Raw genomic sequence first — 57671 nt, 5'->3', positions numbered from 1 at the left:
TAGTATCGTAAAAGAAATTTCTAGCTTTCATGGTGATGTAAGTGACTTAGTGCCTGCTGAGGTAGATGAAGCGTTAAAGCTTAAGTATACGAAGCCAAAGCAATAGTACACGAGGTCATTTCATTGATGAGTGTGGCTTTCGCAGTAATGAGTATAGCAAAATGAGCGTGATTATCGCAGTAAATAGGATCAGCTGCCAATGTAAAATCGGAATAAGCTGACTAATCGCAGGTAATGGGATGCCTAAATAAGAAGTGATTGTCGCATCATCTATTTGATAGCTATAGGCGGAGATGGCTCCAGGAATAATGCTTGTTACTGGGCGCCATAGCAGTAATGTTAAAATAAAGCCGTAGCAGGCATGAAGTAAACGATGAACAAAGAAAAACCTGCCGATGGTGCCTGTTGATTTAAGTAATGCCTGTACTTGTAAATACGCACATAGCCCACTAAAGCCGAGCAGTGCACTTAGCCAAATTGATTTATGATATAAGGAAATCGACTGTGTCACGATCGAAAAGGAGCCTAAATGTACTTCTAGCAAGCCTGCAATCATTGAAGAGGGGACAAGTTGTTTAAGTGTGTCTGTGAGTACATAAATGATGACGGAAAAAATAAGAATATAGCCGCCAATCATCATTAACGTTTGGACAGAGGTGCTAACAGCATCGCCTAACAGCTTTCCGAAGCTACGACCGTCTGCTTGATGCGCCTCTTCCATGCTACGAAGTGCAAGCTTGATGCGCGAGGGTTGCTTTTTATGAATCGCTTTTATGGTAGATGATTGTACCACTGCTTTATCTTGCTCAGTTTGTTTTGTACGAAGTAAAGCATTTGTGCTCATACCGGATAGCAGTCCTGCAATCCAGTGGATACTCAATAAAAATAATCCAAGCCAAGGTTGTTTAGCAAACCCTGCGCCAATGACAATAATGATCAGCATGGGACTGCAAAAATGAGAGTAGCTTGCAATTTTTTCTGCCTCAGTGGAAGTAATTTGACCTTGACGTTGTAGCTTGGAGGCAGCATCAGCACCAGCGGGGAAGCCAGCTGTCATCCCAAGTGGAATAATAAAGCTGGCTATGCCAGGAAGCCCTAGCCATTTTTTGGTATAGGGCTCTAGGAGTTTACCGATTCCATGTACAAATCCGCTAGCGATAAGTATATGGGAGAGGACTAAAAAGGGAAGCAACCCAGGGAAAATAATTCGCCACCAAATTGCCAGTCCTTCCCCAGATGCCTTGAAAGCAGCAGAAGGGGAATAAATAATACTAAACACTAATAAAATAGCTCCAGTAGCTAGGAATAGGGTTGACCATTTTTGTTTCATCTAAATTCACCTCATATTTCCATCTTTTATTGCTTAGCATTTATGAATTTGCTTGCAGCAACGCAAGGTTATAATATAGATACAGTTATATGCCAAATGCCTTAGTACATGCTTATGCAGCTTGGTCTATGGACAGACCTTGAGGAATAGAAGGGAGACTTACAATCTCATGAACAAATCAAAATCATTTATAGCAAAACCATTAGCAAGATTTGGTGTTTTTATTGTTGTGATCGCCATGCTGTCCTATGTCCTTATTGAGATTCCTATGCCATACATGATTAATAGTCCTGGCACAGCGGAAGAGATAAAACCGATGGTTTCGGTTGAAGGTGGAGATCAGCAGGAGCAGGGAGCATTTATGCTGACGACAGTGTCCGTGAGTTATGCAAATATGATGATGTTAATGTTATCCTACTTAAATCCACATGCTGAGATTGTCCCTAAGGAGCCAGATCGGGATCGTCAGCAATATGAGGTACAGCAACGATATTACATGAGCAATTCACAGTCAAACGCAATTATGGCTGCCTATAATAAGGCAGGTGTGGAGTATCAAATTTTACCCCAATATGTATTTATTGTTGGATTATCAAAGGATGTAAAAACAAAAGGTGATTTTTCGGCCGGAGATGTAATTAAAAAGGTGAATGGCACCGAAGTAAAAGGTTTTGAAGCTTTAACTAATGCGTTACATGGTAAAAAAGCAGGCGATGTTGTTTCTGTGGAGCTAGAACGAGAAGGTAAGCCAATTGAACAGCAAGTGGAACTTGTTCCTATTCCCGATAAAGATAACAAGGCTAGAGCAGGATTGGGCGTTAGTGTTGGAGAGGTGCAGGATGTTGTACCTAACAATCATAAGGAAGAAGTTAAATTTGTAAATACACGGATCGGTGGCCCTTCCGCAGGTCTCATGTTTACACTTGAAATCTACAATCAATTAACACCAGGCGATTTAAGTAAAGGTCATCGTATTGCGGGTACGGGTACGATTACAAAAGAGGGTGAGGTTGGTAGTATAGGAGGAGTACAGTTTAAAATTGTTGCAGCGGATAGAGAAGGGGCAGAAATCTTTTTTGTTCCTCAAGATAATTATGAAGTTGCCAAAGCGAAAGCGGATAGTATAAAAACAAACATGAAAATTGTATCTGTAAAAACATTAGAAGATGCACTAAATTACTTAGACAAACTGGAGCCAGTCTCAAAATGATAAATACGGAGTGGCTCCGACTATAAAGGTTGATGATTTAAATTAGTGGTTGACAACACCTCACCTAGCGGAGGGACAGAGGGATTCTGGAGAAGTGGAGCGTTCATTTCTTAAAACCAGATTTCAACCCTCAAGTTGTCATAAAATAATAAGGAATCTGGTTTTAACATGATCGCAAGAACCCTTTGTTTTGTAGCCTCCCAACTCCAACATTGTCAACCACTAATTTTAAATTAAACTTTATGCTTTAAAACATAATTGGTGGTTGATTAAAGTCACGAAGGATGTTTGTGGTTGATCTATTTTTCATTGCATTATAATAAATTGCGGTTGCCTTTATATCCATCTGTAAAAAGGGATGCTGGAAGCCTGCTGCTCTGGTTATGACTGGTGCAGTTGCGGTTTTCTTCATCCTTTTTAATATTGTCCTTCCCTGCTCATTGAAGCCTAATACACGTAGGTAATGCGGGCCAGCTTGAAGTGAATGCTGGGAGAAATCGTGCTTAAAATGTCGTAAAAGGATATGCAAAAGTGCACGTTGCAGCTTAGTATGCGTGTAGCGTTTTGTTTTAAGTAACGTTAAAAGCTTTTCTACACTAGGCTCTGTCACTTTGGATATTGAGTTTAGGATTCTATACTCTAATCCCTCAGCGATTTCCTGATATTGCTGTAATTCATTGGGGGAGCTTAGGATAAGCTCATGCCATAGGTCGTTCGCAAAATGCTCCCATGTAATTGGACAGTGACCGGCTTGTATTTCCCTTGTTAGCAAAGCCGTTGTGTAATTGGGTACAAAAGCTGCTACCTGATCCGCGCCACCTTCAAGTAGCCTTTTTCTAATCGCAGTTGCACTGGCAATATGATCATGACTAGGCTTGGCATCGTGATATGCGGCATGTTGTCTAAGGATGCTTCGTGGGACAATAGGACTGTCAAGTTGATATAAAGCCATTAAATAATGCAGCCCTAAGCTATTATTAGGTTGAGTTAATATGGAGTTAATGTGATCCGGATTTCCCAACCTGTCGGTTTCTCCTAAACAGGCAGCAGCCTGACTAAAAGCAGCAGGATAACTCATGCCTGTAGCCAATTTGTCTGCTAACAAAGACTTAAGCTGGTCTTCCTTCTCATTGAGTAGTTGGGCTATTTTTTTCATAACTTCTAGTGCATCACTTTCCATACCAAACACAAGCTCATTCACAACACCTGTGGCATGAAGAGAAGCTATAGCACCATAGGCAAACCATTGTGCAGAATGAGTTGCATATGCCACAGGTAGCTCCAATACAAGGTCAACACCCATATGAAGTGCCATTTCTGCGCGGGTCCATTTATCAACAATAGCTGGCTCGCCTCGCTGTAAAAAATTCCCGCTCATCATAGCGATAACCGCGTCTGCTTGGGTAATGTGCTTTGTTTCGTTATAATGATGAATGTGACCATGGTGCAGAGGGTTATATTCAACGACAATGCCCGCAATTTTCAAAACTATCCCTGCCTTTAAAAAAATTATATTAGACCAGTTTGTTTTTTACTGGATGGTTTTATACAAGCTGCTCGTGTATAATGATTATTCAGTATGAATCTAGACATGTGCATAACAATATGCATAAAATTTAGTTTTAGATTTAATATAACCTAATATATCAATGTTTTTAAGAGGGTTTCAAGTATTTGTAGTTGACAAACCTTTCGAAAACTCGGTATAATAATTTTTGTTTGTTTGGAGTGATATGTAGATGAAAATCTATTTCCGTCAAATGGCTCCTTCTGCAGAAGCAATGAATATTGTTGAAACTGTAGATGCCAGTGGTTTAATTAAAGGGCGTAAAGATATTCAGGATGTGAGTTTGGTTCAAGCAAACTTAAAAGCACAGACTGGACTCGATCAAGTACTTCATGTGCATGGTGTATTATCTGCAACATTACATATGTCCTGTGCGAGATGTCTAAAGCCTTTAAGCCATGAAGTCCATGTTGATTTTGATGAACGCTTTAAGCATACAGACGATCCAGAGCTAAATGTAGAGACAGAAGATGAGGATATATGGTATATTGGGGAGGATTTTGTGGAACTCACTCCTTATATTGAAGAGTCCTTTGTCATTAATCTTCCGTTTTCTGTATTGTGTAAGGATGACTGTAAAGGGCTTTGCCAAAATTGCGGTGCTGATTTGAATGAAGGTGAATGTGGCTGTAATCGTGAAGTCATTGATCCTCGTTTAGCAGCATTAGGCGATTTTTTCAAAAAGTAAGTTGTTTATAACGTTTATATAAATAGCTTATATTTCAACGCAAAACGTCAATTTTTGCTATAATTAAAAATAGTGAAGCCGTTTATGCTAGAAAATCAATTAAAAGTCTTCACCTGAAATATGGTTTATCTGAATAAGGAGGTGGGAACCATGGCAGTACCTCAACGCAGAACGTCCAAAACGCGCCGCGACAAACGTCGTACGCATTTCAAATTGGCTGTGCCGGGCATGGTAAAATGCGAACAATGCGGAGAATTGAAGCTTGCTCATCATGTATGTAAAGTTTGTGGAACATACAAAGCAAGAGAAATTATCAAGTAATTGTTACAATTTTACAGCACGAACTTTAAAGTAGTACTTCATCTTTGGTGGGGTGCTATTTTTTTTGACAAATTATTGGCGTTGTCCCTTAAGATCAGTGATTTTCCTTTTCTTTTGGGGCAAGATGCTTTATACTACATTTTAGTACCAGGTTCTAATGTAATTTAAGGCTTTAGCATAAATTCTAATAAGGTAGCGTATAAAAAAGGGTTGCCGAACGTAATGATTGGAGTTTATGCAAAATCCTTATGTCATATTAAATTCAGTCACATTAATTCAGTCACATCAAAATCCGGGGGGTGGTCGCGATCGAACGTTTGCCAAAGCGGGCGAGGCAGCAGCAGCTTGTCAAGATTATTGAAGAAAATCCTTTTATAACTGATCAAGAATTAACCCGGAAATTAAAAGTAAGCATTCAAACGATTCGGCTTGATCGCATGGAATTAGGAATACCAGAGCTTCGGGAAAGAATGAAGCTAATGGCTGAACGCTCCTATGATCAGGTTAGATCCTTGCCGCTTCATGAAGTTATTGGAGAAATTGTTGATTTGCAGCTTGATAAAAGTGGGATTTCGATTTTTGAAATTGCAGATGAACATGTTTTTTCTCGCACTGGAATTGCAAGAGGACATCATATTTTTGCACAGGCAAATTCCCTTGCAGTTGCCGTCATTAACGACGAAATCGCTTTAACCTTTTCGGCTGACATCCGATTTGTTAGATCTGTACATTTAGGCGAAAAATGTATTGCTAAAGCTTATGTTCGGCCTTTATCTGGCAGTAAAGCGAAAGCGAAGGTTGAAGTATTTACGTATGTTGGGGAAGAAATGGTGTTCCAAGGGAATTTCGTAATCTACCGTTCCACTGTAGATGAAGATCATGAGGGAGGAATTCACCATGCGGATCGCCATTGATGCTATGGGTGGTGACCATGCACCGGCTAGTACAGTAGAAGGTGCGATAGCTGCAGCAAAGGAATGGAAGGACATTGAGGTTATTTTGGTAGGAGATGAGGCAGTACTTGCTCCATTACTATCTGAGCGACCTGCAAATCTGACCATTCATCATGCTGGAGAAAAAATAGAAGCAACAGACGAGCCAGTTAAGGCAGTACGACGTAAAAAAGACGCTTCTATGGTCGTTGCAGGCAGACTTGTACGTGAAGGACAAGCTGATGCTATGATATCAGCGGGTAATACAGGTGCATTAATGACAACGGGATTGCTGGTTGTAGGTAGAATGGCGGGAATTGAACGCCCTGCATTAGCTCCAATGATTCCTACGATCGATGGCAAAGGGATGCTTGCCTTAGATTTAGGTGCTAACATGGATGCGAAACCAGAGCATTTAGCACAATACGCTTTGATGGGAAGCATTTACCGACAAAAGGTACATGGCATTGAGAAGCCGAGAGTAGGCTTGTTAAATGTAGGGACTGAAGCGATGAAAGGAAATGAATTGACGAAGCAAGCTTATCCTTTGATTGAACAGCAACCAATTGACTTTGTTGGGAATGTGGAAGCTAGAGACGTTTTAGCTGGTGTATGTGATGTGCTCGTCTGTGATGGGTTTTCAGGAAATATTATGCTGAAATCTTTAGAGGGCACCGCAGGCTCGTTATTTTCGATGTTGAAGAAGGAATTTACAAGCTCTCTGAAAAATAAGCTTGCCGCAGCAGTGCTTATGCCATCCCTTCGTAATTTGAAAAAGGTAATGGACTATAAGGAGCATGGTGGTGCACCATTGCTAGGCTTAAGTGGACTCGTTGTAAAAGGACATGGCTCCTCTGATGGAGAAGCTATGAAAAATGCAGTCCGCCAAGCTAGAATTGCACTTAAATCTAACCTGATTCAAAGTATCGGGGATGAGGTTAGTAAACATACGGAAGTGAGTGACTTATAATGACAATGTTAAGTTCAGTAGGAATTATTGGTACAGGTATGTATGTACCTGAAAAAATATTAACAAATGCTGATTTGGAAAAAATAGTCGAAACCAATGATGAGTGGATTGTTTCTAGAACAGGGATTCGTGAACGTCACATCGCAGCACCTGATCAAGCAACGTCTGATTTAGCTTATCATGCGGCAATGCAAGCCCTTGAAAATGCAGGTATGACGGCGGATCAATTGGACTTGATTGTGATTGCAACGATAACACCAGATACAATGTTCCCGTCAACCGCTTGTATTTTACAAGATAAGTTGGGTGCTAAAAATGCGGCAGCTTTTGACTTGTCCGCAGCATGTTCTGGGTTTGTATATAGTATGGCAACAGCAAGCAGTATGATTCGTACAGGCATGTATAAAAATGCTTTAGTTATTGGCGCAGATACATTATCACGGATTACTGACTATACTGACCGTAATACCTGTGTGCTTTTTGGTGATGGTGCAGGTGCAGTCATTTTAGGCGAAGTACCAGAAGGTAGAGGGTTTTTGTCCTTTGATCTTGGTGCAGAAGGAGCTGGTGGACCACTTCTAAAACTTGAAGCAGGTGGCTCAAGATTACCAGCATCTACAGAAACTGTTCAAGACGGTAAACACTTTATTTATATGAATGGTCGTGAAGTATTTAAATTTGCGGTTCGTGTCATGGGCTCAGCAACAGAAGAAGTATTACGTAAAGCAGGCAAAACCAAAGAAGATATCGATCTATTTGTACCTCATCAAGCGAATATTCGCATTATTCAGTCTGCGATGAACCGTCTTGATTTGCCAGAAGATAGATGTGTGATTAATGTTGATAAATATGCCAATACTTCTGCTGCATCCATCCCACTTGCATTAGTTGAAGCTGCTCAGCAAGGACGTATTAAGGAAGGCGACACGGTGCTGTTAGTAGGTTTTGGTGGTGGATTAACTTGGGGTGCCTCTGTCCTAGTGTGGTAATCAACATCAAATTCGAATGTATACAACATCACGTATAAATGAATAGAAGAGTAGCAAGGAGTGACATCGAATATGGCTAAAATTGTCTTTGTATTTCCGGGACAAGGCTCCCAACGTGTAGGTATGGGGAGGGATCTAGTTGAGGCTTCATCTGAAGCGAAATCATTGTTTGAATTAGCGAACAAGGCGGTTGGTTTTGATCTAGCTTCACTTATTTTTGAAGGACCAGAGGAAGAGCTTAAGCAGACGGTTAATACGCAACCTGCATTGTTAACGACAAGTGTAGCGTTGTATCAAGCCTTTGCTAGTCATGGCATCACACCTGATTATGTAGCGGGTCATAGCCTTGGTGAGTACTCGGCATTAACTGCTGCGGGTAGCTTGTCATTTGAAGAGGCAGTAGCGACCGTTCGTGCGCGTGGTGGGTTTATGGAGCAGGCTGTTCCTAGTGGTCAAGGCGCAATGGCGGCAGTGCTTGGTGGTGAACGTGAGGCACTTGCAGCATTGTGTGAAGAAATTACAAGCCAAGGGCAATTAGTGGAGCTAGCTAACATGAACTGTCCTGGTCAAATTGTAGTGTCTGGAAGCAAAGAGGGCGTTGAGCAATTAGTAGCTCGTGTGAAGGAAATTGGTGCGAAGAGAGCGATTCCACTTGAAGTGAGTGGTCCATTCCATTCCTCTCTCATGAAGCCCGCTGCACAGAAGCTAGAGGGTCAGCTTAGCACAATTAACATTCAAGATGCCAAAGTACCTGTTATCGCAAATGTAACAGCAAGACCTGTCACTGATCGCACACAAATTAGTAGCTTGCTTGTAGAGCAAGTGTACTCTCCTGTATTGTGGCAAGACAGTATTAATTGGTTAATTGAACAAGGGGTGGACACCTTTGTTGAAATTGGACCTGGTAGCGTCTTAGCAGGTTTAATTAAAAAAATCGATAAAACTGTAGCGATTTATAATGTACAAGATATTGAAAGTCTTGAAGCTACAGTTGCAGTTCTGAAATAAGCATACATGCCTATACTCTATGGAAAGGAGGAACAGGAATGAGTAAATTACTTGCTGGACAGGTTGCATTAGTGACTGGTGCTTCAAGAGGCATTGGGAAAAGTATCGCCCTAGCTTTAGCAGAAGCAGGCGCAAATGTAGTCATTAACTATGCTGGCAATGCTGAGGCTGCTACACAGGTAGTGGAGCAGGCTAAAGGATTAGGCGTGGAAGCCTTCGCTATTCAAGGTCATGTTGGAGACAGTACTGTTTTTGAAGATATGGTCAAGCAGGTTATAGATACGTATGGTCGTATCGATATTCTTGTGAATAATGCAGGGATTACTAGAGATAATCTAATAATGAGAATGAAAGAATCTGAATTTGATGATGTCATTGAGACGAATCTGAAAGGCGTGTTTAACGGAATAAAAGCTGTTACACGTCCTATGATGAAGCAACGCTCAGGGAAAATCATTAATATATCTTCAGTCGTAGGTGTACTTGGAAATGCGGGGCAAAGTAATTATGTTGCGGCGAAGGCAGGTGTAATTGGGTTAACTAAATCATCTGCTAGAGAGCTGGCGTCCCGTAATATTACGGTTAACTGTATCGCACCAGGATTTATTGAGACAGATATGACAGAGCAATTGTCTGAGGAATTGCGACAGGGAATGCTTGCAGGGATTCCGTTAGCTCGTTTAGGAAGTCCAGAGGAAATTGCTAAGGTGGCTCTATTTTTAGCCTCTGACAATGCCTCGTATATGACTGGACAGACTCTACATGTAGATGGCGGAATGTATATGTAATATTTAAAGTGTGTCTCTATGGCATTTTGACTTTAATTCTCGTATAATACCAAGGAGGAGGTGAACCGGATGTCCGATGTATTGGAGCGCGTAAAGCGCATTGTTGTGGATCGCCTCGGCGCTGATGAAGCCGAAGTTACCCTTGAAGCATCTTTCAAAGATGACTTGGGAGCTGATTCGCTCGATGTTGTTGAACTAGTAATGGAATTAGAAGATGAATTTGATCTTGAAATTTCCGATGAAGATGCAGAGAAGATTACGACTGTAGGTGAAGTTGTTAACTACATACAATCTCATACCTAATTGTCGTATTAAGTCCCCCTCCTTATAGTAGGCGGGACTTCTCCTTCTATTATGATGTAATTAAATTATTAAAAATATATGACTGGATATTTACACATGAAGTCTATAAGAGGTGAATGTGTTTGAAACATAGAGTAGTAATTACAGGTATGGGCGTTGTGACCTCCTTAGGTCAAGAATTAGACCTTTTTTGGGACAACTTAACCCAAGGTAAATCTGGGATTTCACGTATAGAATCTTTTGATACTAGTGATTATCCAACACAGATTGCGGCAGAAATCAAAGAGTTTAATGTAGAAGAGTATGTAGATCGTAAGGAAGCACGCAAAATGGATCGTTTTGTGCAATTCGCAGCTGCTGGTGCATTTAAGGCACTTCAGGATAGCGGACTAAACATTGCAGAAGACACTAATCCCGAGCGTGTCGGCGTTATGATTGGTTCTGGTATTGGTGGTTTAGGTACACTTGAAGCACAGCACAGCATTTTGCTGGAAAAGGGTCCTAAACGAATGAGTCCATTTTTTATTCCGATGATGATTGCGAATATGGCATCTGGTCATGTTTCCATTCTTACCGGTGCAAAAGGACCTAATACGACAACCGTTACCGCATGTGCAACAGGTACGCATTCGATTGGGGATTCGATGAAGATGATCCAATATGGTGATGCGGATGTGATGATTTGTGGTGGTGCAGAAGCAACGATCCTAAAAACAGGATTAGGTGGATTCTGCGCGATGCGTGCGATGTCTACACGTAACGATGAGCCAGAGCGTGCGAGTCGTCCATTTGATGCTGAGCGTGATGGTTTTGTTATGGGCGAGGGTGCAGGGATTTTAATTCTTGAATCATTGGAGCATGCTCAAAAGCGTGGAGCAAAAATTTATGGTGAAGTGATTGGTTATGGTCTGAGCTCAGATGCTCATCATATGACTGATCCGGATCCAAATGGTGCTTTACGTTCAATGAGAATGGCGATTACGAATGCAGGGATTGAGAATACTGATGTGGATTACATTAATGCACATGGTACTTCCACGCCTGCTGGGGATCGCTCAGAAACGTCGGCGATTAAAGAATTGTTTGGTGAACATGCTTATAAGCTTGCTGTAAGCTCTACTAAATCAATGACAGGTCATTTACTTGGCGCGGCAGGTGGAGTTGAGGCGATTATTTGTGGCCTTACTTTGAAAAATGGTGTCATTGCTCCAACGATTAACCTTGAAAATCCTGATCCAGACTGTGATCTAGATTACGTTCCAAATCAAGCAAGAAAAAGCGATGTTAAGGTAGCAATGTCCAATTCATTTGGATTTGGTGGACATAATGCAACAATTATTCTCAAAAAATTTGAAAATTAAGGGGTAAGGCTGTTGAGCGGAGATCTAAAGCATCTGCAGCATAAACTTCAAATTTCATTTAAGAATAAGCATTTGTTGAAGCAAGCCTTTACGCATGCCTCTTATGTTAATGAACATCGGTTCAGTCAGAACGAGGATAATGAACGCCTTGAATTTTTAGGTGATGCTGTCCTTGAACTGACTGTATCCGAGCATTTGTATTTACTTTTCCCTGATCGACCTGAAGGTGAGCTAACGAAGCTTCGGGCGGCAATCGTCTGTGAGCCGTCACTTGTAAAGTTTGCTGAAAGCCTTGAATTCGGCAAATATGTATTGCTTGGTAAGGGAGAGGAACTGACAGGGGGGCGTACACGTCCCGCTTTGTTAGCAGATGTATTTGAGTCATTTGTTGGGGCTTTGTATCTGGATCAAGGCTTGGAAAAAGTAAATGAATTTCTTCATCAATATGTTTTTTCTGGCTTGACTTTGAATGGAAAGCTGCAAAGTAACGATTATAAAACTGAATTGCAGGAATTAACTCAGCACCACAACATGGGTGTGCTTGAGTACCGCATTGTGGAAGAACGTGGGCCTGCCCATGAACGGGAATTTGTATCTGAAGTATTGATGGATGGCCTTGCATTGGGGAAAGGAGCCGGACGCTCCAAAAAAGAAGCAGAGCAACAGGCAGCCGCAGAGGCGCTTGAAGTTTTGAAGTCAACTCCATGATGATAAGGAATGCGAAATCCCTGCCTCTAACGAATGAAATGTAGAGGTGGGGATTTCGCATTTCTTGGTTTAAAGGTATCGTTTTGCTTAGGTTCGTGCCTACGCTTGAAGCTATGACTATGGTACAATAACGGGTAGAGGTGATAGTGAACGTATGTTTTTGAAACGAATTGAACTCACAGGTTTCAAATCCTTTGCGGACAAAACAGAAATGGAGTTTGTTCGTGGTATAACTGCTGTTGTTGGACCTAATGGGAGTGGGAAAAGTAACATTTCCGACGGCATACGCTGGGTTTTAGGTGAACAAAGTGCGAAGTCACTACGTGGTGGTAAAATGGAAGACATTATTTTTGCAGGAAGCGATGCTCGTAAAGCGGTAAACTACAGTGAGGTTTCGCTAACGTTAGACAATAATGATCAGGCCTTACCCCTTGATTTCAGTGAGGTTACAGTAACGAGAAGAGTACATCGTAGTGGTGAAAGTGAATATATGATCAATAAGCAGTCTTGCCGATTAAAGGACATTACAGAATTATTTATGGATACAGGGATCGGTAAAGAGGCTTATTCAATAATTGGACAAGGCAGAATTGAAGAAATTTTAAGTACGAGATCAGAGGATCGTCGAGGAATTTTTGAGGAAGCCTCTGGTATTGTTAAATACAAAAGTCGCAAAAGAGAAGCGAAGCGTAAGCTAGATGAGACTGAGCAAAATTTATTGCGTATTCATGATTTAATTAGTGAATTAGAGGATCAAATTAACCCACTCAAGGAGCAGTCTGAAAAGGCACTAAAATATAAAGCTTTACGTGAGCAATTAAAAGAACGTGAAATTGCATTATATGTGTATCAAATTGGACAGATCCACCATGCTTGGAGTGAAGCTAACGAGCAGTTAGGTAAGCTGAATGAACAAAAGCTTGCCTTATCGACGGTGGTATCTACTCATGATGCGAAGCTTGAAAATGACCGACTTGCTTTGCGAAAAATTGAAGAAGAAATTGAAAGCCTGCAAAATGCTTTACTTCAGTATACCGAAGGCTTTGAGAAGACGGAAGGTCAAAGGGATGTTTTAAAGGAACGCACCCGTAACCTAATGCAAAATGAGGCTCAGCTTCAAGAAACGATCTCTATTAATGAAGAACGTTATGCTATGCGTCTTGCGGAGCTAGAGGAAGTGAAGTCTAAGTATACCTTGGCAGAGGAAGCGCTTAAGGTGTTGCGGCAGGAGCTTTCGGCAGAGGAAGCGAAGCTTATTTCTGTTACAGGTGGCATTAGTCAAGAGCAGGAGGAAGGCTTAAAGGGTCAACTGCTTGAGATTATTAACCAAATGGCACAAGCGCGTAATGAAATTCATTATGCGGAGCAACAAAAAGAAAGTCTCCATAAGCGTATGTCCCGATCGGAAGAAGAGGGGACGAAATGGCAAAGTGAGCTAGAGCGCTTGAAGGAACGAAAAGCAGAAATCAATGAGCGACTTCAGAGTCATACAAAAGAAATTACGCAAATTCGAAATGAATATATTACTCAAAGCGAGCGAGTGCAATCGTTACAAAAGTTAGTCGAGGATAGTAAAAACGGGATCTCAAAATGGCAGCAAAAGCGTGAAGGTCTTGTTTCTCGCCGAGATACGATGAAGGAAATGGAGCAGGACTTTGATGGCTTTATCGTTGGCGTTAAGGAAGTGCTTAAAGCTGCGCGAAAATCGGCTCTTCATGGTGTCCATGGTGCTGTCGCAGAACTAATTACTGTTCCTGAAAAGCTAGAGGTGGCTGTGGAGACGGCATTAGGTGCAGCGATGCAGCATATCGTCATGGAAAATGAGCAAACGGCAAGACAGGCTATTTCCTTTCTAAAGCAACGTCAGCTTGGCCGTGCGACATTTTTGCCGCTCGATGTTATTAGACCAAGACAAATTTCAGCAAGTGACCGTAAGCAACTAGAGGATTTAGAAGGCTTTATCGGTGTTGGAGTAGAACTGGTTTCCTTTGAAGCTAAATATGGGGATATAGTAGGAAGTTTACTTGGGAGCGTTATTTTTGCCAACACTTTGGAGCAAGCTAATAAAATGGCAGCACGTTTGCAATATCGTTTCCGGATTGTCACACTAGAAGGAGATGTGGTTAACGCTGGTGGATCGATGACTGGGGGAAGTCAACATCGTAAAAATAGTAATTTGCTTGGTCGCAAACGTCAGCTTGAGCAGCTTGATCAAGATATAAAGGAAGCAGATGAAATGGTAATCAAGCTCAAAAAATCACTTGAAGATGTTCATCAGCAGCTTCGTCAAACAGAGGATCAGCTAGAGCATTTGCGACAAGCTGGGGATAAGAAACGTGCCGAGGAGCAAGCAGCTGCAAGTGATTTAAAGCAAATTGATCATGAGTGGCGCCATGTTTCTGAGCAGTTTGAGCTGTATGGTCAAGAAAAAGGACATTATTTAAATGAGCTAAAGCAGCTTGAGGAAAGTAAGATAAAGGCTGAGGCTATGAAAGCGCAGCTAGAGCAGCAGGAGGCACAAATTCATCAAGCGATCCATGCAGCTGAATTTGCACGCAAAGCTAACGAATCTGCCAAAGAGGAATTGCAGGATATGCTTACCTCCTTAAAGGTAAAAGAAGGTAAGCTGGATCAGGAATGTACTTCCCTTCGTCAACAATTTCAACGCTCCGAAGCAGATTGTAAAGAGATGTTTACAAGTTTAGAGCAAAATCGTAAAATCCTTGCTTCAATTAAAGTAGACTTAGCTCAAATTGAGCAGACAAGTGTACAGCAAATTGAGCAACTAAACGAATTTAAGCTTAAAAAGGCAAGTAGTAGTGAAGAGCTAGAGTTAAAACGTGCCTCTCGCTTAGCTTATGTAAAGAAGTTAGAAGAAGGCGAAAATGAAACAAAAGAACAACGTATGGCGCTGAAAACAGTGGAGGAGCAATTACGTACGATTGAAATACAAGTCAATCGCTTGGATGTAGAGTTGGACAACATTTTGCGCAAGCTTAGTGATGAATATGAGCTGAGCTATGAACTGGCGAAATCACGTTATCCTGTGCCAGAACAGGTTGAAGAAGCACAAGCCGAGGTGAAGGAGCTAAAACGAAGTATTTCAATGCTTGGTGAGGTTAACCTAGGGGCAATCGAGGAATATGAACGTGTTTCTGAACGTTATGATTTTTTAAGTGAACAAAAAGATGATTTAGTTGAAGCAAAAACGACTTTATATCAAGTGATATATGAAATGGATGAAGAAATGTCTAAACGGTTTAAAGCGACCTTTGATGAAATTAGACGTGAGTTTGCAATTGTGTTTACAAAGCTTTTTGGCGGTGGACGAGCAGATTTAATATTGGTTGATCCCACGAACCTGCTTGAAACAGGAATAGATGTGGTTGCACAGCCACCAGGTAAAAAGCTACAAAATCTACAGCTCCTTTCAGGGGGAGAACGTGCTTTAACCGCTATGGCTTTATTATTTGCGATTTTACAGGTGAAGCCAGTGCCGTTTTGTGTACTGGATGAGGTTGAGGCAGCGCTGGATGAGGCTAATGTGGTGAGGTTTGCCCAATATTTACGGGAATTTAGTGAACAGACACAGTTTATTGTTGTTACGCATCGTAAAGGCACGATGGAGGAAGCTGATGTTTTATATGGTGTTACGATGGAGGAAGGCGGCGTTTCCAAACTTGTGTCTGTTAAGCTAGAGGATGAGGATAGCATTGAAATCGCATAAAGATTGCATATAATTTTATAAAATCCCCATGGTATTACTATAAGCTCAATTTAACAGCTATTATGAATTTTTGATTTTGAGCCATTTTGAAAGGATGATATTATGAGTTTCTTCAAGAAGCTGAAAGAAAGCATTACATCAACAACAGAAAATATTACGAAACAGTTTAAAGATGGGCTAGAAAAAAGTCGGAAGGGCTTTGTAGAAAAAGTAACACAGCTCATTACAGGACGTAAAAAAATAGATGAAGAATTTTTTGAAGAGCTTGAAGAAATTTTGATCGGGGCCGATGTTGGTGTTAATACTGTAATGAACTTAATTGATGAGCTTCGTGACGAAGTGAAGCAACGTCGGATTGAGAACCCAGCAGACCTACAGCCGATCTTAACGGAAAAGCTGGTAGAGCTTCTTCGTAGTGATGAAGATAACAAGCTAAACTTAAATCCAGATGGAATTTCAGTTATATTATTTGTAGGGGTAAATGGCGTTGGGAAAACAACTACGATTGGTAAGCTTGCCCATTACTATAAGCAGCAAGGGAAAAAGGTCATTATGGCAGCTGGAGATACATTTCGTGCTGGTGCAATCGAACAGCTAGAGGTGTGGGGAGAACGTGTAGGTGTTGAGGTAATTAAGCAGCAAGCAGGCGCAGACCCTGCGGCCGTAATGTTTGATGCAGTACAGGCAGCTAAGCAACGTGGAGCGGATATATTGCTTTGCGATACAGCGGGAAGATTGCAAAACAAAACAAACCTAATGGAAGAATTAAATAAAATATTCCGTGTCATTCAACGTGAAATTCCATCTGCTCCGCATGAGGTGCTTATGGTACTGGATGCCACAACAGGGCAAAATGCATTAAGTCAAGCTAAACTATTTGGTGAAAAAAGTAGTGTAACAGGGCTTGTATTAACGAAGTTAGATGGAACGGCAAAAGGTGGAATTGTTATCGCGATTCGTCAAGAGCTAAGCCTGCCAGTCAAATTAGTAGGTCTTGGAGAAAAAATGGATGACCTACAACCATTTGATTCAGCGCAATTTGTACATGGTTTATTTGATGGTTTAATTGTAGAGGAAGACACCGAACAACAAGAGACAGTATAACATAGAGTACATTTGTAATTTTGTGAAAATAAAGGAGGTGCATGTGAGATGGCTAATACACACACATATGAACCAAAGGAAGAGATTGCCAATGCGATTACGCATGGGATTGGGGCGTTATTAAGCTTAGCAGGGCTGGTATTACTTATTGTGTTTGCCAGTATAAAAGGAACTGCGTGGCATGTCGTGAGCTTTACGGTTTATGGGGTAAGTATGCTGCTGCTTTATTCATGCTCTACTTTAGTGCATAGCTTTAAGGAAGGGAAGGTTAAAGATTTATTTGAAATCTTTGATCACTCTTCGATTTACATTTATATTGCAGGAACCTATACCCCATTTATGCTAATTGCCGCTCGTGGACCATTAGGCTGGACTTTGTTTGGGATTGTATGGGGAATCGCGATTGTAGGTGTTGTGTTTAAAGCTTTTTTTGTAAAACGATTTCTGTTTATGTCCACGATTTTTTATCTGATCATGGGGTGGCTAATTGTATTTGCATGGGGCCCATTAACTGCGGCAGTGCCTGCACCTGGTATTACGCTACTCGTTATTGGTGGGATTTTGTATAGCCTAGGGACCATTTTTTATGTATGGCGTGGCTTCCCTTATCATCATGCTATTTGGCATCTGTTTGTATTGGCCGCAAGCATCGTTCATTTCTTTGCGATTTTGCTTTATTTATTGCCTGTTTAATAAAGGGATTTAATTAAGGCTCTATTTAGAAAATTAGTACATGACAACGATAGGAGGCTGGTAGCTACGCTCGAGAGAGTTCTTGCGTTTGTTGTTTAATCATATTCCTTTTTTTGAAGTATATTTATGGGATAGAATTTGATTTAAAGAGACAACCTTCAGAATCTCTCTGTCTCTTCGCTAGTTCGGGTTAGTGGTCAAGCACTAATTTAAATAAAGAGCCTTAAAAAAAGATTAGGATGTTAAGGGAATTTCCTTGACATCCTGATTTTGTTCTTGTATGATAAAGAACGTTGATACGCTGTAAAGTGTTTTTCCTTGACGGAGGGAGTGCCCATATGAGTCAAGAGAATAAGCTTGAGAAAACGAATCGGGTCAACCTATTGTTTGACTTTTATGAGAAGCTGCTAACAGATAAGCAGCAGACCTTTTTAAAATATTATTTCCATGATGATTTTTCATTAGGGGAAATCGCAGCAGAATTTGAGATCAGTCGTCAGGCTGTATATGAACATATTAAACGTGCAGAAGGCATGCTTGAAAATTATGAAGAAAAGCTGGGACTGCTACATAAGCATGAACAACGTACAGCGTTGTTTGTACAGGCGAAGAAGCTATTATCGGAGAGCGAATTGTCTGCGGAACAACAAACTGAGCTGGAGTTTTTGCTTAAAGAGATGCATCAGCTATAATAGATATTGTACAAGTTATGATGGTTGGAGGTGACGATATATGGCTTTTGAAGGATTGACAAGCCGTCTGCAAAATGTATTTAGTAAATTGCGTGGCAGAGGGAAAGTTTCCGAAGAGGATGTCAATACAGCGATGAGAGAAGTAAGACTTGCATTGCTGGAGGCCGACGTCAACTTTAAGGTTGTTAAAGATTTCATAGCAAAAGTGAAGGAAAAGTCTGTTGGTAGTGAAGTGATGGATAGCTTTACACCAGGTATGGTTATTATTGATATCGTCAATAAAGAATTAACTGAGTTAATGGGTGGAAGTCAATCAAAATTGGCTAAAAGTAATAAATCACCAACGGTTATTCTTATGGCAGGTTTGCAAGGGGCGGGTAAAACGACAACTTCTGCTAAACTAGCGAAGTTATTGTTAAAAGGCAATCACCGTCCACTTCTTGTAGCGGGAGATATTTATCGTCCTGCTGCGATTAAACAATTGCAAGTATTAGGCGAGCAGATTAAAGTCCCTGTGTTTACACTTCCTGAGGGAAATAGTCCTGTTAAAATTGCATCCGACGCATTACAACATGCAAAAGACAATAACAATGACTATTTAATTATTGATACTGCGGGTCGTTTGCACGTAGATGAAGAGTTGATGGAAGAAATTCGTCAGATTCATGAAGTTACACAACCAGATGAAGTTTTGTTGGTTGTTGATGCGATGACAGGGCAAGATGCAGTTAATGTAGCCGATAGCTTTAATAAGCAATTATCACTTACTGGTGTAGTGCTTACGAAGCTGGATGGAGATACACGTGGTGGTGCAGCTTTATCTGTTAAAGCAGTGACAGGTTGTCCAATCAAATTTGCTGCATTAGGTGAAAAGATTGATGCTTTAGAGCCGTTCCATCCTGAGCGGATGGCTTCCCGTATTTTGGGTATGGGTGATATGTTATCCTTGATCGAGAAGGCGCAAGCGGAGATTGATACTGACAAAGCAAAAGAAATGGAACGTAAAATGCGTAATGCTGAGTTTACGTTTGATGATTTCTTAGAGCAGATGGCTCAAGTCAAAAAGCTTGGACCGATTGATCAAATTATGGATATGATTCCTGGCATGGGCAAGATGAAGCAAATGCAGGATGTCAAAGTGGATGAAAAGCAGATGGATCGTGTTGAAGCGATTGTACATTCCATGACAAAGCAAGAAAAACAAAATCCTGATATGATTAATCACAATCGTCGGAAGCGGATTGCAGCTGGAAGTGGAACTAATATAGCAGACGTTAATCGCTTAATTAAGCAATTTGATGAAATGCGCCGAATGATGAAGCAATTATCTGGTATGATGGGCTCCAAAGGTAAAGGAAACAAAATGCTAAAACAGATGCAAGGTAAAGCCGGTAAGGGTGGTTTTAAGTTCCCTTTTCGTTAATAAATAAAGGTTAGTTTATCTTTTGAAGGAGGTGAATTTCGTGGCAGTTCGTATTCGTTTGAAACGTATTGGTGCTCATAAAGCGCCTTTCTATCGCATCGTGGTATCGAATTCTCGTTCCCCGCGTGACGGTCGTTTTATCGAGGAGATTGGTTACTACAATCCAGTTGCTAATCCAGCAGTTGTTAACATCGATGAAGAAAAAGCGTTGAAATGGTTGCAAGATGGAGCACAAGCATCTGACACCGTTCGCAACTTGCTCAGCAAAGCAGGCGTAATGAAGAAGTTTCATGAGTCTAAATTACAAAAGTAATCATTGCTGATTTCGGAGGGTCTATATGGAACAATTAGTCAGCGTTATTGCGAAGGCTCTTGTTGATCATCCGGACGATGTTCGTGTGGAGATCGTGGAGAAGGAACACCTGATTGTTTATGAGCTAACTGTACATCCTGATGATGTGGGGAAAGTCATTGGCAAGCAAGGAAGAATTGCCAAGTCCCTCCGCACAGTTGTAGCATCGGCAGCCGTTAAGATGGATAAGCGGGTTACCGTTGATATCATCTCTTAAAGTTATACGAAAGTGGGTTAGGATGAATTCCTAGCCCTTTTTCGTTCAATTATAAGGATATTCATGTTCACTAAGTTATAGGAGGTATGTATGGCAGAACAGCAATTTTTGACAGTAGGTAAAATTGTGAATACGCATGGGGTTCGTGGCGATTTGAAGGTTTTGTTGCATACTGATTTTCCGGATGTTCGTTTTGCACCAAAAAGCCACTTAAGTCTTTTCCATCCAGAAAGTGGAGCCAAGGTAGACGTGAAGGTAGTCGCTTCAAGACCTCTTAAGGGAATGTATCTAGTACGTTTTGAAGGTTTTGATAACATTAATTTAGTTGAAAAATTCAAAGGGTATGAAATTAAGGTTACAAAGGATAATACCGTCCCACTTGAGGAAGGTGAATATTACTATCATCAAATTATCGGCTGTCGTGTTGTTGGTGATGATGGTGCGGATTTAGGTGTGATTGAAGAAATTCTTCGTCCAGGGGCAAATGATGTTTGGACAGTAAAAATGCCAAATGGAAAACCGTTGCTCCTACCTGTAATCGATGATGTTGTGTTAGATGTAGATGTTGAGCAAAAAATTGTGAAGGTTCATTTAATGGAAGGGCTGTTATAATGATGAGAATGGATGTTCTCACTTTGTTTCCAGAAATGTTCGACGGAGTATTTGGCACTAGCATTTTAGGTAAAGCACAACAAAAAGGGATTATAGCTCTAAACGCGATTAATTTTCGTGAATATGCAGGAAACAAACATTGTACAGTTGATGATATGCCTTATGGTGGCGGTGGAGGTATGGTGCTGAAGGCAGAACCTATTTTTGCTGCGGTTGAGGATTTACTTGCTAAACAAGCTGCTAACACGATAGAATCGACTGCTTTGGCTACCGATGATGCTACCAATGATCTTGGGGGGGATGTAGCATCGGTTAAAGCGCCACGGATCATTTTAATGTGTCCGCAGGGGGAAACCTTTACACAGCGTAAAGCAGAGGAGCTAGCCCAAGAAGACCACCTTATTTTTATTTGCGGCCATTATGAAGGTTATGATGAACGTATTCGTGAGCATTTAGTAACTGATGAGATTTCGATCGGTGATTATGTACTAACAGGCGGAGAGCTACCTGCGATGACGGTTATAGACAGTGTTTCAAGACTATTGCCAGGTGTGCTTGGTAATGCGAGTAGTGCAGTTAGTGATTCCTTTAGTACAGGCTTACTTGAATATCCACATTATACAAGACCTGCTGAGTTTAGAGGGTGGAAGGTTCCTGATGTATTGATTAGTGGACATCATGCCAATGTAGCGGTGTGGCGCCGTCAGGAAGCACTTCGTCGTACATTTGAACGTCGTCCTGATTTGTTGGAGAAAATTGAGCTGTCTAAGCAAGATATAGCCTTCATCAATGGGCTAAAGCTTGAAAAACAGCAGCAGGGCAATGCCAATGAGCTTGACTAAAACGATAAATAGATAAAGAGCTATTTCCTACTGGGGTACACCTTGGAAATAGCTCTTTTTTGATATGAATAAAAGCAATTAACATGAATCCCTAACGAATCTCTTGCTTTCTGAATAAGAACATACCCGTAATAATAAATATTATTGTGAAGGAAATATTAAAGCCTATTGCTAGTAGAATATTTAAAGGGTTCGGTAGGATTGACAGAGAACTCATAAACAAAAATGGACTTAACACTCTTGGAATAAATCCGAATACATGTGCAATTGTAGTAAAAATAACAACCGTAACGACCGCCATAACAGCATTAATTTTTGAAAATGATAAACGTAGAATGAACTGTATAAATATAAATAATGCACTCCAACCTGAGAAAAGAACAGATGCAATAACAAGAAAGGAATTAGTTATACTTATATTGTTTTCAGTCCATAAAGCATAAAAAGAAGAGCTATAGCTGCTATATTGCCACGTGGTTTGAAAAAATAAACTACCTACTATGGTTGTAATTAATAAAACAAAAAGAGTTAATAATATAGAAAGTAAAAGTTGAGATACACAGTGAGTAATCCATAATTTTGTTCGATTTTGAACTCGATGTATAATAAATAAAGTAAGTTCATCCATATTTGTTGCTAAAATAATTGAAATATAGACAAAGATAAAGTTCAGAAATACCCATGATAATATAAAAGGAAAGGTGATAGGCTCTTGCCACCCACCAAGCGCAAAAAAAATAAAATCAATTACATTAATTTTTAAGTTATATATGTCCCCTTGTTGATTTAATCTCAAGAGTTGTAAACAAAGATAAAACAAAACACTTGCTGTAAAGATAATAATATTTTTAAATTTAAAAAACGACCTTAATTGTAATTGAATTAAATTTTTCATCCACGTATCTCCAATTGTTGAATATCGATCCACTTTATTTTTTGAAAAATAAAATAACCCATTAAAAAGATTCCACACAAGATATAAAGATTGGAGAAAGCGATTGTAAAGTAAGGTACTTCAAGGCCGTATGGGGCATACTCATAATGCAAGCCAATAATATACTGAGAAAAGGGTAACCATATTAAAAACTTGCTACTCGTGACATAGAATGCATTATGTACTAGAGATATAATTATGAGTAACCCTACCGACATGCTAGCACTTCTAGTATAGATTGAAATAAATAAAGCTATTAACCCAATGAAAAATAGCCCTAAAATAAAAGTAATTAACATTGATATATAGTGTAAAATTGATAACTCTGTCAGGAAGATGAAATGGTACTTAGGACCGATGTAGGGAATATTAAATAGAATGGTAACTAGTCCAGCCATAAAAAAGGCAATGAAAGTAAAACAAATTGATAGAAACATCAAAAAAGTATATTTGTTAAATACATAGCTTAATCTACTTTTTGCTCTAGCAAAAATGAAAAAAATATGTCCTTCATTAAAATCATTTGTAAAAAGATCAGCTATTAAAATAGTGTATAAGATAGGAAACATAAAAAACATAATAAATTGAGAAGAGTTTATGATTCCAATAAAATAGTCAGCTGCATTTAATACGGCATCTTTAGGTAATAATTGTGATAGAGATAATATTTCATAGACATTTTTTTTACTGTAAAGTGCACATATAAACAAAAGAAACGAAACAATAATAATTTTCCATTTTGATTTACTCATATATTTTTTTAATTCATAAATAAACATTTTTACACAACCTTAAAAATTTCGTATGAAAAATTGAATTTATTAAAAAATATTTTTAATTCTTCTTCAGTTGTAAATCTTGCAACAATAACTGGTTTTCCTTCATGTCTTTCAGTTAACCTTATGTCTGATTTTGCTTGTAGAACCCTTTCAACATCTTCTAAGTTACTTAGAACTATGTGCCATTCTTTAAAATTAACATTATCTTCTTGTACTAATGATTTGTTTTTAATTTTTAAAACACGGTCGCATAGTTGTTGAATCTCATCTGTACTATGAGAAACAAATAAAAAGCTAGTACCCTGCTCAGTCAGTGTACGAATAATATTTGAAAATTGAAGAATACCTTCTTGGTCTAATCCATTTGTTGGTTCATCAAATAAAATTAGCTGTGGTTTTTCCATAATTGCTTGTGCTATACCTAAGCGTTGTCTCATTCCTAATGAATATTGACGCACCTTTTTAGTGTTGTAAGGATCAAGACCTACATCAATTAATGATTGAATTATATCTTGCTTTGTAATTATGTTTCTAATTTTTGATAAATAATATAAGTTAGTAAAACCAGTTAAATGATCCATAAACGAAGGTGCTTCAATTAAAATACCAATACTTTCTGGTAAATTACCTATTTTTCCGGGGGTAATCACATTATCATTTACTAGAATTTGTCCAGATGAAGGATAGCTTAATCCAGCAGCTAATCTCAATATAGTCGTTTTTCCTGATCCATTAGCTCCAATGATTCCTAATACTTCCCCCTTACCAAGGGAAAAGTTGATATTTTCTAAAATTTGATGCTGTCCCATTTTTTTATACACTTGCTTAAATTCAATTATATTTTTTTTAGCTTTTGTCATTTGCTTCTCCTCTTATCTTAAGATTAAAGTTTCTTTGGTGAATTTCTTATTAAATATATAAGAAATTAAAGGGATCATCACTAAGATTAGTACAACCCAATATAATGGAACTATACTCCAATTAAATGATTTTGTAATAAAATCTCCTGTCATTGTTAAAGGAGACATATTATAAAGTAAAAGTCCTAATTCATCACTGAACATTGGCATTGCTTGAAGAAACTGTGAAATACCTATAAAAAACACATAAGGCAACATGACTGCCACATATAAGTTTTTAAACAAAATACTAAAGAATATGCTTAAACAACTATAAAAAAATGCCATGAGGCTCTGATTTAAAATAATGAGTAGGCAGTATAGAAATGGTTGGTTTAAAAATAGTGGTGCAGCGTAAAAGACAATGCCCTGATCAAGCGCAGGTAATTTAAATGGAAAAAAGGTCATAGTTACAATAAGTAAGATAGCTTGAATAACAAAAACAAATAAGAAGCTCAGTGTTCCAAATACAGTAATCTTAGTCCAAATATATTGTTTGCTGCCTGTCCTAACCAGACTATAGGATAGCATACTTGAACGTCGCTCTTTTATAAAAAAATCTCCAGTTGCTAAAGTGATAGCTAATGGTAAGAATATAAATAGAAAGCCCGAGCCACCTCCTTGAACAGATACAAAGTATTCAAAAGAGGACATAGATTCATACATTGGATTAGCAGTAGGTTGTTCACTATAAACAAGCAATATATTGGCAAATGCTATTATGAGGTAAATTATAAAAGAAATCCATGTAGTGTAGGATGCTAAAAGTTTTTTAACATCTTGTTTCCATATTCTTAGTATCATTAATATTTTCCTTTCGTTGCATGTTAATGAACAATGTTGGATTAAAAGAAGCGTCAAAATTTTGACGCTTCTTTATTATTAAGGCTCCCAAGATAGGTTAACAGTATTAGTAAATTGATTTATAACAGATGATCTAAAAGCGCCTTTAATACTGGAACCTTTAGAATTAGTTGTGTGACTTTGGGTGATTGTTTTTCCAGAAGCGTGAGTTTTGTTTGATGAGAGTTGATCGTTATTAGTATTAACTATATTAGAGACTACATCGTATTTTGGTTTGGTAACTTTAGTTTGCTGTGTATTTTGTGTTGATTGCCGTTCTACTGTGTACCACCAGCCGTTACGTGGTAGTGTAATTGTACTTGAGTACCATGCTGCTAACGCTTGGCTTGCAATTAACATAGATAGGACTGAAATAATAGTGAATTTAAGTAAGAATTTTCTTTTCATTTTTGAAACCTCCTTAAGTAATTATTAGGTTTACTTACAAACTTCCTGTTCCCCTCCTTTTAACTATATTTAATACAAAACTATTAAATTGGTAATACATATAATATACTACCATATATTATATTAATTTAAAATATTTATGTAATTATAATATAGAATTCATTCAAACTAGCTAAGTAGTATATAGATTAAACGAAATTTAACAATTTTAATTTCCATTTTTATAGGGATTAATGAATAATAGTAAAGAAAGTAAATATGTTTGTAAGTAATCGCAGAACTAACGAAGACAACATACCGGATAAATAAAAATTGAGCTATATTCTTAGGTGTTAACCTTGAAAATAGCTCTTGTCTATATTTGGATTTTATTTTAAATACGTCACTTTTATATATTTAAACTATTTAAGTTCATTTAAAATTTGAGCTAAAGTGATTGGATTATGTGCTGAATTATGTGTGGGTTCCATGCTTTTAGATGAATTCATATCGTAGGATGCCTGTGAAGCGTTGAGGAAGCTTGGGTAAGATTCTGGGTAGGTTTGTGCTACAAATAAATAGGTGCCGTCTATATTCACTTGAGTGGCGTCTTCAATTACAAAGGTTTCGTTTTCAAATTCACCACCAGGGCGTTTTAAAAAAAGGGTCGAATCTGTGCTTTCACCTTTCAAAACTTTTTCAACTGAAATTTCATAAATAGAATAGGGAATGCTTTCAGCTTCCACTAGTCCTGTGTCAGAATCAGCACCTTGCTCCACTTTAATATCAAGCATTTTATATTGTATACTTTTTACAGTGCCACTGAATACCAAGTCGGCAGAATCAACAAGGTCTTTTGCAGTATCATATTGTGGATAATCCGCGTGAATGATTGTTACTTCTTTGCCTTGACTACTAGAATCTAGCGTATCTATTTTACTTTGGCAGCCTGATATGATTAATATCATAACAACTAAGGACATAATTACATACAAATATTTATTTCTATTTCTCATTGTCTATCGCCTCCATTGTAGGTCGTGTCTGAAAAGTGATACAAGGTCATCTGTTCCCTGCTGACATTTCAAACACTCCCTAGTATTTTTTATTCACATTTTTAATATCAAAGGATTGAGGTGTAGTTAAGCTATTACGATTTCTTGAATGCTTCATTAGAGACGAGCTACTGGTGGATGGATTATCACATAGCCAAAAAACATGTCCGAACTCATGGGCAACGGTACTTTTGGCGAAGGAGTCAAAATTTGTAGCATCTTTACTAATCGTTCTAGCATTCACCTTAATCGTAAATTTAGTTGTATATCCTGTTGAAGTGTTATAGCTTTGAGAGCATAAGCCATACCAGCTATCATTAAATTTGGCGGCTTCAATCGTATTATTGCTTGAGGCTGAGGTGGAGATGGATACCTTTGCACTGGAGCTATTCCAAGCAGAACGAGCATTGTTAATGATGGATACCCATGTACTGTTATAGCTGCTCGAATAGCTCTTTACAGTAATACTTCCGCTTTTAGATCCATAATTCAGGTAGGGATCAGCGGCATGAACCAGTGCGGCAGAACTAAGAAGTAAAGTGAAAATTAACACAAGTGAGCTTAGCTTTTTTACTTTTTTCATGTTATTACTCTCCCATCTACTCTAGCATTTAGATTAAATTTACTTACTCTACTAAAAAATTAGAAAGCCTCCCTTCAACATAAAAATGGAAAATAATCTTATTTTGGTAATGTTACAGTTAAATGGTAATCTAAATAAAATTATTTGTAAATGAATAAAGTGGAAAAAATATGAATTATTATTTTAAATCTAGCAAAATATAATAGAGTTATAGATATGTATCTTTTAAGCTATGATTAAAATTACTGAATGCTTTTGGGTTTATTTTCTATAATAATACAACTTATTTTACGATTTATTAAAGTTCTTGAAATTCTTAAAATACATTAAGGGGGATTAGCCATGGGAACAATTGCAGTTATTGGTGGGGGAGAATTACGATTAGAAGAAACATTAGTATTAGATCAGGAAATTGTGAAGTTAACGGGAAAAGAAAAGCCAGTTGCTTTATTTATTCCAACAGCAAACTATGATTCGCAAGGTTATTGTGAAACCTTTGACTTGATTTATGGTGAAAAGCTAGGTTGTGTAACGAAGCATTTGTTATTAACGATGCAAGAGTATACAGTGACCCAGTTAGAACATTTAATATTGTCTGCCGACCTCATTTATGTTGGTGGGGGGAATACTCGTTTTTTGTTAGAAACGTGGCGGGAGCTTGGCGTAGATGAAATTTTAAAGAGAGCATATCATCAAGGTGTCGTGTTATCTGGACTTAGTGCTGGTTCTATATGCTGGTATGAACATGGCTGTAGTGAGGAAGCTTCTGTGAGTGAGCCTAACGAATTCAATTATGTTAGATTAGAGGGATTAGGGTTATTACAAGGGATTCATGCCCCTCATTATAATGAGGGTGATTATGATGTTAGCTTAAAACAAATGGTGAGTGAGCATCACGAAGTTGGGATTGGTATCGATGATAACTGTATGATTGTATATAGGGATGATCATTTTCGGATTTTCAACTCTGAAGAAGGTGCTAAGGTACATCGAATTACTGCCTGTAAACAGGGTGGTAGGGATGAGGTTGAAATTACTGCCCTTCCAGCAACAGATGAGGAGATGCAGGTAGAGTATTTATATGGAGATAAATAAAGAGGTTTAAAGAAAGCAATCTCTAAAAGGCAAAGGATAAGGTGAAGGAATGAAAAGAGATGAGAAGAAGTGGGATTATGATTACTGGTACTATAGACAACGGGGAGATTATGATGAGTAGCTTTAAAACAACTTTTCCCTTGCCATGTCCCATCAAATATGATAAAATTGCTAATGTTGTGAATTCGGTGGTCCTCTGCGGATGATGACGGAAAACGGATGGTTTTCCTGAAGAGGCAAGAACACCTTGGTGGAAGGAGGAAGTCATAAATGAATATCTTACAAGAAATTACACAAGAACAACTACGTAAAGATATCCCTAGTTTTCGTCCTGGTGACACTTTAAAGGTGCACGTTAAGGTAATCGAGGGAACTCGTGAACGTATCCAGTTGTTTGAAGGTGTAGTAATCAAACGCCATGGTGGTGGAATTAGCGAAACTTTCACAGTTCGTAAAATTTCCAACGGTGTAGGTGTGGAAAGAACTTTCCCATTGCACTCCCCAAAACTTGACAAAATTGAAGTGGCTCGTCGTGGTAAAGTACGCCGTGCTAAGCTGTACTATCTTCGTGAACTACGTGGTAAAGCAGCAAGAATTAAAGAAGCACGTCGTTAATTTAATGGCGATCATGAGGGGGCTTGTGTATTCAAGCCCTCTTGCTGTATTTATATGTATAAATTGCTCATAATAAACTAATATAAAGTGAGGTCATGAAGGATGGAGCAGCATTCTTTTTCGGAGCCAGAAAATCATTCTGATGCAACTCAGGAAACCTCTACGAAGTCAAAAAATGAATGGCTTGAATGGCTAAAAGCAATTATTATCGCGGTTGTTTTAGTATTTTTAATTCGTTGGTTACTTTTTGCACCATTTATTGTAGACGGCTCCTCCATGCAACCTAATTTCCATAGCAATGAAAGAATTATTGTAAACAAAATTTTGTATGATTTTAGAGCTCCTAAGCATGGCGAAGTGATCGTTTTTCATGTACCTACAGAAGGTCGAGACTTTATTAAACGGGTTATAGGTGTGCCAGGCGATACGGTTAAGGTGGAAGGCGATACCATTACGGTTAATGGCAAAGTTGTTGACGAGACTTACATTCAAGATGTCGTGAATGAGAAACATAAAAATAATGAATTATATAATACAGAAGCTAATTTTCCTAATGATATAATAACGGACGGTGTTGTTCCAGAGGGACATGTATTTGTGCTTGGTGACAATCGCTCTAACAGTACAGATAGTCGCCGGATTGGATATGTATCGTTTGATGAAATTGTAGGACGGGCAGACCTTGTATTCTGGCCATTAGCAGACTTTAAATTTATTAAGCATTAAAGATAGAAGTGGCAGAGTTGAGGTGAATTAAAGATGACAATTCAATGGTTTCCAGGACATATGACAAGAGCACGTCGTCAAATTCAAGATAAATTGAAGCTGATCGATGTTGTAATCGAGCTTTTAGATGCAAGATTACCTTTGTCCAGTCGTAACCCCATGATTGATGAAATATTACAAGGAAAACCAAGGTTAATTGTATTAAATAAAGCAGATTTAGCAGATTCAGCAATTACTAAGCAATGGGTAGATTTTTTCAAAAAAGAAGGTCACACTGTTGTTGTAATTGATGCGTCTACAGGTCAAGGTACTAAGGAAATTCCAGTGCTTGCTAAAGTGCTCTTAAAGGAAAAAATTGATAAGCAAATTGCGAAAGGGATTAATCCTCGTGCGGTTCGTGCTTTAATTGTCGGTATTCCAAATGTAGGGAAATCTACCTTGATTAACCGTTTGGCAGGTCGTAACATTGCAATCACTGGCGATCGTCCAGGGGTTACGAAGGGACAGCAATGGATTAGGGTAGGAACAGAAATGGAACTACTTGATACTCCAGGGATTTTGTGGCCTAAATTTGACGATCAAAATGTTGGTTATAAATTAGCTGTTACAGGTGCAATTAAGCATGAAATTTTAAATGTAGAAGATGTTGCATTTTTTGCAGTTAAATATTTATCTCAATTTTATTGGGAACAGCTTAAAGAACGTTATGATTTAAAGGAACAACCAACAAACTTTGAAATTCCAGATGAGGTGGTTGGAATTATGGAGGATATTGGTCGTAAACGTGGGTGTATCGTTAGTGGAGGTCGTGTTGACTTAGAAAAAGCGTCTTCCTTATTTTTAAGAGAGCTAAGAGCTGGGAAAATGGGGAGCTACTCGATGGAGTCTCCATTATATTAAAATAAAAGTAACTGGACCGCTAACGTTAATGGGTTAGCGGTTTTTTTATTTTTAAATTTAGCTTTTATGTTAAAATAACAGGGTGAGTGTGGGAATTCGATGATTTAGTTGAAACTAGGGAGTATCCTAAAAAGTCAGCAGGGAGCAGATGTTGGCAAATTTTCGATCTATACAGGGAACTTTTACGCAGGGTTACTGGGAGGATGTCAAAAAAAGTAACGTAGTAGGGGACGAAAGTTGGTAACAGATGACCTTGAATGACTTTTTAGACACGAACTAGACTCTATCTTCATTAAGTCTGTTTTTTTACCGATAAAGAACGTATTATGCTATCATTAGAAATTATTTTTATAAAAGTATGAAGGTGAATAGATTGAGTGAATTGAACGAATTGAATGATTTATTAAGTTATGAAAAAGAATATTGGAACCTTTCCTATCAACATATAGCAGGCATTGATGAGGTAGGGCGTGGTTGTTTGTTTGGAGATGTTGTTGCTGCAGCAGTAATTTTACCTATCGGGCTGGTATTAGAAGGTGTAAATGACTCTAAAAAGCTTAGCGCTAAAAAACGGGACCAGCTCTACGATGTAATTATGGAGCAAGCTATTTCTGTTGGTGTTGGTCGGGTAGATGCGGCGATGATTGACAAAATTAATATTAAACAAGCGACCCGTTTAGCAATGAAAATGGCACTTGAGCAATTAAAGATACAGCCTGATTTTTTATTGGTGGATGCTGAAAAGGTAGATGTAGCCATTCCACAATTAGCCGTCATAAAAGGAGATGCAACAAGTCAATCAATTGCAGCAGCATCAATTGTAGCGAAAGTGACCCGTGACCGCTTATGCCAAGGGGAATGGAACGCATTATACCCGGAATACGGGATTGGCATACATAAAGGATATGCAACCAAAATGCATAGAGAGCAAATTCAGCTTTTAGGACCAACTCCGATGCATCGGAAAAGCTTTATGCGCAATTTATTTATAGAAGAGCAGACATTATTTTAGTAGGATGGTTTATCCGGAGGGAAGTGAATAGAAATGAACATTGGGCCACTCGTACGAAGTATGATTGGAGATTCCAAGCAAGGAGAATCCAAATCATTAGAGTTAAAAACAGGGCAAGTCGTAAGAGGGACTGTATTAAGTGTGTCAGAAAATGGGCAGGAAGCTGTTATACAAGTACAGGGTGTAAAGCTACATGCTACCTTGGAAACGCCATTACAGCAAGGGCAAACGACGCTATTACAAGTCCAGCAACCAAATGAAGATGGTACAGTGGTATTAAAACCGATGGAATCCCTTCCTCAAAAAATGTTATCTGGCAATTCACTATTACAGATTATGCAGTCATTAGGACTGGAGGATACTGAAAGTAATCGAGAACTTCTTAATCAAATGCAGGCAACAGGTGTCCCTCTTACAAAGGATAACGTAACTTTATTAGGGCAGCTTTTGACAAATAGACCCCAGCAAGTCCCACTTGCAGAATGGATACAAGCTGCTGGAATTGCGTTAGGTAGAGGACTTCCGGTCACGGCGCAATCAGTTGCAGGCTTACATCAAGCGGTTTTTGGTCCACCACTACATGAGTTAATGTCTGCTTTGGAGGATGGAATCAATCAATGGCTAAGTCAACAAGCTAAAGGTAATGGGCAAGCGACTCAACAAAATAATAATCTAGGTACTCTGGTGAATCAAAATAACAACACTTTGGCAGGGGCGAATTCATCAATAACTAATAGCCAAACCTCAGCGCCTCATTCAACTTTGGTGGAAGCTGCGAATCAGTCTAATCAATCTAAAGCTAATGAATTACTTCAAGTAGGACAAGGACAAACACAAGCACAAGCAGGTGCATCAGACCCAAAAACTGCAACAGCGATGCTAAAGCTAGAGCAAGCACTTGGGCAATTACGGCAAATGTTGTCCTCTGATTCACTATTTGAGCCACAAGAAGGTCAGACAGCTAAGCAGAACCAACAATCCATAAATTTGGTTGGAAGCAAAACACAATTACCAACTTCGGTGTTACCGCAAGGTATGCAAGGACAAGATGGTTTAAATATTAACTCTGAATCATGGGTAGGTCGTGTATTAAAGCTATTAGGGGTTGAACATGAACAGCAAGTTCATCTTAGTCAAAATAGAAGTACAGTAGCTGCTTCTCCGCAGATGGCATCAGCCGCAACTGAAGTTGCCTCTAAGGAGCAGCAGGCTATGCTCCCTCATACGGGACAAGGGAATCAAAAGAACATAGAAGCAAGTACAACAAACATTGCGAACACTGCGAATCCATCCAGGTTAGAGAATGCAACACAAGGACTAAATTCAGAACGTATTGCATTCGTTGAGAAGGCAATACACCAACAACCAATCTCTGACTCAGTTAAAGGTCTGTTGCTACAATTAGCGGATGCAAATGAGCTACCAGCCCCTTTAAAGGAAGTCATCAAGCAGGTTGTACAACAATTAACGGGTCAGCAGCTTTTACTTAATACAGATCGAACCACCCCGTTTGCCCAAGTTACGATGTTTTTACCTTTTTTTGGACCAGATGGGCAGCAAACGGCAGCTGTTCACATCGAATCAAGACGTGGACGCAAAGGAGAACTAGATCCCGCTAATTGTCGATTATGGTTTGATTTACAGATGAAAGCTTTGGGGCAGATTATGGTGGATGTACAGGTGGCTGATAAAAAGGTGTTGCTTAAAATTTTTAGCGAGCATGACACAGCAGGGGAGTTTCTACATGCACGTAAAGCTGAAATTGAAACCGCACTAGAAGCAACAGGTTACCAATTACTTTCGCTAAAAATAGAGCAACTTATTCCTAATGAAACTGAGGATGCCGTCAATCGAGATTTAAGCATGGCAATGTCATACACACCCAGCGAATATAAAGGGGTGGATTACCGAGTATGAGTGAAAGAGAAGATCAAACAACTTCTTTTAAAAAGGCAGTAGCCTTAAAATATGATCCCTCCCAGTTAGATGCACCAAAAGTAGCAGCAAAAGGACAAGGTTTGCTTGCAGATAAAATTTTGGAAATGGCAAAGGAAAATGGCATACCAATTCAAGAGGACCCTGCTTTAGTTGAGGTGTTGTCAAAGCTAGATTTGGATCAGCAAATCCCCCCTGAGTTGTATAATCTAGTAGCCGAAATCCTTACCTTTATTTATCGCTCTGATAAGCTGGCTGAAAAAGGCGGGAATCATTTATGAGCCTTAACCAACCAAAAAATGATGAGAACCGTAAAAAGGATAACCGTAGGGCGGTTGGAAAGCAAGCGGAGGAGGTTGCAGTGCGATATTTACAAGAACAGGGTTATCGCATTATAGTGCAAAACTGGTATTGCACTACAGGGGAATTGGATATTATTGCTGATGATTTAAGTCAGCTTGTGATCGTGGAGGTCAGAAGTAAACGTGAAGGCTCAAAATATGGTACAGCGTTAGAGGCTATAACACCATCAAAAATAAAGCAAGTGCGCAATACAGCGTCTTATTATTTATATAAGACTGGTAATAATGATGCTAATGTTCGCTTTGATGTTATTGCAATTACAACAAATGACGATGGAACAAATCATATTAATCATATTGAAGGTGCATTTTAGGAGTTGCTTCTTCTAATTTATTACTATCAGATAAAGCCCGTATCGTAGATTATCAATAATCATGGATACAGGCTTTTTTTGTTTATCAATCCACTAATTTGCTTTAATTTAGCAAACCCATAAGACCCAAGCCTTATTTTTGTTGGTCTAATTGACGATATTGTATCGCTTCGGCAATGTGTCTTGACTCCACAATTTCACTTTGTTCCACATCTGCAATGGTGCGTGCAAGCTTAATAATACGATCATATGCACGCATACTTAATCCTAATGCCTCAAAGGATTGATTAAGGATATCATAAGCTGCTGGACTAAGCTTACACAATTCCTTTATGGAACGTCGGTTTAGTTCACTATTATAACGAATTTGGGTTCCCCAATAGCGTTTTTGTTGCATCTCTACAGCAGCTAGCACACTTGCATGCATTTCAGCTGAACTAAGAGGACTGGTATCATTTTCTAGATTTTTAGGTCTGGGGACCTCCACCTGCATATCAATTCGATCTATTAAAGGTCCAGAAATTTTTTCTCGATATTGTGCAATTCGGTAAGGTGTGCATGTACACTGCGGCAGTGGGGGCTCACTTAAATAATATCCACACGGGCATGGATTTAATGAAGCAGCAAGTAGAAATTGTGCTGGAAACGTAAAGGAAGCTTTACTTCGACTTATAGTCACCTGATGTTCCTCTAACGGTTGCCGTAACACCTCCAGCGCTTCACGCTTAAACTCTGGTAACTCATCTAAAAAAAGTACACCATGATGTGCAAGGCTAATCTCGCCTGGTTTAGGGATCGAACCTCCACCTGCTAAACCACTTGCAGAAATCGTATGATGGGGCGCACGAAAAGGACGATCAGCAATAAAGTGGAAAGGAGAGACGTGAAAACGACCAGCAGAACTATATATTTTTGTAACCTCTAATGCTTCCTTATTGGTTAGTGGAGGTAAAATGGTTGGCAACCGCTTAATGAGCATACTTTTCCCTGTGCCTGGCGGACCGATAAGCATCAGATTGTGCATCCCTGCCGCCGCGATGGTGAGCGCACGTTTGACGTGATGTTGGCCCAAAACATCCCGATAATCGTCTTGAGAAGGGATAGTGTGTTGGGGATTATGTTCATGGATGGAGGCTGAATTTGCTTTTAGATGTGCTAACCTAGCTATCGATGCTTTTGATTCTCCTGATTCTTCTGATAATTCTGATGATGGCGATAATGATGATTGTGTGAGCCCACGTAAATGAGAAATACCATACACTTCAATCCCTTGGATCAAGCTAGCCTCCTGAACATTTAAGCTAGGGACAAGTACAGCTTTAAAGCCTTTCTGCTTAGCTAAATCAACCATAGGCAACACACCACGTACAGGTCGTAATGTGCCGTCTAATGCCAATTCCCCGATTATTAATATGACTTCGTGCTGAGGAAGAACAAGTTGACCACTAGCAATTAAAATACCGATGGCGATGGCTAGATCAAAAGACGCTCCTTCTTTTCTCATATCTGCAGGAGCTAAATTAATCGTGATTCTTCCAACAGGATAAGAAGAGTCACAATTTTTAATGGCAGCTCTAACCCGATCTACAGCTTCACGTACAGCAGAATCAGGTAAACCGACAATATAGGTTTGAGGTAGTCCGTTAGTCAAATCAATTTCAACCTCAATTAAAGCACCATCGACGCCATAAATGCAGGCGCTACATAACTTGGCATACATAAAAAACACCCCATCTCCAACATGGTTCGTATGTGATGTACATACGTTTGTTTTGGCAAATAAAGGTGCTTCCTCATATTTAAAAATTAAAAATTTTTCTTCTATTATAATGTAGTTAAAAGTGGTGATATAAAGCTCATAATTGTTAGCTTTGCTAAAACCTAATCTGAAAATCATTCTAGAGCAAATGAAATATATTGTCAAATGTTGGCTGTTTACATATATACATAAGTGATATTTTATGGTAATCTTTTGAAAGGGAACTTAGCAATATTTAAAGAAGGATATCATCAATCACTTTTTAATAAAAATTAGTTTATTCCAAAGGTAAGCAACCTTTCTGGCTTTAGGCCAAAGGGTTGCTTTTTTTGCTACTTATTTACAGTTAAAGGAATTGAACATGCTGGAAGAGGAGGAGGTCTCCATGGATAAAAGGTGGGTTCTCGCAGGTTTAGATGCTTGTCCAGGCTTGGGATGGAAAAAAATAGAGCAAATCGTTAGTTATGATGATGACTGGGAACATGCATTACAATTTTCGATTTCAGATTGGGAAAAAAGAGGGATTGGCTCAAAGCTTGCAAATTCGCTTGTGAAGGTTTTTAATAAAAATTGGTTAACTGAACATATTCAGATTATGCATACAAAGAAGGTTGAAATCATTCCCTATTTTGATAAGGCGTATCCGCTTTTGCTTCAAGAAATGGATACGCCACCTTGGATTTTATATGCAATCGGTAATGTTTCGCTCTTATCAAATATGTCTATAAGTATAGTCGGAACAAGAAATCCTACGAGCTATGGACGTAAAGTGAGTGAGATATTAGTGGAAGGTCTATGTGAAGCAGATGTTACGATTGTAAGTGGGTTAGCAAGGGGCATTGACGGAATTTGTCATCAAAAGTCATTAGATTGTAACGGTACAACGATTGCTGTGCTTGGTACTGCAATTGATGTCGTATATCCGCGAGAACATGCAAAGTTATATCAACAAATTGCGGAATCAGGGTTACTTGTTTCACAATACCCTATAGGTACTCATAGTCATCCAGGGCTATTTCCACAGAGAAATAAAATAATTGCCGGCTTAGCAAAGGGAACAGTGGTTGTAGAAGCGGACGTAAAAAGTGGTTCACTAATTACTGCAGATCGTGCACTTGAATACAATCGAGATGTGTTTGCAGTGCCAGGTCCAATTACGTCACCAAAAAGTAGAGGTTGCCTGAATTTATTAAAACAAGGTGCAAAAATTGTAACTAGCGCCAGTGATATTTTGGAAGAATATAATATAAATATAGGTACTATCCATTGTAAGGAAATTAGTGGATCTGAGCAAAACAAGTTGACAGATGACGAGTGGCGCATATACCATATGTTGGAGCAGGGCAAATTAAATTTTGATGAGTTGCTGATTTTATCATCTTGGGATTTTGGACATTTACATTCAGTTCTGTTATCTTTAATCATGAAAAAAGTAGCGGCTCAGTTACCTGGTTCTGTATATAGCTTAATATAGTCCATTTCTGATTAAGAGTAGCTGAACATGTGGCTATATGATATTTATATATGACATTAAGAAATGTTTGTTAGTTAGTGAGAGGGGGATGTACCTGTGGCGGACTCACTGGTCATCGTGGAGTCGCCTGCCAAGGCGAAAACGATTGGTAAATATTTAGGTAGCAAATATATTGTTAAAGCATCAATGGGACATATACGCGACTTGCCTAAAAGCCAAATCGGGGTTGAGGTTGAAAATGACTTTAATCCAAAATATATTACCATTCGTGGTAAAGGTTCAATATTAAAGGAGTTAAAAGATGCGAGTAAAAAAGTGAAAAATATTTATCTCGCAGCTGACCCCGATCGTGAAGGAGAGGCTATCGCTTGGCATTTAGCACATGCACTTGATGTAGACCAATCCAAAACGTGCCGAGTAGTATTTAATGAAATTACGAAGCAGGCTGTAAAGGATGCTTTTAAGACACCACGAAAAATCAATATGGATCTTGTGAATGCACAACAAGCTAGACGTATCCTTGATCGACTAGTTGGATACAAGATTAGTCCATTGCTATGGAAAAAGGTTAAAAAGGGATTGTCTGCTGGACGTGTCCAATCTGTAGCAGTAAAAATTATTATGGATCGTGAAAATGAAATTTCTGCATTTATTCCTGAAGAATACTGGAGTATTACAGCAAAGCTAAAAATTAATGAAACTGCCTTTGAGGCGAAGTTTCATAAGCTTAACGGTGAAAAGCTAGAATTGCATCGTGAAGAAGAGGTTAACAAAATTTTAGCTTCTATTAAGGGAGCTGCCTTTGAAGTTGCAAAGGTTAAAGAAAAGGAACGCTTGCGGAATCCCGCTGCGCCATTTACGACAAGCTCACTTCAACAGGAGGCAGCGCGTAAATTAAACTTTAGAGCGGCGAAAACGATGTCTGTTGCTCAACAGCTTTATGAGGGTGTTGATTTAGGTAAGGAAGGTACGGTAGGTCTTATTACTTATATGCGTACTGACTCTACACGAATCGCAGAATCAGCACAGACTGAAGCAAAGGAATATATCATTGGTAAATATGGCGATGCCTACATTCCTGAAAGCCCAAGACAATATTCAAAAAAAGCAGCTAATGCACAGGATGCGCATGAAGCGATTCGTCCTACTTCTGCATTACGTGATCCAGAATCAATTAAAGCTTTTACAAGTCGAGATCAATATCGTTTGTATAAATTAGTCTGGGAGCGCTTTATGGCAAGTCAAATGGCTTCTGCTGTGCTAGATACGTTAACGGTGGATATCCAAGCAGCAGAGACAACTTTTCGTGCTGTAGGCTCTAAAATTGCTTTTCCAGGGTTCATGAAGGTGTATGTAGAGGGTAATGATGATGGCACAGCGGAAGATGATAAGTTTTTACCTCCGTTACAGGTAGGGGATCAGCTTACAACTGAATTCATTGAGCCGAAGCAGCACTTTACACAACCTCCACCTCGCTATACTGAGGCAAGATTAGTAAAAACGCTGGAGGAGCTAGGGATTGGTCGACCTAGTACGTATGCACCAACACTTGAGACGATTCAAAAGCGTGGTTACGTTGCAATTGAAGAGAAGAAGTTTATGCCTACAGAGCTTGGTGAACTTGTCATTGAGCAAATGGAGCAATTTTTCCCTGAGATTTTGAACGTAGAATTTACGGCAAATATGGAAAATGATCTTGACCACGTTGAAGAAGGCGATGAGGATTGGGTTCGTGTATTAAGTCAATTTTACGAATCTTTTGAGAAACGTTTAGAAGTGGCAGAAGAAGAAATGAAAGAGATTGAAATCGAAGATGAAGTCTCTGATGAGTTATGTGAAAAATGTGGCAGACATATGGTTTATAAAATCGGACGCTTTGGCAAGTTTTTAGCTTGCTCAGGGTTCCCAGAGTGTCGTAATACGAAACCAATCATTAAAGAGATAGGTGTCACTTGTCCAAAATGTAAAGAAGGACATGTCGTAGAACGTCGCAGTAAAAAGGGAAGAGTATTTTATGGATGCAACCGTTATCCTGAATGTGATTTTGTATCTTGGGATAAGCCATCTATGAAACCGTGTCCTGAATGTCAGTCGATGATGATTGAGAAACGCAGCAAGCAAGGCATCAAGCTTAACTGTACAGCTTGTGATCATTCTGAGATGGTCGAAGAACCTGATGAGGCTGCTGAATGATAAAAGTTTGTGGGGGATACAATTTATGACCGAGTTAACTAAGGGAGTTACAGTAATCGGAGCAGGGCTTGCAGGTAGTGAAGCTGCTTGGCAAATTGCTAAACGAGGAATTCCTGTTACATTATATGAAATGCGTCCAGTGGTCAAAACCCCTGCGCATCATACCGATAAATTTGCAGAGCTAGTATGCAGTAATTCTTTACGCGCCAATGGTTTAACTAATGCTGTAGGTGTATTAAAGGAAGAAATGAGAATGTTAGATTCGCTAGTGCTAGGTGCAGCAGATAATCATGCTGTACCTGCTGGCGGTGCATTGGCAGTGGATCGTGATGGATTTTCTGGGGAAATTACATCAACACTACATGAGCATCCACTTGTCACAGTTGTAAATGAAGAGCTTCAGCAGTTACCTGAGGAAGGGATTGTTGTTGTCGCAACAGGCCCACTTACCTCACCGGCATTATCTGAGCAGATTCAAAAGCTAACTGGACAGGAGTACTTTTATTTTTATGATGCTGCTGCTCCAATTATAGAAAAAGATTCAATTGATATGAATAAGGTATATTTAGCTTCTCGTTATGATAAGGGTGAGGCAGCATATTTAAACTGCCCAATGACTGAAGAGGAATTTGATGCTTTTTATGATGCTTTAATTACAGCTGAGGTAGCCCAGTTAAAGGAGTTTGAAAAGGAAATTTATTTCGAGGGCTGTATGCCCATTGAAATTATGATGCGTCGTGGTAAGCAAACCGCATTGTTTGGACCGATGAAGCCAGTTGGCTTGCCTGACCCGAAAACTGGGAAGATCCCTCATGCTGTCGTGCAATTGCGTCAGGACAATGCTGCTGCGACCTTGTATAACTTGGTAGGCTTTCAAACCCATTTGAAATGGGGAGAGCAAAAACGGGTGTTTTCCATGATTCCAGGATTAGAACAAGCGGAGTTTGTACGTTATGGCGTCATGCATCGTAATACATTTTTAAATTCTCCAAAACTACTTGAACCAACCTATCAATTAAAAAGTAGACCTACATTATTTTTTGCAGGTCAAATGACGGGGGTTGAAGGTTATGTTGAATCAGCTGCATCTGGACTTATCGCAGGTATTAATGCAGCTAGAGCAGCAATGGATCAACAAGGTATTGTATTCCCAGAGGATACAACATTAGGTAGTATGGCGAGATATATTACAACTGCAGATTTTGATAACTTCCAGCCGATGAATGCTAACTTTGGGTTATTCCCTAAGCTAGATACTCGTTATCGCAAAAAGGCAGAAAAAAATGAAGCTTTAGCTCACAGAGCGTTAAACAGCTTGAAAAGCTTTTTAGAAAATAAAATTTAGGTTTAATGTTTTCTAGATTTATTTTGAATTTGTCTCATTTTAAACTGTTTAGTGGATCATTATAAACTACAAAATAACGGCTTCCCACCTAAATTGGCGAAGTCGTTTGTAGTTGGCGTATAATAGCTACATAGTATTAGGTGTTTACTTAAGAGATAGAGAGGAGTACCTAGAATGGTTCCTACATTTCACGCAACAACAATATGTGCTGTTCGGCACAACGGTAAATGCGCAATCGCTGGGGATGGGCAAGTTACCTTTGGCGAAAGTGTCATTATGAAGCAGACAGCTAAAAAGGTACGTCGTTTATATCGCGGTCAGGTTTTAGCTGGTTTTGCAGGATCAGTTGCAGATGCAATTACGTTGTTTGAGAAGTTTGAAGGAAAGCTAGAGGAGCATCATGGTAACTTACAGCGTGCAGCGGTAGAGCTAGCAAAAGATTGGCGTCAAGATCGTGTTTTGCGTAAGCTAGAAGCGTTACTAATTGTGATGGATAAAAGCGGAATGCTATTAGTATCTGGTGGTGGGGAAATTATTGAGCCAGATGATGAGATTCTTGCGATTGGCTCAGGCGGCAATTATGCCTTGTCTGCTGCACGTGCGCTCAAGCGACATGCTACAACCTTAGAAGCAAAAGATATTGCAAGAGAAGCCCTTCAGGTGGCTGCTGAAATATGTGTGTATACGAACAACAATATTATTGTTGAAGAGTTATAACCCGTGTTATCACGAAGGAGGGATGCCCAATGGTTGAAAGAAATTTAACGCCTCGGCAAATTGTAGCTGAACTTGATAAATATATTGTAGGGCAAAAGCAAGCTAAGAAATCGGTGGCGGTTGCACTACGTAATCGCTATCGGAGAAGCTTACTAGGTGAAGAGGTGCAGGATGAAATTGTACCTAAAAATATTTTGATGATAGGACCTACGGGAGTAGGAAAAACAGAAATTGCGCGTCGATTAGCTAAGCTTGTTGGAGCGCCTTTTCTTAAAGTTGAAGCGACTAAGTTTACTGAGGTTGGTTATGTTGGTCGTGATGTAGAATCGATGGTACGTGATTTGATTGAGACTGCTATTCGTAGCTTAAAGTCTGAACGAACAGAGCTAGTGAAGGATAAGGCAGGAGAACTCGCCAATGAACGTATTTTGCAAATATTAGTTCCGTCCAAAAAGAAATCTAAAAGTGGATCTAATCCATTTGAAATGTTATTTGGGAATAATAACAACTCTGACAAACAACAAGAAGATAAGGAAGAGGAAGACGCTGCGATTATCGAAGAACGCCGTAAGGTTAAATTTAAGCTATTGTCTGGCTACCTAGAGGATGACATTATTGAGGTTGAGGTCGAGGATACGGCTCCAAATATGATGGATATGTTTGCGGGTCAAGGAAACGATCAGCTTGGTATGAATATGCAAGAAATGTTCGGAAGCTTTTTGCCAAAAAGATCAAAAAAACGGAAGCTTTCCATTAAGGAAGCACGTAAAGTGCTAACACAAGAGGAAGCAAACAAGATGGTGGATCAAGATGATCTGACGCAGGAAGCGATTAAGCGTGTAGAACAATCCGGTATCATTTTCATCGATGAAATAGATAAAGTTGCCAGTCGCAGTGGTGCTTCAGGACCAGATGTGTCACGTGAAGGTGTACAGCGTGATATTTTACCACTAGTTGAGGGTTCAACGGTAATGACGAAATATGGTCCAGTTAAAACCGATTACATTTTGTTTATCGCAGCGGGTGCTTTCCATATTGCTAAGCCTTCTGATTTGATTCCAGAGCTTCAAGGTCGTTTCCCGATTCGGGTGGAGCTAAGTAGCTTATCCTTGGATGACTTTGTGTCTATATTAACAGAACCTAAAAATGCGCTTACAAAGCAATACACGGAATTACTGCGTACAGAAAATATCGATGTTCAGTTTTCTGACGAGGCGATTAGGGAAATTGCGCGAATTGCCGCCTCTGTAAATAGCAATACCGAAAACATTGGTGCAAGACGATTGCATACAATTTTAGAAAAATTACTTGAGGATCTATCCTTTGAAGCTCCAGAATTAACATTAGACAGCATGGTTATCACACCTGAATATGTACGAGAAAAGCTTGGGGATATTGCGAAAGATAGAGATTTAAGCCAATTTATCCTATAAAACTACAAAATATTATTTATTTTTGTGTTCAAGTAGAATGCTAATAGGCCGAAAATAGGTCTAACGGCATTCTATTTTTTTATTTGACTTTACAAAAATATGCCCTAAAGGGGTATCATTAAAATATTTTAATTTTTGATATTATTGCTCCGAATTTCTGTAAATTGATGAAAAATAGTGGAATTGTTTCAACTTTATGAAACTTTATTCGTTAATTTCTGTAAAGATAGTGCTTTTTTCTTATTGTAAATAAGTCCAATCTCTATGAAACTTAGGATATACGACATTTCTTTAATTCATTTTAGTCTAGGACGTTAGAAAGACGATAGACTAAAACGATTAAATGTCGAAAAAACAATTATTTATACTTTTAAAAGAGGAAATTCGACACGCGATGTTGAATTTAACACTTCCTAGGTTTTTGTAGTTTATATGATAATTATAAGGGGGAAAGATAATGAAATTGTTAGGCGGGGTGGGCTTCCAAAGATTGGAGAACGCAATTGATGCAGCGAACTTAAGACAAGAAGTAATATCAAACAACATTGCAAATGTTGACACCCCTTATTTTAAACGATCAAATGTGTCATTCGAGAGCTTACTTCAGGAACAGATGAATGGAGACACACCGGCATTACAGGGCAAAAGAACTGACTATAGACATTTTGTCATAGGTCCAACGAACCAAATACCTAGTGCGAAGGTAGAAAGCGATCAAACCACCTCCATGAATAACAACCTGAATAATGTTGATATTGATAGTGAAATGAGCTCTTTGGCAGAGAACCAGCTTCGATATAACTCGTACATAGAACAGGTTAATTATCAAATTAAAATGAAAAGACTTGCAGTAGAGGGGAGATAACATACATGAAAATCAGCAACAGCTTTAGCATTAGCTCATCCGCACTGACTGCACAACGTTTGAGAATGGATGTTATATCTTCTAATATTGCCAACGCAGAAACAACAAGAGCTAAAATTGAAAACGGCGAAGCGGTTCCTTATCGACGCAAAACGGTAGTGATGGCGCCTAATAAGCTAAGCTTTGACGGTGCATTAGCAACAGCCATGGGAAGCAGCGAAACGTCTTCTCAAGGTGTCAAGATTACTAAAATTGAGGAAGATCAGTCGCCTTTGAAACCGGTCTATAATCCAACACATCCTGATGCTAATCGGGAAGGGTATGTGTATATGCCTAATGTTGATATTTTGAAGGAGATGGTAGACATGATCTCCGCAACACGTTCTTATGAAGCAAATGTAACAACTTTGAATGCTACAAAATCTATGATCTCAAAAGCATTACAAATAGGGAAATAAACAAGATAGAGATTAAGAAGGTATAGGAAAACAACAGAAACAGAAACTAAACTACCCATAGGAGAGTGCAACTTTGATACAGAAGATGAACTTCGACCGAATAGCAGGTCTTGCTAGCAATACTCCACAGGTGACAAATTCTAGCTCACCAACTCCCTCAGAGTCTATTAAACAATTTGGTAGTTATTTGAATGATGCGCTTAATAGTGTAGCTGCTCAAGAAAATAATGTTACTAAAATGAACGAAAACTTCCAGCTTGGAAAAGTTAACGTTGACCAAGTGATGATTGCTTCTGAACAGGCGATGTTAAGCTTACAGCTTACAACAAACGTGCGAAATAAAGTCGTAGAAGCTTACCAAGAGATTATGCGAATTCAAATGTAATTCAAAATGATTACAGCAGCTTTGGATGAGGTGACAATGTGAATGAAAGAATTACCCAATATCGGGATAAAGTAACGGGATATTGGAACCATTTTAGTAAAAAGCAAAAAACGCTCTTGGTTTCTACGGTCGCCTTCATACTATTGGCGATTATCCTAATGACAATTCAATTTTCAAAAACAGAATATGAAGTTGCGTTTAACAATCTTGATTCCGCTGATGCGGCAGGTATTATCACTTATTTAAATTCAAACTCTATACCTTATAAGCTTAGTGATGATGGAGCAAGTATTTCAGTTCCAAGTAAACAAGCAGCACTAGTAAAAGTAAATGTAGGCTCACAAGGTATCATTAAAAGTGGATCAATCGGATGGGAATCGTTCAACAACAGTTCTTCCCTTATTGGTACAACAGATAATGAATTTAAAGTGAAATATAAGGCTGCACTCAACGGTGAGGTTGAACAACTGTTAAAGCGGATGCAAGGTGTTGCAGATGCGAAAGTGCTCATTAATCTACCAGCAGAAAATGTGTTTGCTAATTTAGATGAACAAGAAAAGGCTTCTGCTTCGATCGTAATGAAATTTAAGCCGGGATATCGCGTCCCCCAAGAAGCCATAGATGGTTATTTTAATCTAGTAAAAACATCAGTACCTAATCTACCAGTTGAAAACATCTCGATTTCTTCTAGTGATGACACAGTATTGTTGCCCACTGGTCAAGGGGGCACGAAAGCTTCTCTATCAAGCGCAGTTCAAGAAAACCTGGCACTGCAAAAAAAGTTTGAGAGCGATGTTCGTATTGCAGTTAAGCAATTTTTATCTAAGCTAACTGGACCAGATAAAATTGAGGTGCTTGTTGCTTCTAAACTAAATTTTGACCAAGTAAGTCAAAAGGAAAATCTCGTAACTCCTGTTGATACTGAAAACATGAAGGGGATAGAAATTAGTGCCCAAAAGGTTCAGGAAAGTTTTACTGGCCAAGGAGATACCAACAGTGGTACGCCAGGCACTGGAGTAGAGGATGTTCCGGGTTATCCGTCCGCTGATCAATCGGGTGGGTCTAGCTCAGAAAAATCTTCATCAACAATTAACTATGAAGTGAATAGAATCACGAAAGATATTGTTGCTAGCCCTTATATTGTTAAAGACTTAAGTATTAATGTTGCGGTTGATCCACCTACTGGACAACAAACTTTAGATGACAATACGAAGACAGCAATAGAAAATATTCTAAAAAATATTGTTGGCTCCTATTTGGCAGATTCAGGAACTACCTATACAGACGCAGAACTACTTAATAAAGTTGCGGTTCTCTCCCAAAGCTTCCAGGGTGACGACATCAACACAAATGTCTTTAGTTTATCTAACCCTTGGGTATGGGGTACAGCTGCCGCTGCACTATTAGTAGGTTTAGGTGCGGGAGTACTCATTTTCCGTTCTCGTAAGAAAAAGCAACAAGAAGAAGAGCTATTGGAAGATGAAATTCCTCAACCATTATTATCAGAACTGCCTTCTATTAACCTAGAAACAATAACGAATGAAAATCAAGTAAGAAAGCAACTAGAAACTTTGGCGAAAAAGAAACCAGAAGAATTCGTCAACCTATTACGCACATGGCTGGCTGATGAATAGAGGTGGAAAATATGTCTAGAGCAACAACTTCACAGGGTTTAACTGGGAAGCAGAAAGCAGCGATTTTATTAATTACGCTTGGACCAGAGGTATCTGCTCAAATATTCAAGCATTTACGCGATGAGGAAATTGAGCAGTTAACGTTAGAAATTGCCAATGTCCGAAAAGTAGATGCCAATGAAAAAGAAACTATTATGGCAGAGTTCCATCAAATTTGCTTAGCTCAGGAATATATTACCCAAGGCGGTATCAATTACGCCAAAGAGATTCTGGAAAAAGCACTTGGAACAAACAAAGCGTATGACATCATTAACCGTTTAACAGCAACGTTACAAGTTAGACCTTTTGATTTCGCTAGAAAAGCAGATCCAAACCAGATTTTGAACTTTATTCAAAACGAAAATGCACAAACGATCGCTTTGGTGTTATCGTATTTGCAATTTGAACAAGCGGCGATGATTTTGTCCTCCTTGCCACAAGAAAAGCAAGCTGAGGTCGCTCGCAGAATTGCAGTGATGGATAGTACTTCACCTGAAGTAGTTTCACAGGTTGAGCGTGTATTGGAACAAAAGTTATCTGCTACCGTTACTCAAGATTACACATCTGCGGGTGGTATTGAATCAATTGTTCAAATTTTGAATGGTGTCGATCGTGGTACAGAACGTACTATTTTAGACTCCTTGGAGGTTCAAGATCCAGAGCTTGCTGAAGAAATCAAAAAACGGATGTTCGTGTTCGAGGATATTGTCAATATCGACAATCGTTCTATTCAACGTATTATTCGTGACATCGAAAATGCAGACTTACAGCTTGCGCTTAAAGTTGCGAGTGAAGAGGTTCGAGAGGCTGTATTCCGTAATATGTCCAAACGTATGGCGGATACCTTCAAAGAAGAAATGGAATTTATGGGTCCTGTGCGGTTGCGCGATGTAGAAGAAGCACAAACTCGTATTGTATCTACCATCCGCAGACTGGAAGAATCAGGAGAAATTATTATAGCCCGCGGTGGAGGGGATGACATCATTGTCTAATCTCATTAAGGTATCGCAGTACGTGCCTATTGAAGTCCTGAAACAGCTTAATTTAGGAAAGAATTATGCGCAAGAGGAAGAAGCAGAAGTTGTAGAAGAAGCTTCTCCGAGTATTGAAAGTAAAGTTTCCGAGGCTGACATTGAGGCAGAAGAAACTAGGAAACAAATGCTGACGGATGCAAAGGAATTTGCAGAGCGGCAAGTTAGAGAAGCTGCGGAAGAAGCAGATCGCTTGCTTGCTGAAGCGAAGGAGCAGATCGAAGCTTGGTGGGAAGAGCGTAGACAGCAGGATGAAGATCTCGTCGAAGCGATTAGAGCAGAAGGCTTTAATCAGGGATATGAGGAAGGCAAAGCACATGCAGAAGAAACTTTACAGCAAAATATAAATGAAATGATGGATGAAGCAAGTAACGTCCTGGAGTTAGCTTATTCTGAAAAAGAAGCCATAATACAAGAAGCAGAACCTTTTGTTGTTGAACTCAGTTGTGCGATTGCCGAGAAAGTAATTGATAAGGAGCTTTCCCTTGATCCTGAATATATGCTGTCACTAATTAAGCAGAGCCTAGCACGGAAACGAGAGCAAGGCGTCATTACATTATGTGTAGCTCCAGCCTATTTCGCATTTGTTCAAGCAGCACGAGAAGAGCTAGGGTTATCTGTAGATTCTCAAGCAGAGCTACAAATTTTACCTGATCCTACTGTGCTTGATCGTGGATGTGTCATTCGTTCTTCATTTGGTAGCGTAGATGCTAGAATTGACACCCAACTCAAGGAAATCAAAAAAGAACTGCAACGAATTTCAATGCAGGTCGAGGAGCAACGTCAAGATGAGACTTAATTCTGAACGATACATTGACCATCTACGGCAGATTGATCCTGTGCGAATTAATGGGAAGGTCACTCAAGTTGTAGGTTTGATGGTCGAGTCTGAAGGGCCTGATGCAAGCATTGGTGACGTATGTTACATCTACCCAAGTAAATCTACGCAACCACTACAGGCAGAGGTTGTTGGTTTTCGGGACAACAAGGTATTGCTGATGCCTTTAGGGGAATTACATGCGATTGGTCCTGGCTGTGATGTTGTAGGTACCGGCAAGCCACTAACGGTTCAGGTTGGTTCTGAGCTATTAGGTAAGGTGCTTGATGGGTTAGGACAACCCCTGGATGGATCAGTACTCCCATCTAGAATGGGGCATTATTCCACCTACAGCAAGCCTCTTAATCCACTAACTAAACCTAGAGTTGCTGAGCCGATCAGCATTGGTGTCAGAGCGATTGATGGCTTGCTTACTATCGGAAAAGGTCAACGGGTAGGTATATTTGCAGGTTCTGGTGTTGGGAAAAGTACCCTTATGGGCATGATTGCTAGAGGAACCTCAGCGGATGTAAATGTGATTGCTCTAATTGGTGAGCGTGGTCGTGAGGTGCTAGATTTTATTGAGCGTGATCTCGGTCCTGAAGGGCTAGAGCGTTCCGTCGTTATTGTAGCTACCTCTGACCAACCGGCACTTATACGGATGAAGGGTGCCCTAATTGCAACCACAATTGCGGAATATTTTCGTGACCGCGGATTAAACGTCATGCTTATGATGGATTCGGTAACTAGATATGCAATGGCATTACGTGAGGTTGGCTTGGCTGTTGGTGAACCCCCTGCAATGCGTGGGTATACGCCATCCGTATTTGCGGCATTGCCCAAATTAATGGAACGAGCAGGAACTTCATCTGCAGGGTCAATTACAGCCTTTTATACGGTATTGGTAGACGGGGACGATATGAATGAGCCAATCGCAGATGCAGTCAGAGGGATTTTAGATGGTCACATCGTATTAAATCGTGGCATTGCCAATAAAGGCCATTTCCCTGCTATAGATATTTTAGCTAGCATTAGCCGGGTGATGAAAGATATTGTACCTGAGGAACAAAATGATGCGGCCTCAAATTTAAGGCGATTGCTTTCAGTGTATAAAGATTCCGAAGATTTAATTAATATCGGAGCTTATCAGCAGGGCTCTAACCCTGAAATCGATGAAGCGATTGATGCCAATCAAAGTATATTAGGGTTTACGAGGCAAAAGGTAGATGAAAAGGTTCATTTAGAAGAAGTACAACAACGTTTAATTGCTGAATTCTCGAAGGGATGAGTGCTTAATCCATGAAATTTCGGTATGCCTATCAAAAGGTGTTGGATTTAAAGTCCAATGAAAAAACGCAAGCAGAGTGGGTGTTTTCTGCGGCAGTGGGTCACTTACATAGTGAACAACAGTCACTAGAACAGTTGTATACAGAGAAAAAAAATACAGCGATTAAAATTCAAGCGGAGATGGAGAATTGTTCTTCCATTCAAAGCTTAAATGAATTGCAATATTATGTGGATTATTTAGATCAATGTATTTCTACTAAATTACAAGATGTGTTTCGTGCAGAACAAGTAGTGGAAAATAAGAAGATTATACTTAATGACAAGATGCTGGATGAAAAGGTATGGATGAAGTCAAAAGAGAAAGCTCAGGGTAGATTTCAGCAAGAGATGCTTCTTCGTGAACAAAATGAGCTGGATGAAATGGCGACGGTCCGGTTTGCTATGAGAGCCCATTAGAATCAAGGTGGGAATAATCTTTGACTGCAAAGGAGGGTACGGACTTGGAACAAAATGAAATTGAAGAAGATTATGAAGCTGAATCTGGTGGTCGCTTTGCAAGGTTTTTATTTTTTGTCGCGCCAATCATATTTACGATTGTTTTACTAAGTGTCCTTCTCACACTTCTTAATGTTAATTTTCGCAATGTTATGTTGGATTGGGGAAATCGAATTCCCATCGTGCGTGATTTTATTCCTGAGCCGGATGGTGTTGCTGGAGATGCCAACAAAAAAGAGGATAAAGAGCAGGATGAGAAAAAGCAGCAAGAAAGTACAGATGCTACAGTCAAACAATTAAAAGAGCAGGTGGCAAAACAAGAAACAGATTTAAAGGAAGCAAACCAGCAGGCCACAGAACAAGCTGAAAAGGCTAAAGCTCTTCAAGCAACGTTGGAACAAGAACGTTCTGTGAAGCAAAAAGCAGAGCAAAGTGAGGAGCAAGCAGCTTATCAAAAAGAAGTAAAAAAGCTTGCCCAGCTATATGCGCAAATGAGTCCTAAAAAAGCTGCAGCAATTATAGAGAAGCTCACAACAGATGAAGCATTACAAATGCTAAGCCAAATGGGGAACGAAAATAAGGCCGCCATTCTAGAAAAAATGGATGCACAAAAAGCGGCTGATATTTCGATTAAACTCAAGGATGCTACCACATCTGAGGACTTAAATATTGCTGCATTGCAATCAAGATTAAAAAAAGAGGCAGAGACAGAGGCAGCAACTTCTAAGGTGAATACAGGTCTAACGGATGCTCAACTAAGTGCTACATTTTCTACAATGTCTGCTGATTCAGCGTCAGAGCTACTTTTGCAGACGTATAAAATTAGTCCTGATAAGGCATTGAAAATTCTTAATTCCATAGATGATGCAGCACGGTCAAAAATCTTGGCATCGATGACCAAAAGTAATCAAACTGAAGCGGCAAAAATTTTGAATAAGCTAGTTGCTAAATAAACGTACTAGGAAAGGAGGTGAATAATAAAATGAGTCAAGCGATTTCCGCAATTACAGCCTCACCATCATCAAGTGTTGTGAGCAGTACTGGCGGTCAATCTGCGGTATCTGATCAAGGTTTTGGACAAGCTCTACTTGCAATGATGGGTAGCGGTGGCACTAATACTAACTTGAACAGTTCAACTTTGTCTTTGTTGACACTAGCAGGGCTAGTAGAAGGTGCAAGTAGTACTGAAATTCAAGGTGAAGATGAAACAGTTGCCAAGTTACTGCTGGATCTTGGAGCTAAGCTAGACAAGCTGGAGAATCAGTTAACTGAGGATGGAAACCTATTAGCTGCATTGCAAGGTTGGCTACAGGGTGTTCAGGCTTTTTTACAGCAGACACAGTCCACTAATTCTCAGACCCAAAATGGTCAATTGGAGCAAGGATTGTCAGAATTGGCAAAACACCCACAAACGATTACGTTTGCGATTCAAGACGCAGTTGCTCAATTGATGTCCTCTGCGAAGCAGGCTCAAGCAGGAGTAACTAAGCTACCTGTAGACCAGATCCAAACCATGCTTCAATCATTGCAGAAAATGTTGGATGTAACTAGTGGCGAGAGCAAACCTGCAAAAGCTAATGTCATTGTAAATCAAGCATTAAATAGTGATATGCAAGGTAATGGTCAAAAGAATGGACAGGTTGAGTTAAAGGATGCAGCACATGCCAGCAAGGCGGTTAATCATACAACACAGCATAACGATCACGAATCGATTAATGCTTTGCAAAATGGTCAAGTCGTAACAGCAGGTCAACTTGCGTTACGCCATCATGCCAATGCAGAGGTTAAAAGTCTACCAGCTCCCGTGCCAGTAGAAAGCTTTGCCAAAGAAGTAAGTGGTTTTCTAGTTGGTAAGTTTGATATTGTGAAGCTTCAAGGGCTTTCTGAGGCTAGAATTTCCTTGTATCCAGAGCATTTAGGTCAGGTTGATGTGAAAATTACGATGCAAAATGGTCAGATGGTCGCACAATTTGTAACCGAGCATGTATTAGCTAAAGAATCACTTGAAGGCCAAATGAGTCAACTTCGTGCTGCATTGCAAGCACAAGGTATTCAAGTCACAAAGCTTGAAGTTACCCAAAATAGCTCCTTGTCTTCTCATATGTATCATAATGAAGACCATGGACAACGCAACAGTTCAGGTCAAGAACAAGGTAATAAGCGCCGTAAGCTACAGGAAGAGGATCATTTACTCGTGAACGATCTAAATGAGGAATGGAACGAGTGGATGTCAGAGGTTAAAACGCGCGAAGGGGCATATGGTAGTTCATTCGTTGCGAGAGCTTAGCCCATAAGATTAGTGAAAGGAGGAGCAACATGTCTGATGTAGTGTATCCCAAAACAAGCTGGCCCTATTATTCTGTAGATAATGTAAGAAGAGCTGGTGAAAAAAAAGATAATACATTAGGAAAAGATGAGTTTCTGAAGCTAATGATTGCACAAATGAAAAATCAGGATCCTACTTCTCCAATGGATAATAAAGATTTAGCTGCGCAGACCGCTCAATTCACTTCAGTGGAACAGCTTGCTAAAATATCTGATCAGTTAAAAGGAATGGGACAATCACTTGGGAATAGCTCTAACTTAATTGGGAAGCAAGTGGTGTGGAACGGAGAAAAGAAAACTGGAAATTATGATATTAAAACAAAACAAGCTGAAGTCATCATTGAAAAGGAAACAGGAATTGTTGATTCTATCGTCGTGCGTAATGGTGTTCATTATGTGACGATTGGTAGTAAAGAGCTCGAGCTTGACAAAATTGTTCAAGTTGAAGATGTAAAAGCAGCGGTGGACGACAAAGATAAAGAAACCTCAGGCACAAATGAATCTACTGAGGAGAAAACATCATGAATACTCCGATTCAGGTAGGTCAGATTTATACAGGAAGAATTGGACCTGCTGTAACTCAGCAGCATAAGCCACAGGTTTCTAAAAATAATGAGCAGACCTCCTTTCAGGACATGCTGCAAAACTCGCTTGTCAGGTTTAGTAACCATGCGGTGAAGCGGTTAGAGCAAAGAGGGCTTGATTTGAAGCCAGAGCAATTGCAAAAGATTGAAAATGCAATTAATGATGTTGCTGCTAAAGGCGGTAAGGAATCGCTGATTTTATTAAAAGATATGGCGCTGATCGTTAATGTGAACAATCGAACTGTCGTCACTGCAATGGATGGAAGCAACATGAAAAACAATGTTTTTACGCAAATTGATAGTGCAGTAATTATTTCTTAAGTGGCTGGCCCGGATTCGGAAAGCCATACATTAGTTGCGGATCGACTGAAGCAGCTAGGGCAATTCTATCTTACTTTAGGAGGAATGAAAGTAAATGTTAAGATCAATGTATTCGGGTGTATCTGGTATGCGTGGTTTTCAGACGAAGTTAGACGTAATCGGGAATAACATTGCTAACGTAAATACGGCGGGCTTTAAAGCAGGAAGAGTCATGTTTAAGGATATTATGAGTCAAACTGTGTCTGGCGTAACAGCACCGCAAGAAGGCACAACAGGTGGTGCAAATGCTAAGCAAATTGGTCTAGGTTCATCGATCGGTTCTATCGATACCTTGCATACAGCAGGTAGTGCGATGACGACAAATAATCCGCTTGATTTGCGTATTGATGGTGACGGATTCTTCCTAGTTAAGCTAAGTACCGAGCAAGAAGAGCCTTATTTGACAAGAGCAGGAGACTTCCATTTGGATGCTGCACGTCAATTAGTTACATCAGATGGATTTTTTGTTGTTGATAGTGGCGGGGAACCGATTACGCTTGAAGAAGGTGTAACAGCTTTTACGATTGATCAAAATGGAAGAATTGTCGCTAAAATGGCAGATGGGACTACGAATGAGGATGGACCTCAAATTGGGGTTGCTAGAGTTGTTAACCCAGAGGGCCTAGAAAAAATTGGTGGTAGCTTATATCGTAATACTCCAAACGCAACGACAGAAGAGCTAGTTCTTACAACTGCAAACAACCAAGAGGCTGGAACAGGTAAAATTATTTCCGGACAGCTTGAAATGTCTAATGTAGATTTAACTGGTGAATTTACCGAAATGATCGTTGCTCAACGTGGCTTCCAAGCTAACTCTCGTATCATTACGACTTCAGATGAAATTTTACAAGAGATTATGAGTTTGAAACGCTAAACATTCGTATAATAGAGGAGGATAGTATGATTGCTTAAATCCTCCTCTATACTTAACCTGATTTTGGGTGTATTTATCTTCAGCAAACCTGACTTTACTATTCATGTGGGAGGAATATTATGATCGCTGTAACAAGAATAAACGGATCTCAATTGTGGCTAAATGCCATCATGATAGAGGCGGTTGAGGAAACACCTGATACATACGTAACCCTTGTTACAGGCAAGCGTATTATAGTATTGGAAAAAGCAAGTGAAGTCATTTCACTAATTAGAGATTACTATAGTGAAATTGGCATTCATGCAGCAACAATTAAAGTGCAGCAAACGGAGGAATTGTCATGAAAAAATTGGCACCTTGGCTGATTACAATCTTATTATCAATTACGCTTATCGTAGTAGCAGCAGTATTACTTATAAGGCCATATACACAGCCAACCCCAGAAAATGAGGTAAGAGATGCTGTGCAAAATGTAGCTCCCGCAGCGGGCTTAACTGCCGATCAGATCGTTGAGGTTACTTCAACCATCGATGAAATTAAAACAAATGCTGCTGATGCAAACTACATTGTAGTCGCTAATTTTGCTTTTCAATTAGATAGTGCAGAGTCAAAGGCAGCCTTTGACAAAATTAAAGACTTTAAAATTGCCCCAATCATTATTAAAACTTTAGCTGATACAAAGCCTGAGGAGTTAAATGGTGCAAAGGGTAAAGATGATTTAAGCGCAAAGCTCTTAAATTTAATTAACAAATCACTGCCTGAAGGAAAAGTGATTCAGATTGATATCACAAAATTCCAATTGGTACCGATCTGATCAATAACAATCAATGTACAATTTCTTTAAGGGGGTGAGATAAATGGTAGATGTAATGTCACAAAATGAGATAGATGCACTGCTTGCAGCGTTGTCTTCAGGTGAAATGGATGCAGAAGAACTAAAAAAGGAAGAGACGCAGAAAAAAATACGAGCTTATGACTTTAAAAGAGCTGTGCGGTTTTCTAAAGACCATATTCGCAGCTTAACTCGAATTCATGAAAATTTTGCTCGATATCTCACTACCTATTTTTCCGCACAACTGCGCACCTTTGTACAAATTAGTGTCGTTCAGGTAGAACAATTACCTTACGATGAATTTATTCGATCTATTCCTAAGATGACGATTCTGAACATATTTGAAGCTGAGCCACTGGAGGGACGAATGGTATTAGAAGTTCATCCCAACGTTGCCTATGCGATGTTAGATCGTTTATTAGGAGGTGTCGGTGCTGCGCCTTCTAAGATGGGGGCTTTAACAGAAATTGAAACCATTATTATGGAGAAAATTTTTAGTAGAGCTTTTGATAGTCTCCAAGAAGCGTGGAAAACCGTGATGGATATTAATCCACGTATGGAGGCATTAGAAACCAATCCACAATTTATGCAAATTGTTTCACCCAATGAGACGATAGCTCTAATTTCATTAAGTACAAAAATTGGGGATACGACAGGGATGATCAATCTCTGTATCCCACATGTAGTGATTGAGCCCATCATGTCTAAATTGTCTGTGCATCATTGGTTTGTATCTCAGAAAAAGTCTAGAGTTCCTGAAGAGGTAGAGGCATTACAGCACCGAGTACATCGAGCTAAATTGCCGATTGTAGCTGAATTAGGTGAATCACAGATTACAATTTCTGAATTTTTGAGTTTAGCAGTTGGAGATGTAATTTCTTTGAATAAGCCAGTTGAGGATGGACTTGCGATACGGATCGGAGATAAGCTGAAGTACATCGGAAGCCCAGGGACAATTAAAGATCGGATTGCTGTTCAAATTGATGAAATTGTAAGTGAAGGAGTTGAGGAATATGACGAGTAAAGACTATTTATCTCAAGAAGAGATTGATGCTCTGCTTAAGCAAGCTAGCATGGATAACCTAGCCGAAACTGAGCCAACTGTTGATGATTATTTAACACCGCTAGAGCAGGATGCATTGGGAGAGATTGGGAATATTACGTTTGGAAGTGCGGCAACTGCGCTTTCAACACTTTTAAATAAAAAAGTAGATATTACAACCCCTAAAGTATCGATCATTGTACGTTCAAAATTTGAAGAGGAATTCCCAAAACCTCATGTTGCTATTCATGTAGAATATGTTGATGGTTTTGAAGGTATGAATTCACTTGTCATTAAAATTAGAGACGCTCAAGTCATTGCTGATCTCATGTTAGGTGGCGAAGGCAACCCACAAGATGAGGAGCTTAATGAGATTCATATTAGTGCTGTACAAGAAGCGATGAATCAAATGATGGGCTCTTCTGCGACCTCGATGTCTACTATTTTTAATCAGTTTGTAAATATCTCTCCACCTGGTATAGATATTTTAAATATGACGGATGGGAATGGGTTAAACAGCCTACCGCCAGATGAAACATTAATTAAAATCTCATTTAGATTAAAAATTGGTGATTTGATAGATTCTACGATTATGCAGTTGTTAACTGTTGAATTTGCAAAAGACATGGTGAGTCGTTTAATTAACGGTTCAGAGCCACAAGCTGTGGAAGAGCAACCAGCTACTTCTGCACCTGAGCCTACACCTACACCTACACCTTCTTCTGCACCACCAGTAGCTCCTGCATCTGAGCCTGTCATGCCTGCACAGCCTATGTACGAGCAGCCGATGTATAATCAGCCTCCACCAGCTGCAATGCAACCACAGGTTCCGAATCAAGGTTACGGAAATATGCCTATGGGGCAAGGTTATAACGAGCCACATCATCTTGGTGGAATAGCTGGACGACATACAAATGTACAGCCTGTACAGTTTTCTAATTTGTCAACCCCGGCTTATGGACAAGTGGATGAAAATAATTTAAATTTATTGATGGACATTCCCCTTAAGGTCACCGTAGAATTAGGGAGAACCCAAAAGCAAATAAAAGATATTTTGGAGTTATCACAAGGTTCAATCATAGAATTAGATAAGCTAGCTGGTGAGCCTGTGGATATTCTAGTTAACAACAAACTGATCGCCAAGGGTGAGGTTGTTGTTATTGATGAGAACTTTGGGGTACGTGTCACAGATATCGTAAGCCAATGGGATCGTATTCAAAAATTGAAATAACAGTATTCATTTCAGGGAGGATTTTTAACTAATGGCTAACAGAATTTTAATCGTAGACGACGCAGCATTTATGAGAATGATGATTCGTGATATTTTAACAAAAAATGGATTTGAAGTTGTGGGAGAAGCACAAGACGGTGCGCAAGCAGTTGAAAAATATAAAGAATTGCATCCTGACTTAATTACGATGGATATTACCATGCCTGAAATGGATG

The 57671-nt window shown here is 39.3% G+C and carries 62 protein-coding genes (2 of these 62 cut by a window edge); 52 read left to right on the top strand and 10 right to left on the bottom strand.

Going from position 1 to position 57671, the window contains the following annotated elements; translation table 11 throughout:
• A protein-coding gene (coaD, locus tag ABE099_RS07930) for a pantetheine-phosphate adenylyltransferase (RefSeq protein WP_430029068.1) crosses the window boundary here: on the top strand, window positions 1-106 show its 3' end. It extends 404 nt beyond the left edge of the window; the window shows 106 of its 510 coding nt (coding positions 405-510); its start codon lies beyond the left edge, outside the window; the stop codon is at window positions 104-106.
• 9 nt (window positions 107-115) lie between these two features.
• Here the strand turns inward: coaD and ABE099_RS07925 are convergent, their stop codons facing one another.
• Window positions 116-1330 (bottom strand): nucleoside recognition domain-containing protein, encoded by a 1215-nt coding sequence (locus ABE099_RS07925; protein ID WP_430029066.1) that lies wholly within the window; start codon window positions 1328-1330, stop codon window positions 116-118.
• A gap of 169 nt (window positions 1331-1499) precedes the next feature.
• Between ABE099_RS07925 and ABE099_RS07920 the strand changes: the two genes are divergently transcribed.
• Window positions 1500-2540: a SepM family pheromone-processing serine protease gene (locus ABE099_RS07920; RefSeq protein ID WP_430029064.1), complete on the top strand. Its 1041-nt coding sequence runs from the start codon at window positions 1500-1502 to the stop codon at window positions 2538-2540.
• 247 nt (window positions 2541-2787) lie between these two features.
• Here ABE099_RS07920 and ABE099_RS07915 read toward each other — a convergent pair whose 3' ends face one another.
• Window positions 2788-4026 carry a nucleotidyltransferase gene (locus tag ABE099_RS07915; RefSeq protein WP_430029062.1) on the bottom strand — a complete coding sequence of 413 codons (1239 nt, stop codon included), beginning with the start codon at window positions 4024-4026 and terminating at the stop codon, window positions 2788-2790.
• 253 nt (window positions 4027-4279) lie between these two features.
• Here ABE099_RS07915 and ABE099_RS07910 point away from each other — a divergent pair, with 253 nt between their 5' ends.
• The 19 genes from ABE099_RS07910 to trmD all read left to right on the top strand — a co-directional run bounded on the left by ABE099_RS07910 (window position 4280) and on the right by trmD (window position 21837).
• Window positions 4280-4795, top strand: a complete 516-nt coding sequence (locus ABE099_RS07910; RefSeq protein ID WP_430029060.1) for a YceD family protein — start codon at window positions 4280-4282, stop codon at window positions 4793-4795.
• A gap of 150 nt (window positions 4796-4945) precedes the next feature.
• Window positions 4946-5116, top strand: a complete 171-nt coding sequence (gene rpmF / locus ABE099_RS07905) for a 50S ribosomal protein L32 (RefSeq protein ID WP_210090888.1) — start codon at window positions 4946-4948, stop codon at window positions 5114-5116.
• A gap of 317 nt (window positions 5117-5433) precedes the next feature.
• A complete protein-coding gene (gene fapR / locus ABE099_RS07900) occupies window positions 5434-6030 on the top strand; it encodes a transcription factor FapR (RefSeq protein ID WP_210090909.1) in 597 nt (198 codons plus the stop codon).
• On the top strand, window positions 6014-7018 hold the full coding sequence (plsX, locus tag ABE099_RS07895; protein ID WP_430029058.1) for a phosphate acyltransferase PlsX: 1005 nt from the start codon (window positions 6014-6016) through the stop codon (window positions 7016-7018). The genes fapR and plsX overlap by 17 nt, the downstream gene beginning before the upstream one ends.
• Window positions 7018-8007 (top strand): beta-ketoacyl-ACP synthase III, encoded by a 990-nt coding sequence (locus tag ABE099_RS07890; protein WP_430029055.1) that lies wholly within the window; start codon window positions 7018-7020, stop codon window positions 8005-8007. The genes plsX and ABE099_RS07890 overlap by 1 nt, the downstream gene beginning before the upstream one ends.
• Window positions 8008-8079: 72 nt before the next feature.
• Complete coding sequence (gene fabD, locus ABE099_RS07885) at window positions 8080-9015, top strand: ACP S-malonyltransferase (protein WP_430029053.1); 936 nt, start codon at window positions 8080-8082, stop codon at window positions 9013-9015.
• Window positions 9016-9053: 38 nt separating this feature from the next.
• Window positions 9054-9803 carry a 3-oxoacyl-[acyl-carrier-protein] reductase gene (fabG, locus tag ABE099_RS07880; RefSeq protein ID WP_430029051.1) on the top strand — a complete coding sequence of 250 codons (750 nt, stop codon included), beginning with the start codon at window positions 9054-9056 and terminating at the stop codon, window positions 9801-9803.
• A 69-nt stretch (window positions 9804-9872) separates the two neighbouring features.
• Window positions 9873-10106, top strand: coding sequence for an acyl carrier protein (acpP, locus tag ABE099_RS07875; RefSeq protein ID WP_019638123.1), 234 nt, complete (start codon window positions 9873-9875; stop codon window positions 10104-10106).
• A 122-nt stretch (window positions 10107-10228) separates the two neighbouring features.
• Window positions 10229-11467 carry a beta-ketoacyl-ACP synthase II gene (fabF, locus tag ABE099_RS07870; protein WP_430029047.1) on the top strand — a complete coding sequence of 413 codons (1239 nt, stop codon included), beginning with the start codon at window positions 10229-10231 and terminating at the stop codon, window positions 11465-11467.
• Window positions 11468-11479: 12 nt separating this feature from the next.
• Window positions 11480-12175, top strand: a complete 696-nt coding sequence (gene rnc / locus ABE099_RS07865; RefSeq protein WP_210090894.1) for a ribonuclease III — start codon at window positions 11480-11482, stop codon at window positions 12173-12175.
• 154 nt (window positions 12176-12329) lie between these two features.
• Entirely contained in the window at window positions 12330-15902 is a 3573-nt protein-coding gene (smc, locus tag ABE099_RS07860; RefSeq protein WP_430029044.1) for a chromosome segregation protein SMC, read from the top strand.
• A gap of 102 nt (window positions 15903-16004) precedes the next feature.
• Entirely contained in the window at window positions 16005-17006 is a 1002-nt protein-coding gene (gene ftsY / locus ABE099_RS07855) for a signal recognition particle-docking protein FtsY (protein WP_430029042.1), read from the top strand.
• A gap of 48 nt (window positions 17007-17054) precedes the next feature.
• Window positions 17055-17699: a PAQR family membrane homeostasis protein TrhA gene (trhA, locus tag ABE099_RS07850; protein WP_430029040.1), complete on the top strand. Its 645-nt coding sequence runs from the start codon at window positions 17055-17057 to the stop codon at window positions 17697-17699.
• Between the two features lie 338 nt (window positions 17700-18037).
• A complete protein-coding gene (locus ABE099_RS07845; protein WP_430029038.1) occupies window positions 18038-18391 on the top strand; it encodes a putative DNA-binding protein in 354 nt (117 codons plus the stop codon).
• A gap of 40 nt (window positions 18392-18431) precedes the next feature.
• Window positions 18432-19814 (top strand): signal recognition particle protein, encoded by a 1383-nt coding sequence (gene ffh / locus ABE099_RS07840; protein WP_430029036.1) that lies wholly within the window; start codon window positions 18432-18434, stop codon window positions 19812-19814.
• A gap of 40 nt (window positions 19815-19854) precedes the next feature.
• The gene (gene rpsP, locus ABE099_RS07835; protein ID WP_210090900.1) at window positions 19855-20127 is read left to right on the top strand and encodes a 30S ribosomal protein S16; all 273 of its coding nucleotides are present in this window, start codon (window positions 19855-19857) and stop codon (window positions 20125-20127) included.
• Window positions 20128-20152: 25 nt separating this feature from the next.
• Window positions 20153-20383 carry a KH domain-containing protein gene (locus ABE099_RS07830; protein ID WP_210090901.1) on the top strand — a complete coding sequence of 77 codons (231 nt, stop codon included), beginning with the start codon at window positions 20153-20155 and terminating at the stop codon, window positions 20381-20383.
• A gap of 90 nt (window positions 20384-20473) precedes the next feature.
• Complete coding sequence (gene rimM / locus ABE099_RS07825) at window positions 20474-20995, top strand: ribosome maturation factor RimM (protein ID WP_430029033.1); 522 nt, start codon at window positions 20474-20476, stop codon at window positions 20993-20995.
• 2 nt (window positions 20996-20997) lie between these two features.
• Window positions 20998-21837, top strand: coding sequence for a tRNA (guanosine(37)-N1)-methyltransferase TrmD (trmD, locus tag ABE099_RS07820; protein WP_430030531.1), 840 nt, complete (start codon window positions 20998-21000; stop codon window positions 21835-21837).
• 91 nt (window positions 21838-21928) lie between these two features.
• Here trmD and ABE099_RS07815 read toward each other — a convergent pair whose 3' ends face one another.
• From ABE099_RS07815 to ABE099_RS07785, 7 genes are all read right to left on the bottom strand, one after another.
• Window positions 21929-22732, bottom strand: a complete 804-nt coding sequence (locus ABE099_RS07815) for a hypothetical protein (protein WP_430029031.1) — start codon at window positions 22730-22732, stop codon at window positions 21929-21931.
• Window positions 22729-23550, bottom strand: coding sequence for a hypothetical protein (locus ABE099_RS07810; protein ID WP_430029029.1), 822 nt, complete (start codon window positions 23548-23550; stop codon window positions 22729-22731). Before ABE099_RS07810 ends, ABE099_RS07815 begins: the two co-directional genes overlap by 4 nt.
• Before the next feature lie 2 nt (window positions 23551-23552).
• On the bottom strand, window positions 23553-24410 hold the full coding sequence (locus tag ABE099_RS07805; protein WP_430029027.1) for an ABC transporter ATP-binding protein: 858 nt from the start codon (window positions 24408-24410) through the stop codon (window positions 23553-23555).
• Between the two features lie 12 nt (window positions 24411-24422).
• A complete protein-coding gene (locus ABE099_RS07800) occupies window positions 24423-25253 on the bottom strand; it encodes a hypothetical protein (RefSeq protein WP_430029025.1) in 831 nt (276 codons plus the stop codon).
• Window positions 25254-25331: 78 nt separating this feature from the next.
• A complete protein-coding gene (locus ABE099_RS07795) occupies window positions 25332-25700 on the bottom strand; it encodes a hypothetical protein (protein ID WP_430029023.1) in 369 nt (122 codons plus the stop codon).
• A 401-nt stretch (window positions 25701-26101) separates the two neighbouring features.
• Entirely contained in the window at window positions 26102-26695 is a 594-nt protein-coding gene (locus tag ABE099_RS07790) for a hypothetical protein (protein ID WP_430029021.1), read from the bottom strand.
• Between the two features lie 79 nt (window positions 26696-26774).
• Entirely contained in the window at window positions 26775-27317 is a 543-nt protein-coding gene (locus ABE099_RS07785) for a hypothetical protein (protein ID WP_430029019.1), read from the bottom strand.
• A 342-nt stretch (window positions 27318-27659) separates the two neighbouring features.
• On the opposite strand from ABE099_RS07785, the gene ABE099_RS07780 reads away from it, so the two are divergent.
• The 8 genes from ABE099_RS07780 to ABE099_RS07745 all read left to right on the top strand — a co-directional run bounded on the left by ABE099_RS07780 (window position 27660) and on the right by ABE099_RS07745 (window position 34276).
• Window positions 27660-28412, top strand: a complete 753-nt coding sequence (locus tag ABE099_RS07780; protein WP_430029017.1) for a Type 1 glutamine amidotransferase-like domain-containing protein — start codon at window positions 27660-27662, stop codon at window positions 28410-28412.
• Window positions 28413-28682: 270 nt separating this feature from the next.
• On the top strand, window positions 28683-29027 hold the full coding sequence (gene rplS, locus ABE099_RS07775) for a 50S ribosomal protein L19 (protein WP_210087875.1): 345 nt from the start codon (window positions 28683-28685) through the stop codon (window positions 29025-29027).
• Between the two features lie 102 nt (window positions 29028-29129).
• Window positions 29130-29753 carry a signal peptidase I gene (gene lepB / locus ABE099_RS07770; protein WP_430029015.1) on the top strand — a complete coding sequence of 208 codons (624 nt, stop codon included), beginning with the start codon at window positions 29130-29132 and terminating at the stop codon, window positions 29751-29753.
• Between the two features lie 33 nt (window positions 29754-29786).
• A complete protein-coding gene (gene ylqF, locus ABE099_RS07765; protein ID WP_430029013.1) occupies window positions 29787-30653 on the top strand; it encodes a ribosome biogenesis GTPase YlqF in 867 nt (288 codons plus the stop codon).
• A gap of 373 nt (window positions 30654-31026) precedes the next feature.
• The gene (locus ABE099_RS07760) at window positions 31027-31665 is read left to right on the top strand and encodes a ribonuclease HII (protein ID WP_430029011.1); all 639 of its coding nucleotides are present in this window, start codon (window positions 31027-31029) and stop codon (window positions 31663-31665) included.
• Between the two features lie 33 nt (window positions 31666-31698).
• On the top strand, window positions 31699-33582 hold the full coding sequence (locus ABE099_RS07755) for a flagellar hook-length control protein FliK (protein ID WP_430029009.1): 1884 nt from the start codon (window positions 31699-31701) through the stop codon (window positions 33580-33582).
• Window positions 33579-33881: an EscU/YscU/HrcU family type III secretion system export apparatus switch protein gene (locus ABE099_RS07750; protein ID WP_430029007.1), complete on the top strand. Its 303-nt coding sequence runs from the start codon at window positions 33579-33581 to the stop codon at window positions 33879-33881. Before ABE099_RS07755 ends, ABE099_RS07750 begins: the two co-directional genes overlap by 4 nt.
• Entirely contained in the window at window positions 33878-34276 is a 399-nt protein-coding gene (locus ABE099_RS07745; protein WP_430029005.1) for a YraN family protein, read from the top strand. The genes ABE099_RS07750 and ABE099_RS07745 overlap by 4 nt, the downstream gene beginning before the upstream one ends.
• Before the next feature lie 133 nt (window positions 34277-34409).
• Here the strand turns inward: ABE099_RS07745 and ABE099_RS07740 are convergent, their stop codons facing one another.
• Window positions 34410-35996, bottom strand: a complete 1587-nt coding sequence (locus ABE099_RS07740; RefSeq protein ID WP_430030528.1) for a YifB family Mg chelatase-like AAA ATPase — start codon at window positions 35994-35996, stop codon at window positions 34410-34412.
• 424 nt (window positions 35997-36420) lie between these two features.
• Here ABE099_RS07740 and dprA point away from each other — a divergent pair, with 424 nt between their 5' ends.
• The 23 genes from dprA to ABE099_RS07625 form a co-directional block, all read left to right on the top strand.
• A complete protein-coding gene (dprA, locus tag ABE099_RS07735) occupies window positions 36421-37509 on the top strand; it encodes a DNA-processing protein DprA (RefSeq protein WP_430029003.1) in 1089 nt (362 codons plus the stop codon).
• Between the two features lie 96 nt (window positions 37510-37605).
• Entirely contained in the window at window positions 37606-39702 is a 2097-nt protein-coding gene (gene topA / locus ABE099_RS07730; RefSeq protein ID WP_430029000.1) for a type I DNA topoisomerase, read from the top strand.
• Between the two features lie 25 nt (window positions 39703-39727).
• Window positions 39728-41047: a methylenetetrahydrofolate--tRNA-(uracil(54)-C(5))-methyltransferase (FADH(2)-oxidizing) TrmFO gene (gene trmFO / locus ABE099_RS07725; RefSeq protein WP_430028998.1), complete on the top strand. Its 1320-nt coding sequence runs from the start codon at window positions 39728-39730 to the stop codon at window positions 41045-41047.
• 174 nt (window positions 41048-41221) lie between these two features.
• Window positions 41222-41764 (top strand): ATP-dependent protease subunit HslV, encoded by a 543-nt coding sequence (gene hslV / locus ABE099_RS07720; protein WP_210087864.1) that lies wholly within the window; start codon window positions 41222-41224, stop codon window positions 41762-41764.
• A gap of 29 nt (window positions 41765-41793) precedes the next feature.
• Window positions 41794-43197, top strand: coding sequence for an ATP-dependent protease ATPase subunit HslU (gene hslU, locus ABE099_RS07715; RefSeq protein ID WP_430028996.1), 1404 nt, complete (start codon window positions 41794-41796; stop codon window positions 43195-43197).
• 457 nt (window positions 43198-43654) lie between these two features.
• Window positions 43655-44062 carry a flagellar basal body rod protein FlgB gene (gene flgB / locus ABE099_RS07710; RefSeq protein ID WP_210087862.1) on the top strand — a complete coding sequence of 136 codons (408 nt, stop codon included), beginning with the start codon at window positions 43655-43657 and terminating at the stop codon, window positions 44060-44062.
• Window positions 44063-44067: 5 nt separating this feature from the next.
• Window positions 44068-44520, top strand: a complete 453-nt coding sequence (flgC, locus tag ABE099_RS07705) for a flagellar basal body rod protein FlgC (protein ID WP_430028994.1) — start codon at window positions 44068-44070, stop codon at window positions 44518-44520.
• A 73-nt stretch (window positions 44521-44593) separates the two neighbouring features.
• Window positions 44594-44905 carry a flagellar hook-basal body complex protein FliE gene (gene fliE / locus ABE099_RS07700; protein ID WP_430028992.1) on the top strand — a complete coding sequence of 104 codons (312 nt, stop codon included), beginning with the start codon at window positions 44594-44596 and terminating at the stop codon, window positions 44903-44905.
• 38 nt (window positions 44906-44943) lie between these two features.
• Window positions 44944-46539 carry a flagellar basal-body MS-ring/collar protein FliF gene (fliF, locus tag ABE099_RS07695; RefSeq protein ID WP_430028990.1) on the top strand — a complete coding sequence of 532 codons (1596 nt, stop codon included), beginning with the start codon at window positions 44944-44946 and terminating at the stop codon, window positions 46537-46539.
• 11 nt (window positions 46540-46550) lie between these two features.
• Window positions 46551-47570: a flagellar motor switch protein FliG gene (gene fliG, locus ABE099_RS07690; protein WP_210087859.1), complete on the top strand. Its 1020-nt coding sequence runs from the start codon at window positions 46551-46553 to the stop codon at window positions 47568-47570.
• On the top strand, window positions 47563-48408 hold the full coding sequence (locus tag ABE099_RS07685) for a FliH/SctL family protein (protein WP_430028987.1): 846 nt from the start codon (window positions 47563-47565) through the stop codon (window positions 48406-48408). Before fliG ends, ABE099_RS07685 begins: the two co-directional genes overlap by 8 nt.
• Entirely contained in the window at window positions 48398-49714 is a 1317-nt protein-coding gene (gene fliI, locus ABE099_RS07680) for a flagellar protein export ATPase FliI (RefSeq protein WP_430028985.1), read from the top strand. Before ABE099_RS07685 ends, fliI begins: the two co-directional genes overlap by 11 nt.
• 11 nt (window positions 49715-49725) lie before the next feature.
• Window positions 49726-50169 carry a flagellar export protein FliJ gene (gene fliJ, locus ABE099_RS07675; RefSeq protein WP_430028983.1) on the top strand — a complete coding sequence of 148 codons (444 nt, stop codon included), beginning with the start codon at window positions 49726-49728 and terminating at the stop codon, window positions 50167-50169.
• Between the two features lie 44 nt (window positions 50170-50213).
• Complete coding sequence (locus tag ABE099_RS07670) at window positions 50214-51161, top strand: MotE family protein (protein ID WP_430028981.1); 948 nt, start codon at window positions 50214-50216, stop codon at window positions 51159-51161.
• Between the two features lie 29 nt (window positions 51162-51190).
• Window positions 51191-52495, top strand: a complete 1305-nt coding sequence (locus ABE099_RS07665; protein WP_430028979.1) for a flagellar hook-length control protein FliK — start codon at window positions 51191-51193, stop codon at window positions 52493-52495.
• A gap of 29 nt (window positions 52496-52524) precedes the next feature.
• Window positions 52525-53058: a flagellar hook assembly protein FlgD gene (locus ABE099_RS07660; RefSeq protein WP_430028977.1), complete on the top strand. Its 534-nt coding sequence runs from the start codon at window positions 52525-52527 to the stop codon at window positions 53056-53058.
• Window positions 53055-53438 carry a TIGR02530 family flagellar biosynthesis protein gene (locus tag ABE099_RS07655; RefSeq protein ID WP_430028975.1) on the top strand — a complete coding sequence of 128 codons (384 nt, stop codon included), beginning with the start codon at window positions 53055-53057 and terminating at the stop codon, window positions 53436-53438. The genes ABE099_RS07660 and ABE099_RS07655 overlap by 4 nt, the downstream gene beginning before the upstream one ends.
• Before the next feature lie 94 nt (window positions 53439-53532).
• Window positions 53533-54351, top strand: coding sequence for a flagellar basal body rod protein FlgG (flgG, locus tag ABE099_RS07650; RefSeq protein ID WP_430028973.1), 819 nt, complete (start codon window positions 53533-53535; stop codon window positions 54349-54351).
• 119 nt (window positions 54352-54470) lie between these two features.
• Window positions 54471-54695: a flagellar FlbD family protein gene (locus ABE099_RS07645; protein ID WP_430028971.1), complete on the top strand. Its 225-nt coding sequence runs from the start codon at window positions 54471-54473 to the stop codon at window positions 54693-54695.
• Window positions 54692-55165: a flagellar basal body-associated FliL family protein gene (locus ABE099_RS07640; RefSeq protein WP_430028969.1), complete on the top strand. Its 474-nt coding sequence runs from the start codon at window positions 54692-54694 to the stop codon at window positions 55163-55165. Before ABE099_RS07645 ends, ABE099_RS07640 begins: the two co-directional genes overlap by 4 nt.
• Window positions 55166-55208: 43 nt before the next feature.
• Window positions 55209-56207: a flagellar motor switch protein FliM gene (fliM, locus tag ABE099_RS07635; RefSeq protein ID WP_210087848.1), complete on the top strand. Its 999-nt coding sequence runs from the start codon at window positions 55209-55211 to the stop codon at window positions 56205-56207.
• Window positions 56197-57456: a flagellar motor switch phosphatase FliY gene (gene fliY / locus ABE099_RS07630; RefSeq protein ID WP_430028965.1), complete on the top strand. Its 1260-nt coding sequence runs from the start codon at window positions 56197-56199 to the stop codon at window positions 57454-57456. Before fliM ends, fliY begins: the two co-directional genes overlap by 11 nt.
• A gap of 31 nt (window positions 57457-57487) precedes the next feature.
• Window positions 57488-57671, top strand: the 5' portion of a protein-coding gene (locus ABE099_RS07625) for a response regulator (RefSeq protein WP_210087846.1). 182 nt of this gene lie beyond the right edge of the window; 184 of the gene's 366 nt are visible here — the first part of the coding sequence; the start codon lies at window positions 57488-57490; its stop codon lies beyond the right edge, outside the window.

Origin of the sequence: Paenibacillus turicensis, from assembly GCF_050461185.1 — a bacterium.
Taxonomy (GTDB): Bacteria; Bacillota; Bacilli; order Paenibacillales; family Paenibacillaceae; genus Fontibacillus; species Fontibacillus turicensis_A.
This window is presented reverse-complemented; position numbering and strand designations above follow the sequence as displayed.

What these genes read in the sequence shown, in the direction of transcription:
- ABE099_RS07920 (WP_430029064.1), top strand. Translation starts at nt 1,500, where the DNA reads ATGAACAAATCAAAATCATTTATAGCAAAACCATTAGCAAGATTTGGT.
- ABE099_RS07925 (WP_430029066.1), bottom strand. Translation starts at nt 1,330, where the DNA reads ATGAAACAAAAATGGTCAACCCTATTCCTAGCTACTGGAGCTATTTTA.
- ABE099_RS07755 (WP_430029009.1), top strand. Translation starts at nt 31,699, where the DNA reads ATGAACATTGGGCCACTCGTACGAAGTATGATTGGAGATTCCAAGCAA.
- fliI (WP_430028985.1), top strand. Translation starts at nt 48,398, where the DNA reads ATGAGACTTAATTCTGAACGATACATTGACCATCTACGGCAGATTGAT.
- fabD (WP_430029053.1), top strand. Translation starts at nt 8,080, where the DNA reads ATGGCTAAAATTGTCTTTGTATTTCCGGGACAAGGCTCCCAACGTGTA.
- ABE099_RS07750 (WP_430029007.1), top strand. Translation starts at nt 33,579, where the DNA reads ATGAGTGAAAGAGAAGATCAAACAACTTCTTTTAAAAAGGCAGTAGCC.
- flgC (WP_430028994.1), top strand. Translation starts at nt 44,068, where the DNA reads ATGAAAATCAGCAACAGCTTTAGCATTAGCTCATCCGCACTGACTGCA.
- ABE099_RS07640 (WP_430028969.1), top strand. Translation starts at nt 54,692, where the DNA reads ATGAAAAAATTGGCACCTTGGCTGATTACAATCTTATTATCAATTACG.
- ABE099_RS07910 (WP_430029060.1), top strand. Translation starts at nt 4,280, where the DNA reads ATGAAAATCTATTTCCGTCAAATGGCTCCTTCTGCAGAAGCAATGAAT.
- trmD (WP_430030531.1), top strand. Translation starts at nt 20,998, where the DNA reads ATGAGAATGGATGTTCTCACTTTGTTTCCAGAAATGTTCGACGGAGTA.
- ABE099_RS07890 (WP_430029055.1), top strand. Translation starts at nt 7,018, where the DNA reads ATGACAATGTTAAGTTCAGTAGGAATTATTGGTACAGGTATGTATGTA.
- ABE099_RS07795 (WP_430029023.1), bottom strand. Translation starts at nt 25,700, where the DNA reads ATGAAAAGAAAATTCTTACTTAAATTCACTATTATTTCAGTCCTATCT.
- trhA (WP_430029040.1), top strand. Translation starts at nt 17,055, where the DNA reads ATGGCTAATACACACACATATGAACCAAAGGAAGAGATTGCCAATGCG.
- ABE099_RS07845 (WP_430029038.1), top strand. Translation starts at nt 18,038, where the DNA reads ATGAGTCAAGAGAATAAGCTTGAGAAAACGAATCGGGTCAACCTATTG.
- acpP (WP_019638123.1), top strand. Translation starts at nt 9,873, where the DNA reads ATGTCCGATGTATTGGAGCGCGTAAAGCGCATTGTTGTGGATCGCCTC.
- fabG (WP_430029051.1), top strand. Translation starts at nt 9,054, where the DNA reads ATGAGTAAATTACTTGCTGGACAGGTTGCATTAGTGACTGGTGCTTCA.
- flgG (WP_430028973.1), top strand. Translation starts at nt 53,533, where the DNA reads ATGTTAAGATCAATGTATTCGGGTGTATCTGGTATGCGTGGTTTTCAG.
- hslV (WP_210087864.1), top strand. Translation starts at nt 41,222, where the DNA reads ATGGTTCCTACATTTCACGCAACAACAATATGTGCTGTTCGGCACAAC.
- plsX (WP_430029058.1), top strand. Translation starts at nt 6,014, where the DNA reads ATGCGGATCGCCATTGATGCTATGGGTGGTGACCATGCACCGGCTAGT.
- smc (WP_430029044.1), top strand. Translation starts at nt 12,330, where the DNA reads ATGTTTTTGAAACGAATTGAACTCACAGGTTTCAAATCCTTTGCGGAC.
- ABE099_RS07790 (WP_430029021.1), bottom strand. Translation starts at nt 26,695, where the DNA reads ATGAGAAATAGAAATAAATATTTGTATGTAATTATGTCCTTAGTTGTT.
- ffh (WP_430029036.1), top strand. Translation starts at nt 18,432, where the DNA reads ATGGCTTTTGAAGGATTGACAAGCCGTCTGCAAAATGTATTTAGTAAA.
- rplS (WP_210087875.1), top strand. Translation starts at nt 28,683, where the DNA reads ATGAATATCTTACAAGAAATTACACAAGAACAACTACGTAAAGATATC.
- lepB (WP_430029015.1), top strand. Translation starts at nt 29,130, where the DNA reads ATGGAGCAGCATTCTTTTTCGGAGCCAGAAAATCATTCTGATGCAACT.
- trmFO (WP_430028998.1), top strand. Translation starts at nt 39,728, where the DNA reads ATGACCGAGTTAACTAAGGGAGTTACAGTAATCGGAGCAGGGCTTGCA.
- ABE099_RS07810 (WP_430029029.1), bottom strand. Translation starts at nt 23,550, where the DNA reads ATGTTTATTTATGAATTAAAAAAATATATGAGTAAATCAAAATGGAAA.
- ftsY (WP_430029042.1), top strand. Translation starts at nt 16,005, where the DNA reads ATGAGTTTCTTCAAGAAGCTGAAAGAAAGCATTACATCAACAACAGAA.
- ABE099_RS07815 (WP_430029031.1), bottom strand. Translation starts at nt 22,732, where the DNA reads ATGAAAAATTTAATTCAATTACAATTAAGGTCGTTTTTTAAATTTAAA.
- ABE099_RS07830 (WP_210090901.1), top strand. Translation starts at nt 20,153, where the DNA reads ATGGAACAATTAGTCAGCGTTATTGCGAAGGCTCTTGTTGATCATCCG.
- fliJ (WP_430028983.1), top strand. Translation starts at nt 49,726, where the DNA reads ATGAAATTTCGGTATGCCTATCAAAAGGTGTTGGATTTAAAGTCCAAT.
- dprA (WP_430029003.1), top strand. Translation starts at nt 36,421, where the DNA reads ATGGATAAAAGGTGGGTTCTCGCAGGTTTAGATGCTTGTCCAGGCTTG.
- fliY (WP_430028965.1), top strand. Translation starts at nt 56,197, where the DNA reads ATGACGAGTAAAGACTATTTATCTCAAGAAGAGATTGATGCTCTGCTT.
- rpmF (WP_210090888.1), top strand. Translation starts at nt 4,946, where the DNA reads ATGGCAGTACCTCAACGCAGAACGTCCAAAACGCGCCGCGACAAACGT.
- ABE099_RS07740 (WP_430030528.1), bottom strand. Translation starts at nt 35,996, where the DNA reads ATGTATGCCAAGTTATGTAGCGCCTGCATTTATGGCGTCGATGGTGCT.
- flgB (WP_210087862.1), top strand. Translation starts at nt 43,655, where the DNA reads ATGAAATTGTTAGGCGGGGTGGGCTTCCAAAGATTGGAGAACGCAATT.
- hslU (WP_430028996.1), top strand. Translation starts at nt 41,794, where the DNA reads ATGGTTGAAAGAAATTTAACGCCTCGGCAAATTGTAGCTGAACTTGAT.
- ABE099_RS07785 (WP_430029019.1), bottom strand. Translation starts at nt 27,317, where the DNA reads ATGAAAAAAGTAAAAAAGCTAAGCTCACTTGTGTTAATTTTCACTTTA.
- fliG (WP_210087859.1), top strand. Translation starts at nt 46,551, where the DNA reads ATGTCTAGAGCAACAACTTCACAGGGTTTAACTGGGAAGCAGAAAGCA.
- ABE099_RS07665 (WP_430028979.1), top strand. Translation starts at nt 51,191, where the DNA reads ATGAGTCAAGCGATTTCCGCAATTACAGCCTCACCATCATCAAGTGTT.
- fliM (WP_210087848.1), top strand. Translation starts at nt 55,209, where the DNA reads ATGGTAGATGTAATGTCACAAAATGAGATAGATGCACTGCTTGCAGCG.
- ABE099_RS07805 (WP_430029027.1), bottom strand. Translation starts at nt 24,410, where the DNA reads ATGACAAAAGCTAAAAAAAATATAATTGAATTTAAGCAAGTGTATAAA.
- rimM (WP_430029033.1), top strand. Translation starts at nt 20,474, where the DNA reads ATGGCAGAACAGCAATTTTTGACAGTAGGTAAAATTGTGAATACGCAT.
- ABE099_RS07800 (WP_430029025.1), bottom strand. Translation starts at nt 25,253, where the DNA reads ATGATACTAAGAATATGGAAACAAGATGTTAAAAAACTTTTAGCATCC.
- ylqF (WP_430029013.1), top strand. Translation starts at nt 29,787, where the DNA reads ATGACAATTCAATGGTTTCCAGGACATATGACAAGAGCACGTCGTCAA.
- ABE099_RS07660 (WP_430028977.1), top strand. Translation starts at nt 52,525, where the DNA reads ATGTCTGATGTAGTGTATCCCAAAACAAGCTGGCCCTATTATTCTGTA.
- ABE099_RS07780 (WP_430029017.1), top strand. Translation starts at nt 27,660, where the DNA reads ATGGGAACAATTGCAGTTATTGGTGGGGGAGAATTACGATTAGAAGAA.
- ABE099_RS07655 (WP_430028975.1), top strand. Translation starts at nt 53,055, where the DNA reads ATGAATACTCCGATTCAGGTAGGTCAGATTTATACAGGAAGAATTGGA.
- ABE099_RS07645 (WP_430028971.1), top strand. Translation starts at nt 54,471, where the DNA reads ATGATCGCTGTAACAAGAATAAACGGATCTCAATTGTGGCTAAATGCC.
- ABE099_RS07745 (WP_430029005.1), top strand. Translation starts at nt 33,878, where the DNA reads ATGAGCCTTAACCAACCAAAAAATGATGAGAACCGTAAAAAGGATAAC.